Source organism: Paenibacillus sp. MAH-35 (genome assembly GCF_058135425.1).
The window spans coordinates 1-57,671 of the sequence record NZ_JBYUPU010000035.1 but is presented as its reverse complement, the minus strand read 5'-3'; the positions used below and the strand labels follow the sequence as shown (position 1 = coordinate 57,671).

The following is a 57,671-nucleotide window of genomic DNA, read 5'->3' as shown; positions in this document are numbered from 1 at the left end:
GCTACGAGCCAGGCCGGTTCGGCCCAAACGGTCAACGAGCTGTTCCGCGAGCTGTCGATCGCCATCGATTCCGTGGCGAGAGGCGCCGAATCGGCCGCCTCGCTGTCCACCCAGACCAAAGAAGTCGCCGAGCAGGGCGGCCAGACGATCCGGGCGTCGGTAGAAGCGATCGGCCAGCTCGAGCAGTCCATGGAGAAGCTTCGGGGGGACTCCGATAAGATCGGCCAAATCATCGGCGTGATCGACGATATCGCCGACCAGACCAATCTGCTTGCGCTTAACGCCGCGATCGAAGCCGCCCGCGCCGGGGATCAGGGCAAAGGATTCGCGGTCGTCGCCGACGAGGTGCGCAAGCTGGCCGAGCGAAGCAGCGACGCAACGAAGGAAATCGCCGCCATCATCAAAGGCATGCAGAACAATACGAACGAAAGCGTACACGCCGTATCGAAAGCCGTCGGCCTGTCGCACCAGATCGGCTCGGCCTTCACGAACATCGTTGCCAAGGTTAACGATACGGCCTCGCAGGTGAATGAGATCGCCGCCGCAAGCGAAGAACAAGCCGCCCAAGCGGAGGAAGTGCTGCGCTCGACCGAATCGATCGCCGCTACCAGCGAGGAGGCAGCCTCCGCCGCAGAGGAGACGGCCTCGGCTTCGCAATCGCTCGCCCAGCTGTCGGAAGATCTGAACGAGACCGTATCCGCATTTAAAATCCAATAAAAGGTCGGTGACATCCCACTATGACGGACCCGCTCGCTTCCCGGCAGTTTATCGAGATTCGGATCGGCAACGAACGGCTTGCCCTGCACATCCAAGTCATCCATGAAATCATCCGCGTGCAGCCTGTCACCGCCATCCCGAACGGCAAGCCTTATTTGACCGGCGTAATCAATTTGAGGGGAAAAGTAGCTCCTATCGTAAGTCTGCGCAAACGATTCAGCCTGCCGGAAGTGCCGGATACGAAATCGACGCGTATCGTAGTCGTTAACTATTCCGATTCGGTCGTCGGCCTGACCGTGGACCAGGTGTACCAGGTCACCTCGTTCACCGAAATCCAGCCCCCTCCCGAGCGGTCCGGAGGCGCGGACGGCGGGTTTATCGAAGGAATCGGCAAATCGGGCGAGGAACTGGTTGGCATTCTTAGACTCGACCGCGTCCTGCAGTAGCAACAAAGGCGGAAGCGGTAGCGACCGGCTTATAAGCGAGAGGGGGCTAGCAGCATGACAGATCTGAATATGTCCGCTTATCTTGGCATTTTTATGGACGAGATGGACGAACAATCGCAAATTTTAAACGAACAAATTTTGGAGCTGGAACGCGACGGTACGAATATGGAGACGATCGGGCGTATTTTCCGCGCGGCTCATACGTTGAAGGGGTCTTCGGCAGCCATGGGGTTCGAACCGCTTAAGGAGCTGACGCACGCGATCGAGAACGTGTTCGACCTGATCCGCAACCGGCAGCTGTCGGTCAGCTCCGCCCTGGTTACCGTGCTGTTCCGGGCGATCGACTATATGAAGGTGCTCAAAATCGCCATTGTCGAAGACCGGCTGCACGAGACGAATATCGGGCCGCTCGTCGCCTTGCTGGAACAGGCGCGGGAGTCTACTCCTCCACAGCCGGAAGACGAGCCCGCGGAGCCGCCGGCTCCGACAGTGGCCTGGGACCCGGAACAATTGGACGCCCTGCCCTATTACCTGAATCGCGGGTATGACGCTTTCACCGTACAGATCAGGCTGGAGCCCGAGACGGAGATGAAACAGGCCCGGATGCTGATTATGTGCAACAGCTGTTCCGAGCTCGGACAGGTCGTTGCCGCCCAATTGCCCGAAGCCGGAGACGGCAACGATTCCGCCACAGAATTCGCCGTTCTGCTGGCTACCGAGCAAAGCGAAGCCGCCGTCTCGAACGCGATCCGCTGCATGTCGCATGTCCAATCGTTCTGGATCAGCCGGGCGGCCCAGCGGCAGATGTGCGAACCGCCGCAAGGGACGGACATTGCTGCCGACGTCCCCCCCCAAACGGAACCGATAGCGGCGGAACCGGCAGCCGCTCCGGCGGAAGGAGCGGCCCAGCCGAAAAGCGAGTCGAGGATTAAGGTCAACCAAACCGTTCGCGTCGATGTCGACCGGCTGGAGATGCTGCTTAACTTCGTCGGCGAGCTGATCATCGACAACACGCGGCTGATCGAAGTGAAGAACCGGCTCAGCCAGCAGTTCAAAGACCACGGGGACATCGCGGAGCTGGGCGATATCAGCAATCATTTGAACCGGGTCGTCGGCGAGCTTCAGGAAGGCATGATGAAGACGCGGATGCTGCCGATCGAGCAGCTGTTCAACCGGTTTCCGCGGATGATGCGGGATATCGCGATCCAGGCGGGCAAAGAAATCGACTTCGTCATGGAGGGCAAGGAAACCGAGCTGGACCGGACGCTGATCGAAGAGATCAGCGATCCGATCATTCATATTCTGCGCAATGCCGCCGATCACGGGATCGAAAGCCCCGAGGAGCGCGAACGGCTCGGCAAGCCGAGAAAAGGCAAGCTGCTGCTTAGGGCGGCCCATCAGGAAAATCAGATCGTCCTCTCGATCGCCGACGACGGGAAGGGCATCGATCCCCAGCGGATTAAGGAAACGGCGATACGCAAAGGGTTCGTCACCCGCGAGGAAACGGAGAGAATGACCGACAAGGAGCTCATCTTCCTCATCTTCCACTCCGGCATGTCGACGGCTGACAAGGTGACGGATCTGTCCGGCCGCGGCGTCGGCATGGATATCGTGCGTTCGCACATCGAGAAGCTGAACGGGCTGATCGACATCGACTCCACTCCCGGCGAAGGAACCGTTTTTACGATCAAGCTGCCGCTTACGCTGGCGATTATCCGTTCGCTGCTGGTGCAGCTCGGCGCAAGCACCTTTGCCATCCCGCTAGTCAACGTGCTCGAGATCGTCCGGCTGCAAACCGGCGATATTCAGACGATTCAAGGTCGCGAGGTGTGCGTCATCCGGGGAACGATCTTCCCGCTCGTCCGGATGCACCGCAAGCTCGGACTGGCAGAGACGGAATGCGGCTCGTCCGGCGACCGGCGGCTGATCGTCGTCGTGCTCGGCATCGCGGACAAACGGGTATGTCTCGTTGTAGACAAAACTCTGGGCAATCAGGAGATCGTTATCAAGTCGCTCGGCAAATTCGTCGGCGAAGTGCCTTACCTGGCGGGGGCGACTATTCTCGGCAGCGGGAAGGTCGCGCTTATTCTCGACGTCGGCTCCATCGTGAAGGATGAGGGCTCCCTGCTGCTCACCCGGAATCAGGAGGAACAACGGAAGGAATCGTCCCGGGAACGCGAGACGCAGCTGGTCACCTTCCGTGTCGATACGGAGCAGTATGCGCTCGATATCGCCAAGGTGAAGGAGATCATCACCGTGCCGCCCATCTCCAAATTGGTGGATGCCCCGGCCGGCATGCTCGGCATGATTAATCTGCGGGGAGCCGTACTCCCGGTCTACGACCTGAGACACAGCTTCGGCCTGGCCCGGCAGGAACCGAACGCCCGCTCGCGAATTATGGTGATCGAGTCCGGCCGGCGCGATGTCGGGGTGCTGATCGATCAGGTGATGGAAGTGCTGAAAGTGCGGCAGAGCGATATCGAGATCGCCTCGGAGCATACCGGGATGCAGCCAAGCAGACTGGTGCAGGGCGTGTACAAGCAGCAAGACAGCTTCATCGTCGTGCTGAACATCGACCGCGCCTTGCAGTCGGCGGAACCGGCTGCCGCTGTCCGCTAACGCCGCCTTCAAAGACAATAACCTGAAATTCAAACAAAAGGCCCTCCGCTTGGTTAAAGCGGCTGGGCCTTTTGCCGATTTTCTCAGGAGAAGCTCAGCGATTCTCCGCCGGAGGGACGGTAGAACCGCGAACGACGAGCTCCATATCCAGCGACACGGCGCTGGATGCCTCTTTCTCCGATTTGGGGGACAGCAGCTGTTCGATCGTTGTCCGGGCAAGCGACTCCAGATCGGGTCCAACCGTAGTCACAGGCACCTCGAGCGTCTCCCCCATCTCCGGAATGTTATCATAGGATACAACGGAAACATCATCCGGGATGCGAATGCCGTATGTTTTGGCGAAGCGGGCGAACCGGCACAACGTACCGTGAGATTCGACGATCACGGCAGTAGGCTTCGAGCCTGCTTTATTCCGTAACGCCTCCAGCAGTAATTCATCCGGGAACGGCTTGTATTTGCTCGCCATCACGATAAGCTCGGGCCGGTACTCCAGCTTGCAATCCAACATGCCCAGCGTGTAGCCGATCAGCTTTTCGTTTTTGACGCCGATAAAGACGATCGACCGGTGCCCGAGCTCGCTCAAATACCGGACCGCTTTGTGGATCGCTTCCTGCCGGTCTATTGCGATCGAGCGGGCCTGCTCCAGCGGCACCCCGCCCAAGGACAGCAGAGTCCCGTTGTATAACTCCCGCTCGTTGAGAAAATCCGGCGTCAGCAGCGTGCTGTGAAGCCCCCAGATCACCACATGCCGGATCGACAGCCGGTTCATATGATGGAGCGCTTTGTCCGGAACCGCTGTGGAGACTACGATCGAATACCCCAGCTTTCCCGCCTCTTTTTCCAAAGCGCCTACCGTATGGGGAAACGAAACTCCATTCGCCTGAGACCAAATGAGACCGATGCACTTGGGGGACGGCTCCGCCGCTCGCTTCGCGGACGGAAGCTTTACATAGTTCAGTTGTTCAGCGATTGCCTGAATTTTTTTGCGGGTCTGTTCGCTGACGCCGGCTTCCTGGTTTAGTGCTTTGGAAACCGTGCTGATCGTAACGTTGGCTGCCTTCGCTATATCTCGGATCGTGGTCATTGGGATCACCTTTTATTCCTTTTATACCTATTTACTATACATCAGCAAAAGAAAAAAAACATCCGAGAAGGAAACAAAAAGGAAATTTCCTTTTATTTTCACGCGCGCCGTCTCAAGCATACCCACCATGTACGACCTAAACCACGTCGTAAACTGTCTTTAAGGAAGAAAACTATTCATACATTTCACGAAAATAAAAAAGAAACAAAATGGAATATTGAAAAACAAAAAGAAAACATGTATAGTTTTCCTCAAGAGGCCCTACGCTCAATCTCAGGAAAGGAGGTTTCGTTTCTCAGTAAAGAAACCGATTTCTAAAAAAATTAGGGAGGTTGTACCAATGCCTAAAAAAGTTGTAACGACGCTTGCCTTACTCACCGCTCTGTCGGCCTTTACGGCTGCCTGTTCCGGCGAAAACGGGAAAAAGGATGCGGCAACAGAAGCCGCAGCAAACCAATTTAACCCGAACGCTCCAGCGGAGCTGGTCGTCTTTTCCCCTAGCGGCGCGACTGAAGAAAGCTTCAACACCCGCTACGGCGATTACTTGAAGAAAAAACTGCCGCACTATACGTTCAAATTCATTCAAAGCAAACAAGGCTCGACGCTGCCCGAGTTAATCGCAGCAGGCGAGAAAATTGACCTCCTCTATTACACGATCGGCAACTACGAATATTCGATCTCCCAATACAATCTGCAATACGACATGACCGAGCTAATCAAGACCAACAAGATCGACTTGAACCGATTCGAGCCGACTGTAATCGAAGCGATCAAACAAGTTTCCGACGGAAAAATGTATGCGCTTCCAGTCAATGTGTTTAATATGGTTTTGTATTATAACAAATCGATTTTCGATAAATTCGGAGTGCCTTATCCGAAAGACGGCATGACCTGGGAGGAAATGCTCGCTATCGCCAAAAAACTGACGAGAAGCGATAACGGCCAGCAGTACTACGGCTTCGCCTCCTCTCCACAGCACATCTTGCGGCTTAATCAATTTTCACTGCCAACGATCGACGTTACAACAGGCGCTCCGACCATCAACAAAAACGACAAGTGGAAACAGTTCTTTCAAACGGTCTTTATCGATCCTGCAGCGGATGAGGGCTACCGGTCCTTGAAAAAAATTCCCCCGCTGAACAATTTTACGAAGGAACAAAACGTGGCGATGTGGGCCTTCTTGTCCTCTCACATTTTCGGGGATATCAAAGATGTCAACTGGGATCATGTCGATATGGTGTCCCTTCCGACCTTCAAGGAACTGCCCGGAATCGGTTCGCAGGCTTATCCGTTATATTTCGGCGTTACGAGTCTGAGCAAAAATCCCGAAGCGGCTTTTCACGCGCTGATGCAATTAATCTCGGTCGAGTTCCAGACCGCCAGCGCCAAGCAGGGCAATATGCCGGTTCTTGTCGACGAGTCCATCCGGCAGCAGATCGGCAAAGAGGCCGAGTATCCGGATAAAAATTACAAAGCGCTGTATTTCCATACATTCGCGCCGATTCCTCCCAGACTCCCCTATGACGCGAATCTGGTCCCTACCTACACGGCGCAGACCAACCCGCTGGCGATGGGGACCGCGGATATTAACACGACCTTCCGAAAAATCGAGGAGGCGGCCCAGAAAGTCATTGACGATATACGAAAGACGAAATAGAAAAGCTTCTGCGTTCCGGCTCTAAAGAAATGCTTCTGAACGAAATTACGAAAGCGATTCCCATAAAGGAGCGTGTTCCATTTGTCCAATAAGAAGCGGCCCGACTCTCCCCAACCGTCCATGGCAGGCATAAGCAGGCGCAAGTTGATTACCTCCCTCGGTCTGGCGGGAGCGGCTCTGGCTGCCGGGGGAATGTATGCGAACGCTCTGGGTGATCCGATCACGGAATTGCCCGGCAGCAGGGGCAACGGTTCCGGTGTTGCCGGGCGCTTGCACAGAAGAAGCGGGGCCGGATTGTTGACGGAGCTGGCGAATGCGGATACGATCGACGACTTGCGCGATTTGAGCGGCATGAGCGACGGGGATACCGCCGTTATTACGTCGACCGGCCGCGCCGGCTTCTTTCGATGGAGTTCCGCCGATCTGTCTGCGAACGTCGCTGCTGATCCCCAATCCGGATTATATGTGGCGCCTGCCGGACAAACCGGAAATCTGGGAGCGTGGATTCGAATCATCGAGAACGGCACTTTGCTTCCGCAATATTTCGGGTTTCAGGAAGGAATGAACGCGTCCAACCTGGCTGCCCTGCAAGCGGCGATGAATGCGGCGGCGGCCATCGGGGCGGAACTGTTCGTACCTGCGGGAACGTACTACGGCAATCTGGAAACGCGTTCGTCGTTCTACGATTACGTGGTGACGGACTTGCCCGATCACTTGAAGCTGACCGGTACGCCGAATACGGTATTTACGAACTTTATTTTCAGGGCCCGGCTTCCCCGGAAAGAGAACATTCATCTGAGTACGTTCCGGTTCGGCCATGACTCGATCATGACGATCAGCTACTACCATTTCGACTTGAACGTGAAAAACTTGCGGGTGGAACATGTCGTACATTTCGACTCAACCGGCTCCGTCAGCCCCTGGATGTTCGTGCGCGAAGGCCCGACCGCTGAACAGCAGCCGGAGAACAACTGGTTCGTCAACTGCGTGTATCGGGACCGGACGAATATTCATATCTGGAACGGCAAACACATTTACTTCGTCAATTGCGACTTACGGAATACGGTGCGCGAAGACGGCATCGTGATCAAGACCCGGAAAGGCCGGGGCCCGTCCCACGACGTCCATGTGATCGGCGGGACCTATGATACGACGACCGGTCCGATGTCCATAGGGACGGAACTGGGCGAAGACGTGTACAACTGTACGGCTGGAGGCTGCACGCTCATTCGACCGGGGTACGTGGCGCTGCTGAAGCCAAACGACTCGGTCACCTCGATCCCGGAGCTTCGGGGCGGGAACATTTATGACATCACCTACCACGACATTCAACTGCGGGATGTGGACGGCGCGGAATGGATCGGCTTGACGCAAATCCGGGTCAGCGGCGGCTGCACCGTAGAACGGGTCGCGTTCTCGAATATCCGGGGCATCGTCCGGGCCCGCTCCGGCGCCGCCGATTGGCCGATGCTTTTGCTGGCCCAGGTGAACAAGAATTCCTCCGGTACGATACGGGATATTACGTTTGACGGGATCAGCCTGGCGGACCGTTATCCCGGAGCCCTTGCTCCCGGCGACACCGACATCCGCAACGAAATCGCCTCCGGTTATGCCGTGTCGACCTTGGTCACGGTGGACTCGTACACACGTTCGATTAACGCGTTATCGAACATTATAGTCCGGAACAGCTATTTCTCGGGCGTGTCCAGACACGGGATCGACTGTACGCTGCCAATCAGTTGGACCAATGTCACGATTGCCGACTCGTTATTTTCCACCCTTAGTCCGCGAGGACTGCTTCGGGTCGGTAAAGGCAGCGATGTGAAGGCCGAGGGCGTGCTTATTGCGAATTGCCTGGAGCCCGCCCGGCTGGTTCAGCGGGATTCGGCGGGTACCGGCACGTTTGAGGCGGTGCGTATGCCGTTATCCAGCCCGATCCGGGTACCCGCTCTGTCCAATTCCGCCGTTCCTGTGAAAGTGTTCGAAAAGACCACCGTGATCCTGCGGATTACAGCGGCACTGGACGACGGGGTGCCCGGCAGCGCAACCGACTATGCGGAGTGGAGATACGCCATTCGCCGGCCGGACGGTACCGTTACCGAGCTGCATGCGCCCAATCAGTACCGGCACACATCGGCAGGCATAGTAACGGGTGAAAGAATCGTAACCTGGGATGCGACGAATGCGCCGGGCCCGTCCAACCAGCTCATGTATGCCGACGCCGGAGATGTGCTTCTGGTAAGCAAAGTCGATATAGGAGCGGGCGCATCGATTCCTTCCGGCACCTATGTCGTTGCAGGAATCGAATTGGCTTGACGCCGGCAAAACAAATAACCTCCTTACCCACACCGATTAGGATGTGAGTATTGGAGGTTTTTCCATGGGTTTTGAGGTCCTGGCGCAGGTTCGTTACAGAATACGCTTGGCCCCGACATATTTCGGCCCCCAGTAGGAGCTGGTTAATGAATCGATCTGGGTTCCACGGGAAGTCGTTGCCGACACGAACTGGTCGTTGCCCAGATAAATGCCGACATGCGTCGTCACCCGGCCGATGTTGAAAAAAACCAGGTCCCCCTTCTTCAGTTCCGTTACCGGCTGACCCGAGTTGTGGAACATATCGCGGGAAGTTCGGGGAAGATCGACGCCGAACTGGTCAAATACGTAATTCACAAAACCCGAGCAATCGAATCCGCTCGGTGTCGTGCCGCCCCAAACATACCGGATGCCCAGCATGTTTTGCGCCGTATCCGTAATCCGGTCGACGACGGAAGGCGCAGGCGCAGCGGCTAGTGCCTGCACAACCGGAGGGGCATACCAGGCCGGAGCGTGGTACTGGCCGTCCTGACATAAAATCGCGATTCGGTTATCGTTATCCCACTGGATCATGATCCCGAGCGACTCCGATATGAATCGAACCGGAACAAATACCGTCCCGTCCCGGAACAACGCTCCGCTCGTCAGCGGTACGGCCTTTCCGTTTAGTTTGGCTTCGTTTGCTCCTGTGGTCAGTTCGACGGTTTTCTGCTTATCGCCTTTCACCGTGACATCCACTTGCCCGTTCTCCATCTCCCAGTCCATCTGGTAGCCCAGCGACTCGAGGACAGGCCGGATCGGCACGAACGTTTGCCCTTTGTCGTCTATGTAAGGTTGGGCTTCGGGGAACGGGATCAGCTGATCGTTAAGCTGGATCTTGACGCTCCGGTCTGCAGACGGGGTAGACGCGGATGCCGTTCCGCCATGTATAGCCGAGGCGGACATCCAAACAGCGCATGACAAAACAACGGTTTTCATCAAAAGCTTCAAACGGTTTTTCCCTCCTGGCGCCTCCGAGGTTAGCTGCCGGGTTAGGGAAGAGGAAACTCCCTTGTCCGCCAAAAGCGCGAACATTCACCCCAAAGTAAATCGTCCCCCGTACCGGATATTCGGTATATCCGGATTCGGCATATTTTGACCCCTCCTCCCTGTTTGACAACAGGTAAAAAAGGGTAAGTGGTTCGGGGTAAGGGTAGCATACCGTTTTTGACCGGGTCAACCCACAAAAACTTACAAAACCGATCGAACGCTTATAGGGAGCGGTTTCTTTCCTTTAAGCGATTGTAGTGGTCGAGCAGTTCTTTTTTGTTTTTTTGGTAGGTGATGTAGAGGGCTATGATGATCAGCGCAATGTAAATCACGTACAGATGCACTAATGATTTACTTTCACTAAAAGAGATGAATAACAGCTGTAAAACAGCTATGCACGGTAATAGGGCGCAAAGTAAATATACATCTTGGGCCCGAGTTTCCAGACTGCGGGAATTTCGCTTTTCAAAAAACATAAATCCGATTTTTTTGTTGTTAACCCATATGCAATCGATATATTCACAAGAAATGTTACAAGTTGGAACGACATCGCTACAACAAGAGAAGTCCCCATTTGTTCCGTGGATATATTTAGCAACAAGGGAGCAGCTACGACGAGGGCCGTTTGGATAATTCCAATCCCTAAGTAGCCAACTAAACAAACCATGACAGAGAAAATCAAGCGGATGTTAAAAATAAATTTCACCAGCAGAATGTATGCGGCTATTACGAAAAGAAAGGCTGTAGATTGAGCCATGCCCAAGTAATGTAATTGATAAACCGAAACGGCTTCCAAGGCGACGGCAACGATTAAAAGTCTCAACCCATTCTCAGCAACCGGCAACCGGAACATAGCGAACGTCAAGATACATAACCCGTAAAACTCTATGATTCCGAAAAAGATTCGAATCCATAACTCCAAATCGTCATCTTCCCCCTTATCTAACTCTTATCAACAAAAAACCCGAAACAATCGTTTCGGGGGGATTGTCAGTTACTACTTTATTTCTTCAACAATTCTGCCGGCACTTCCGGTTTGTGGATAAAGACTGCACAATACGGCGTTACAAAAAGAACCGCAAACATTGTCAAAAAACCAGAAGCCAATTGGGCTGCATAACGCTTCATTGAGAATCACCTCCTTTTTATGGGCAATACAAGCAGAGACTGTACTAACAAAGCTTTGGCTAAAGCATCTGAACTCCAGAAAAAATTACTGGCAACTATTAAAATCGCCACTGCTTTAAATAACATCGTCTTAGTTTGTGCAATTCTGTGATGCTCTTCAACTCTAGCTGGAGCAAACAAAACCACCAAAACTAAACTAGCTAGTGTCACCCAACTGGTGTACCCATAAATAGGAAGATGTGCAACAACCACTAGCACTGCTGTTGAGGCAGCAATACACCACTCTGATGTTGGCAAGTGTAAGCCTCCGCTAAAAAACCGAAGCAGAGCAAAACCAATTATTACAATTACCGCTTCATTAAATACACCTGTTATCATGCCGATGGACATAGTTAAAATTATTATAGAAAGCGCATTCAGTAAAATAATCAACGAGAATTTCATTACTTCGACGCTCGAGGTACGCTCAGGATTTGCTGTTTTAATTGAAACCGCGAGTTGCTTTGCTAAACGTTCTATCATTGTCATTTCTCCAATTTCTTTGTACGATCAATTTTTTCATCGATTTCTTTTTTGTTTTTTATGTAGGTAATCATTAAACCTACGGCAGCAATTACAATCAGACCGGTCAACACATAGATAAGTGAGAGGTTTTCTGTAAAAGAAATGATTGCTAGCTGAATAACACCTATCCCCATCATAAGAATAAATAAAAGTAATATATTATGCATTCGAGTTTTCTGGTTATTAAAGGAGATTCTCTTTCTAAAAAACACGAAACCTAGTTTTTTAATTGAGAGCCAATATACCAAAGCTAATACAACAATTAAACAAATAACTTGCATTAAAGATCGGTGCAGTGCTGATGAAATAAGTAATTCCGAGTTCGTTACTCCAAGCAGGGTCGCCACCATAATTAGAAATAATTGAATTACACTGAAAGCTATATACCCTAACAAACTTATAACGAAAGAAAACATTAGTTGAATATTAAATAGGAAGGAAACTAATAGCGTATAGGAAATTATTATAGAGAACATTGCACTGTTCCCCATATCTAAGTAATCCCTCTGAAATAGGGAAATCAACGTGACGACCAGTGAAACTATCGCCATCTTAGGGATGCTGTACCTAATCGGAATTCGGAACAAGGCAAACGATAAAACTACGATAGAAAAAAACTCCAGCGTCCCGAAAATCAGCTTTACTAACAGCTGTGTGTACTCGATGTCGATCAACCCCAAATTCTGTCTATGTTACGTATTTAATACGACAATAGTCGCTAAAACTCCTCTTTCTGCAATGCAAATTTTATCAAATAAATAAGCCAAATATCCCGGCTTTGTTACCTTCGTTTAGATCGTCCCATTCTTTCGCCCTTTTCTTATCTTATTAACCAAAAATCCGCATTTTCACCCACCCGTTACAAGCCATCTTTTCACTTCCCACGGCCTAGGCACAAGGGCGTAGTACTGCCCTCAGATCCCAACCCGGCACTGCCCACTTATTCTACTCCGTCTAGCAAGGCGACAGCTGCCGCCGCCGGTAAGTCTGCGGAGACACCCCGTACACGCGCCGGAACAGTCTGGCGAAGTAGGAAGGCTCCTCATAGCCCAGCTTCTCTGCGATCGTATAGATCGGCAGATCGGTCAGAGCAAGCAAGCTGCCCGCTTCTCGCATGCGCGCCGACAGCAGATAGCCCATCGGCGTCTCTCCCGTATGCTCCTTAAACAACCGGCACAAATAATTAGGCGTTACGTGCACCGACTGCGCCGCTTCTCCGAGCGTGACCGGCCGGTAGCGGTTCGACAGCAGGAAGTGCTTGGCCCGCTCCACCGTATCTTCTGCGGTATGTACCGTTTTTTCCGCATGTACGGCGTTGGCTACGATCGTTTCCACCCTGGCGAGCAGATCGATCACCTGAATGGCGAAATGGGCTCGAAGCTGCGGCAAGTCGTACAAATCGAGAATTCGCCGATAGCCTTCGTCCAGCATCGGCCGGAATCGGGCCGGCACGTCAAGCGGTGCGGAACGCAGCGATTCACTGATGCGAATCGACCGGTTCTCCTCGATCAGGTCGAACAAATTCACTTCCGCCGGCTCGTCGTCGGCGCCTCGCAGCACGAACGTGCTCTCCAGATTCAGCAGCGGCCCGCGCGTACCGAAGTGAAACTGGTGGGGCTCGTTCGGATTGACGATGTACAGCATGCCCGGCCCAACCTCGGAGGAGGTTTGCCCGACCGTAAACATGCCGTTTCCCTCCAAAATATACATGATATGAAAAACGGGATGGGCATGCATCACCCCTTTCACATCGTGCCGGCCGCTCATCAGGTTCGTCGTCACATGATCGATTCCATAAGATCTCCCGCCCGCCATCAGCCGGACTTCCATCCGCCTCTCCCCTTTCCAGCGCTCGTCTGGGCCGCACTCGCGTAAGGTATAGTTTCGATGACCGGTTCTGTTTTCCTCCCAGACTTGCCCGCAATCGGGACGGTAGAGCCGACAGGATAATATCGTGCAGGTTCCGGGATAGATTGTTCCTACAACAGACCGGGCCGATTTTTTATACTGAGGGGGAAACGAACCACCTATAGGAGGAATCGGAATGGCGTTAACGCTTGAGCAAATCATCGACTTTCAAACCAACGGTTATGTCATCGTAGAGGATGTGCTGACAGAGGACGATCTGGGGCCGGTTATCCGCGAAATCGAACGATTGATCGATGAACGGGCGCGTGCTTATCATGCGGACGGGCGGATTACGGAGCTGCATGAAGACGAACCGTTCGAGCGCCGGTTTGCCCTGCTGCATGCCCAATGTCCGGACATCAACCGCGGCTTCGACATTATGCAGCTGCTGGGGCGCGAGATGTTCGCCTTTCTGACCAATCAGCGGCTGCTCGATATCGCCGAATGTTTGCTCGGACGGGAGCTGTCCTGCAATCCGATCCAGCACTTGCGGTCGAAAATGCCCTGGAAAGGCGAGGGCGAGCAGTCAGCCGGCATGGAGAACGTCCCTTGGCATCAGGATGCCGCCGTTACGTCCCCCGATTCGGAGGCGTCCGAAATTATTACGTTCTGGCTCCCTCTGGTCGACGCGACAAAGCAAACCGGCTGCATGGAGATCATACCCGGCGCTTTTAAAGGCGGCTATCTGAAGCATCAGGCCGAAGGCGGCACCACCATCGTCAAGGAGCTACTGCCTTCCGATCCGCCGATTACCGCGGAGTGCCGCAAAGGCGGGATCGTCATCATGAACAAATATACGCCGCACCGGGGAACGTCCAACCGTTCGGATATCGTGCGCTGGTCGCTCGACCTCAGGTATCACAAAACCGGCGCCGCCTCCGGCCGCGACTTCCATCCTTCGTTCGTCGCCCGCAGCGCCAGCCGTCCGGAGAGCGTACTGAACGACCACGAAGCCTGGCGCGCGATGTGGAAAGAAGCGCTTGCGAAGCCTTCGCAAAAAGCCCACCGGGTGTAACGGCGGCAAACCGTGCCCTTCGCCCCAGGCATCCTTAAGCTCCGGCAGCCGCTCCTCGCGGCGACCGGAGCTTTGCTGTTTTTGCAGCCCGCCAACGTTCACAGAAGCGTCGTTGACACGGTCCAGGCACAAGTTTAAGATAACGGTAACCGGCCATCAGGACCGCTCACTTGGAAAGGAGCCCGGACATGAAACGATCGAAAAACGCCAGTCAGGAGCGCTTGATTACGATTATCGTCGTCGCTTTGACCGTGATCATTAACGGTATCGTGCTTGCTTTGCTGTTTATGCCGCAAATGGGCGATGCCAGTAAAGATTACACGTATTTGCCCAAGTTTAACGCGATACTCAACGGGTTCACCTTCGTGTTTCTCGTGTTGGCGCTAATCATGATTATCCGTAAAAATATCGTCTGGCACCGCAACTTTATATTTGCCGCTTTTACATCGACCGCGTTCTTCCTGGTGTCGTATCTTACCTACCACTCCTTGTCCGAATCGACTTCGTACGGCGGCAGCGGGGTGCTGGCGGGTATCTATTACTTCATCCTGATCACGCATATCGTACTGGCGGCCGTCATCGTGCCCCTTGCTTTGTTTACGCTGGCCCGGGGTCTTCAAATGAACGTGCCGAAGCACCGCAAGCTGGCCCGGTGGACGATGCCGATCTGGCTGTATGTCAGCTTGACGGGCGTGCTCGTCTACTTGATGATTTCGCCTTATTATTGAATATGCGAGTAGGAGAATCCATCCCTTCGTCAGATCGTTAACCGATCCGACGGGGGATTTTTTTATGCGAACATCAATAATATTATGAAATAGATGATATTATACTATTTACAATAGTGTGTGTCGTACAGTATGATAACAACAGGAGCTGATACCAATGAAGGAACTTACGGAGACGATTAACGGATTAACCCAAGAGCTTCGGCGAGGAACGATTATTATCGGCGTGCTCAGTTTATTGTCCGAACCGCAGTACGGCTATTCGCTGGTTACCGTGCTGGAGGAGAACGGGATTAACGTCGACCCGGGCACCCTGTACCCGCTCTTGCGCCGACTCGAGAAGCAGCAACTACTTGAGAGCAGCTGGGACACGAATGAAGCCCGCCCCCGGAAATATTATGTGCTCAGTCCCGCCGGGAAAGAAGTGTACAAACAGCTTTGTCTGGAATGGAAAAACCTGAGCGTCAGTATCGAAAGCTTGATTGGCGGAGGAGGAAACAACGATGGAATTGGTTAAAAGATACATCTATGCAGTAACGCACAAGCTGCCTGAGGCGCAGAGAGCGGATATCGAGAAGGAGCTTCACGGATTAATCGAGGATATGCTGGGGGAGCGTGTCCAGGACGGGGAGCCGACGGTGAAGGATGTGGAGGAAGTCCTCCTCGAGCTGGGTCATCCGCGCAAGCTGGCCGACCAGTACCGGGGATATAAGCAGTATCTGATTAGCCCGGCACTGTTCCCGACCTATATGTCGATTCTCAAAATCGTTCTGTTCGCAATCGGAATCGCCATGACCGCCGTATTCGGCATCGAGACGTTTATGGACCCGGCCAACGTGCTCGACCATTTTGTCGGCAATCTGGTTTCTTTCATTAATGCGTGCTTTCAGGGCTTCACCTGGGTCACGGTGGTCTTCGGCTTTATCGACTATGCCGGTGTCCGCAAGGAGAAGCTGGGAATCAAAGAAGACGCGGCCTGGAAACCTTCCGAGCTGCCTCCCCTGCCCGATTCCCGGACCCGGATCAGCCGCGCCGATCCGATAGCCAGCATCATCTTTACGATCCTGTTCACGGTGTTGTTCACCTTTTCTATCGGACTGCTCGGCGTCTGGAGGTTTCCGGGCGGCGACTCGTCGATCGTGGTGCCTTTCTTCAATGAAGAAGTATTCCGTACGTTTCTTCCGTTCATCTGGGCTTTGGTCGCCGGGAGCGTGCTGCTGGATTGCGCCAAGATCATCTTCGGCAGATGGACCACCAAGCTGATCGCCGCCGATATCGTGATTCATCTGCTTCATTTTGTGCTTGCCTTGGCGATGTTCTCCGACACGGCGATCTGGAATCCCGGCTTCTTGGAACAACTGGCGGGCAGCGGGTTGGCGCCGATCGGCAGCGAAGCTTACGAGTTGGCGAGCTCCATTTGGAATCGGGCTAAGGAGAGCTTGCTTTCTCTGATCGGGATCGTCGTTGCCGTTCAAGTGATTGCTTCGGTTGTAAAAGGCTACAAGATTAAAGACGTTTGCTAGGAGGATGGATATAAAGCCGCTATTTCGAGCGCCGTGCGGCGTACGGCTGCGGCCAGATGGGCAGGCTCCAGTATAAGCACTTCGGTACGGAACCGGAGCAGGAACCCGATCATCCACTTTTCGTCAGGCAGGGCAGTCCGGACCAGGAGCGATCCGTCCGGCTGCTTTTCTATTTCTTTCTCGTCGAAATAGTCCGATGCATGTACTTTGGATTCTCCCGTAAACCGCAGAACAAGATCGACCGTACGCTCGGTCCGGGGCGCCGTCCACCGCTCGTTCAGCATCGACAGCGTCATCGCCCGGCGCTCGAACGATTCCGGCTGAACCTCCAACGTCCGGATGCGGGACAGCTTGAAGATCCGGTAATCCTCGCGGCTTAAACAATAACCGTGTAGATACCAGGCGTAGTTTTTGAGCGCGAGCCCCATCGGCTCGATGAGGCGCTCGGTCTCTTCCCCTTTCCCGTCGGTGTAGGCGAAGCGGATCAGCTTTTTGTCTTGGACGGCTTTTTGCAGCGATTCGTACTTGGTCCGTTCCGCCCCGTTATTTCTCCAGGGGGTCAGATCGATCAGAATCTGGTCGCCGTCCGCGAACCGGTCCTGCTCCGCTTGCGACACCAGCGCGCCGACCTTATCGAGCAGCCGGTCCATATTGGCGGGGGTCGGCGCCTGCGTCGACTGGAGACCCCGCAGGGCGGTGCATAACACGATCAGCTCATCGAGCGACAACATTTGACGATCCAGGCGAAAGCTCTCCATAATTTCATAGCCGCCTTCCGTTCCCGTATAGGACACGATCGGAATGCCCGCGAGGCTGAGCGACTCCAGGTCGCGGTATATCGTGCGCAGCGATACTTCCAGCCGCTCGGCAAGCTCCTGCGCCTGCACCCGTTTACGGTTCAGTAATAAGATGGTGATGGCCATCAGCCGTTCCAGTTTCATTCAGCGAACCTCCAGCTTCGGAGAATAGTACATTCATCATACCTGATTTTCCCCGACAGCTGTATGTCAGGATCGGGTCTTAATGCGAAGCGGCGTATTCGTCCGCCTGCGAGGACGGATCGAGCTTCTCCCGGCTCATGATAAACGCCGCGGCCACCGCGAGCACGGCAGGGATCAACGTCCAGGCGAACGTCGAAGCGATCGAGGAAGACAGTCCTTCGGTGATCAGGCTGAGCGCCTTCTGGTCCATCGTCTGGCGAATTGCGGGATTCAGCAGCACATACGGATCGCCGAAGTTGATACCTGCCGGCATATTCGCCGCGTCGCCGCCCCCGAATGCGCTCGTCAGTTTGTCCGTGAGCGAATGGCTTTGGATGATGCCGAAAATCGTAATGCCGAGCGTCATGCCGAGCGAACGGTTGAAGTTCAGCGTCGACGTGGCGGCTCCCCGCTGTGCGGCCGGGAACGTATGGATCGCGGCGCTGCTGAGCACCGAGAAGGACGCTCCGATGCCGAGTCCCACCAGAATCATATATATCGTCATCAGGAACCGCGGCGATTCCGCCGACATCGCAGCCAGCAGCGCAATCCCGCCGACCAGAATCACGAGCGTCGGAATCAGGATCGTCCGGTACGGCAATTTGGACATGAGAAATCCGCCTACCGTCGCCGTCACTACCGAGCCGACCATCATCGGAAGCAGGACAAGCCCCGCGTTCGTCGCCGTGCCACCCAGCACACCCTGAATATAAATCGGGATGAACATCGAAGCGGTCATAAACGAAGCTCCGCTAAGCATCGCGACCAGGTTGCTCGTCGTATAGAGACGGCTGCGGAACATCCGGAACGATAGGATCGGTTCTGCGGCTCTTTTCTCAACAACGACGAGCAGTACGGCGAGAACCACAAATCCCGCGAACAAGCCCCCTATTTGCGGCGACCCCCATGCGTATACTTTGCCTCCCAATTCGATCGCGAACATGAGACACACAATCGCACCTACCAGCAGAAAGGCCCCCATGAAATCGATCTTTTGCTTGGAATGCTCTTTAGACTCTTTGTAGAAAAACGCGATGAAAACGAAGGCGATCAAACCGAGCGGCAAATTGATGTAAAAAATCCATCCCCAATGAAGGGAGTCGGTGATGTAGCCACCAAGCAGCGGAGCCGCAATGCTGGACAAGCCGAACAAAGCACCGAACATGCCGGTCATCTTGCCGCGGTGCTCGGGCGCCACGACGTCGAACATAATCGTGAACGCAATCGAAACCATCGCGCCGGCGCCGATTCCTTGAACCGCTCTATAGAGGCTGAGCTGCACGATCGATTCCGCCATTCCGCATAAAGCGGAGCCGATCATAAAGACGATAATCCCGAATACGAAAAACCGTTTGCGCCCGTACATATCGGATAGTTTCCCGAAGATCGGCATGCCCGCCATCTCCGCAATCATATAAGCGGAAGTAGCCCAGACGAATTTGTCGAGACCTCCGATCTCCCCAACGATCGTCCCCATCGCCGTCGCTACGATCGTGTTGTCCATCGAGGCCATCAGGATGGCGAGCAGGAGCCCTGCGATGATCACGCTCAGATTGTTTTTTGCTTTCGTTTTGTTCATTGGAATTGTACCGTTCCTTTCCTCGTTCCAAGTATGGTTAATTCGAATCTGTAATCATCATAACGTTTCGTTGTTGACAACTGTGTGTCAGGAACGAAATCCCGAAATCCGAACCGGAAAAATATTTGGGTTGACTACGACGATATAAGTTGAACTAATGAAAAATGACGTCCATTCCGTTCCGAAAAAAATTGCTTGAAGCTTCAGACATCTTGTTTGGAGTGTCTCGGATTGGATTGGCCTTCGGATTGTTGACACTCCAAGCTTATCCTTCCGATGCCAGTTTTCTGACGAAAACTCTTAGCTTTCAAGCTAATTTCTTTCCCCACTACATTCAGCTTAACCATGGAGTTTATTTAGTTCAGCTTATATAGAACGACAAAAGCTCCCATCCCGGAATGGAAGAGGAGCTTTGCTGACGGTACTATTACTCTGTTGCTTGATAACGGCCCATGAAAGCAATTCTCGGATATGTACATGGCCTGCGACGCAACGATTCCGCTTACCTTCCCGTCACCCGGCATCCTCGCAGACGTCCGTCCCGTTCCCTTCCGGCAGTCCGCTTGGACGGGTCCGGTTCGGCCGGGCACTCTCGTCCTTCTGCTGAGACAATGACTTGCGAATTTGTTCGAGGACAGACGGCTCCAAGCCTAACTGTTCCATTACTTTCACGATATCGATTTCCGTTTTCATACCGATCCGTTTCTCTCCTTCTTATCCGCGTCAGGACAAACACCCGCTGGTTGTTTATCCCATTTTAACAAATCAAAAGGATCCCACCTATTATCCCTTCGGATACATTTCGCGCTCCGGCCGATTTTGAGCTACGCAGCCGCCGTTCAAGATCAACAAGAATGGTTGCGCCCGACAAGACGGTGTACTACAATTGTAAATGAAAATCATTCTCAATCGCACTATGAAAATAGGAGTTGATCGGTTTATGAATCCAACTCGCAACCCGGCACAAGTTGTAGATATCGAAGATATGCGTCTGCTATCCCTAACGGGGAGCTGGGTGCAGCCTGGCGACGGCTCGCATCATATGCTCTACGTTTTGGAGGGACGGGCGTTGTTTCGCTCCCCTTCCTTCGACGGCCTGTTAAATGAAGGCGAGATCGCGGTCCTGCCATCAGGCGTGGGACAATTTTCGGTCACCCCTGTAACGGAGCCGACTTCGGCTTATTATATACGCTTCGCCGCCGCCCATGTGGCCAGAGAGTGCAGCCGTTGGAGCATCGAGGACGCTTCGCCTGCCGTGCAGGGGATCGTCCGCGTTCAGCCGATGCCTCTTATCCGGCACAAGTTTGAGCATTTGCACCGATTGTGGATGGCTAATAGCCCGGGCTCCTCAGTTGCGCTGCAGATCGGCTGGCTGGAACTGTGGGAGACGATCCGCAAAGGAATGGCCGCAGAAGAACCGGGTCTCGATTCGATGCTGCAGGACATGGTTCATCATATGGACCTGCACAGCGAAGAGGAATTTCAGGTCGAGCGGATGGCCCGTCATTCCGGCGTGACGCCGGCTGTATTTTATAAACGGTTTAAACAATATACGTCGTTAACTCCGCTGCAATATATAACCCGGAAGCGGATGGAGAAAGCGCGCCAGCTGCTGGTTCGGGAAGAAGCCAATATACGCGAGGTGGCGAGCGAGATCGGCTACCCGGATGTATACTACTTCAGCCGTATATTCAAAAAGGCGGTAGGCATTCCGCCTTACCGGTATCATCAGCTGCTCAGACGGAAAATCGCCGTCACGAGCCCTCCGCTCTATGACAACCTGCTGGCGCTGGGCGTACCTAGAGAGAAGCTGATCCCGTTCTGGAACCGGGACGAGCAGAAAAATCCGTACCGGCAGCACGATACGGTCGGCCTCGAGCTGAACCGGCTGCTCAAAGAGAAGCCCGAGCTGATTATCGGCACGGACAAGGCAGGCCCGTTATCCGACAAGCTGGCCGATATCGCGCCGCTGAAGACGATTCAGTTCAAACCTTACTCCTGGCGCGAACATCTGCGGGAATTGGCCGCTATCCTGGACGTGAATGAAGTGGCGGAATATTGGCTCTATTATTACGAGCGAAAAGCGGACGCCGTGCGCGAGCGCATCCATCAGCAGCTCGGCGAGCAGACGGTGCTGGCTGCGCTGATGTACGACCGCAATATCCGGGTATACGGCAAAAGCCGCCGCAAAATCGGACGTCTGCTGTATGACGACCTTAAGCTGAACGCGCCGACCGGGACCGACCAATTCGTATTCGCCGATATACAAAGCTTAACGGAATTAAACGAGTTTAAAGCGGATCATATCCTGCTCTTCGGAGATCCCGCGGGCCGGACAGACCGTCACGTTCCGATCTCCGGACGGGTGCACCATGCCTCCGTCTATCCTTGGCTGCATTACTCCGCCATCGGCCATGAACGGTCGATCGAGCAGGCGCTGCTCTACTTCTCTCCGGAGCATGCGGGACGATAGGAATGTGCATCCATATATTTAGGATTTGCCATTTTTAATAGGGCGCTGTTTCTGCATGATCTTTATCGATAATGATTATCAATACCATTGCGTGTTAAAGGGGACATGATATGACTACATCCGCTTTTCAAACAGCCGATACGATCCGGGCGTGGAGACCGACCCGGGAATTCCAACCGGCTCCGGTGTCCGAGGAGCTGATCGGCGAGCTGCTGAACGTGGCCGTCTGGACGCCAAGCCCGGGGCAGCGCGAGCCGTGGCGGTTTCTCTTGTTCATGGGAGACGGGAAACGGACGATAACCGAAGCGATTGTGCGCAACGGCGTCAAGAAGCGCGATCCGGAGAAGTTGATGAGCGTACCGGCGTATTTGATGGTCGTGACCGGGCCGTCTGACGGGGAGAAGCCGCTCCAGTCGGATCAGGATTACGCCGCAGCTTGCTCCTTGATCCAGAACTTCAGGCTGGCCGCCTGGGAACGCGGGCTCGGGGTGACCTGGGTGATGAAGCCGTTCGCGTATCGGCCGGAATTTCTCGCGGAGTGCGGCGTCAGCCCCGGCGAGAGGCTGGCCGGACTGCTGCAGATCGGTTATCCCGATGCGGTGCCGGACGCCCCGACGCCTTCGCCCGCGCAGCACAAATGGACCGTTATTCATTCCGCGCAAACGACGGAGGCATCCGGCATCTATGACGAACGCAACGATTCAGCCGACTAATAAGCCTCCGCTTCGGACCCGTCCTTGGGCGGCTACGCTTATTATCGCAATCGGTCTGGCCGCCATCGCGATCGGCATCGGCTCCTCGATCGTGACCGGCGTCGCCAATATCTCTTACGAGACGGTGTGGCGCGCCTTGATCGATTACGATCCGGGCAACGACCAGCATACGATCATCCGTGAGCTTCGCCTGCCCCGCGCCTTGGCCGGCGCGCTGGTAGGAGCGGCGTTCGCCGTCGCGGGCGCCATCATGCAAGGGATGACCCGCAATCCGATTGCCGATACCGGTCTGCTTGGGATTAATGCCGGGGCAGGATTTGCACTTGTGCTCGTATTCGCTTTCATTCCATGGCTGCCGTTCGAGTATATCATCTTGTTTTCCTTTATCGGGGCTGGGCTTGGTGCTCTGCTCGTGTATGGAATCGCCTTTATGTCCAAAGGCGGCCTATCTCCGCTGAAGCTCGTGCTGGCCGGGGTCGTCGTCGGATCGCTCGTGACCGGCATCAGCCAGGCTCTGTCGCTGCTGTTCCAGATCAACTACGACCTGGCGTTCTGGTCCGCAGGCGGCATATCGACGGCCGAATGGTTCCAGGTGTCGGTCATGATGCCGTGGATCATCGGCGGGCTGCTCGTGTCGATGCTGATCTCCCGCTCGATTACGCTGCTCAGCTTGGGCGAAGACGTAGCCGCGGGGCTCGGCCAGCGTACGCGGCTGGTGAAGGCACTCGGCACCGTCGCTGTCATGGTGCTGGCCGGCGCGTCCGTATCGACGGTCGGCGGGGTCGGCTTTATCGGCCTGATGGTGCCTCATATGGTGCGGTTTCTCGTAGGGGTGGACTACCGCTGGATCATCCCTTGCTCTGCGGTGGTCGGAGGCGTGCTCGTCATCTTCGCGGATATTGCCGCCAAGCTGCTGGCCGCTCCGTACGAGACTCCGCTCGGAGCGGTTATTGCCGTTATGGGCGTTCCCTTCTTCCTGTACTTGGCTCGCAAGGAAAGGAGGGAGCTGTAGATGAACACTCTGCTGTCGTCCACCACCGACCGCAAGAAACGCAGCGTCCGGCTGATCGTTGTGTTCGCCGCTCTGCTCGTGATCGGCTTCATCGTCAGCCTGAACGTCGGGCGTTACAGCATTCCGCCGGTTGAGGTGCTGCAGACGCTGCTCGGCAACGGCACCAAAAAGCAAAATATCGTGCTGTACGACCTCCGTCTACCCCGGATGATTATCGCGGTACTGATGGGCGCGGGGCTCGCCGTATCGGGGGCCGTCCTGCAGGGCATCTCCCGCAACGGGTTGTCCGATCCCGGCATCCTCGGCATCAGCTCCGGTGCCGGACTCGCCGTGCTGCTGTTCGTCTCTTACTATCCGTCCAACAGCGTGGCTCCGCCTTTTATGATGCCGATTCTGGCGCTGGTCGGGGCAGGCTTGACCGCCGTTCTGATCTACCTGATCGCGTACAAAAAAGGTCAAGGCATCTCGCCGACACGCTTGCTGCTCACCGGTATCGCCGTCGGTGCGGGACTAAGCTCGGTCAGCATTATTTTGACGCTCCAGCTGAACCCGCGCAATCTGGAATTTGTCGTCACCTGGCAGATGGGCTCGTTATGGGGCTCGAACTGGAAATACGTCCTTGCCCTGCTTCCCTGGATTATCGTGCTGCTGCCGTTCGTTTATTGGAAGTCCAGGGTACTCAACGTGCTGAAAATGAATGAGGAAATATCGGCAAGCCTCGGCCTGACGATCCATCGGGAACGCCTCGGGCTGCTCGCAGCGGCTGTCGGCCTCGCGGCCGCAAGTGTGGCGATCGGCGGCGGCATCGGCTTCGTCGGCCTGCTCGGCCCTCATATCGCACGGCGGCTCGTCGGACCGCAGCATCAGTATATGCTGCCGATCACGGCGGGAGTCGGCGCGCTGCTCGTCCTGGCCGGCGATACGATCGGCCGCAGTTTTATGGAAACGACCGAGGTGCCCGCAGGCGTCGTCATTTCCCTGCTCGGAGGCCCGTACTTCATCTACTTGTTATTCCGTGCGAAAGTATAAACTATTTCACCCCATTAAACTTGTTATGGAGAATCCGAACATGAAACTATCCTTGAAACGAAACCTGAGTATCGCCTGCCTTTTGTCCGCCTCCCTCGCCCTTGCCGCCTGCGGCAGCGGCGGAGCCGCCGCTCCCGAAGCGGGCGCCGGCGGCACGACTGCAGCTTCGCAGACACCGGCAGCCGGAACCCAGCAGTCCGCGTTTCCCCGCACGATCCAGCACCTGAAGGGGCAGCTGACGCTGAAGCAGCCGCCGGCCAAAATCGCCAGCGTCGACATTATGGCGACTGACTATTTGCTCGTCCTGGATATCGCGCCGATCGTCTCGGAAGGGTTCAGCACGAAGGATCGCTCGCCCATCTTCGGCAAGTACGCGGAAGGTAAAAAAGTAGTCGATCTCGGCGGCAAGACGAATCTGGAGACGCTGCTGGAGATGGAGCCCGACCTGATCGTGATGAGCAGCACCAGCACGAATAAGGTAGACCGGTTCGACGAATTCAACAAGATGGCGGACAGCGTAGTCATCGACTTCTCTCTAGACGCGCCGTCCAGACTGCGAAAGTTTGCGGAGCTCGTCGGGAAGGAGCAAAAAGCCGAGGAAGTGATCGCTTCGTTCAACAAGCTGAAGGAAGAGGCAAAAGCCGTAGCGGCCAAGCATAAGGACGAAAAGGTGCTGTTCCTCATCTCCAACGGCAAAGACTTCACCGTCATTCATCCCGCCAACTTCCCGATCTACTATCAGGATGTTGGTCTGACGCCGGTCCCGGGCTTGCCTCAGGAGGGAAGCATCGGCGGCCGGATCGGCATCGAGGCGCTGACCGAGTTCGCTCCCGACCATATCTTTATCGCGGAAAACCGCAGGCAAATGAATCCGGACAAACCCCAGGAGCTGATCAACATCTGGACGGATAATCCGGTCTGGAAAAACATGAAGGCGGTCAAAAACAATCACGTCTATTCGGTCGACACGCTGGTCGGCGACACGTTCTTCCTCGGTCAGATGGCCGGACTGGAAGCGATCAAACAGCATCTTGGCAAATAACAAAGCAGACGAAGCATCGGGGAGGAGATTACAGATGGAAACGACGACGACATCCGGTCCGGTAGCTGCCGCGATCCGGGAACGCCGGACGATCAAACGGTTCAAGACGGACCCGGTTCCGGAAGAACTGCTGCTGCATTTGCTCGATACGGCAAGCTGGGCGCCCAATCACGGGCTTCGCGAGCCTTGGCGGTTCATTCTGTTTCTGGGAGAAGGCAGACACCGGCTCCTTCAAGCGATTAACGAAAATGCCCGCAAGCCGAAAGATCCCGTCGCGCTTATGCAGGTTCCGGCGTACTTGGTCATCGCGATTCGCGAAGAGGAACGCCCGATCGTGCTGGAGGAAGATACGCTTGCCGCAGCGACGTTCGTGCAGAACTTTCAGCTCGCCGCCTGGGAGCAAGGAGTCGGCGTCAAATGGCTGACCGACCCTTATACGTTCAGACCCGAATTCCGGGCCAGCATCGGCCTCCAGTCGGGAGAGAAGCTGATCGGACTGCTCCAGGTCGGCTATCCCGAGGACATTCCGGCCGCCCGGCCCCGAACGCCTGCAGAGCAAAAGCTTACCGTCATCCGCGTGTAAGACTGTTGAGGAAAATAAAACGAACCTCCGCTCGCCTCTGATTGGCGGGCCGGAGATTCGTTTCGTTTTACGCCCGGTTCGGGCTTTGTCCTGTCCGGGTTGTGAGTGAATCCTTCCCGAATGCTGCCGCGATTAACGCCCCCGCTGCCCCGCCGCATACTGGGACATCGCATACGTTCTGTAGCCGCCGGTTACGTTTTTGACCCGATATCCGTGCTGGGTCAATATTCGGGAAGCGACATGTCCCCTCACGCCGACGGCGCAATAGGCGTAAATCTCTTGATCCTTATCTAATTCGTGCATCCGGCTGCGCAGCTCGTCAACCGGAATATGGACAGCCCCTTCAATATGCCCTTTGTCGTATTCGGCTTTCGTTCTGACGTCGAGAACGATCTGCTCGCCTTCCGTTCTTTGGTCCACATCCTTATACGTAACTACCTCGGCCAGCCCGTCCAGGATGTTCCCTGCCAAGTATCCCGCCATATTAACCGGGTCTTTAGCCGACGAGAACGGCGGAGCGTAAGACAGCTCCAATTCGGCCAAGTCGTACACCGTTCCGCCCAAGCGTTGTACCGTGGAGATTACGTCCATCCGTTTATCCACGCCCTCCGAGCCGAACGCTTGCGCGCCCAGCAGCTTGCCCTGTCCATTAAACAGCAGCTTGATCGCGATCGGAGCGGCGCCGGGATAATAGGCGGCATGCGAATTCGGGTGCACGTACAGCACGTGGTACGGAATTCCCAGACGCTGCAGCGCCCTCTCGTTGTTGCCGGTACTGGCGCCGGTCAGGCCGAATATTTTAATAATCGCGGTGCCCTGCGTCCCCTTGTACGCCGATTCCAGACCGCAGATGTGATCCGCGGCGATCCGGCCCTGCTTGTTCGCAGGTCCGGCCAGCGGTATCGCCGTCACGTTGCTGTTGACGTAATCATTCACCTCCACCGCGTCTCCTACCGCATAGACGCCTTCTTTATTCGTCTGCATATGCCCGTTTACTTGGATATGGCCGCGCGGTCCGAGCCCGATACCCGAATCTTTCAGGAAGCCCGTATCTGGAGTGACGCCGATCGCCAGAATGACCATATCGGCCGATAGAGCCGTTCCGCTGTCCAGCAACACTTCGATCCCTTGATCGTGCTCCCGGAATTCCTTCACCCCGTCGCCGAGGTACAGCAGCACGCCGTGATCCTCCAGCTCCTTCTCGGCGAAGGCGACCATCTCCGTATCGAACGGAGCAAGCACATGGGGAGCGGCTTCCACCAAGGCAACCTCCAGTCCCCTCTGCCGCAAGTTCTCAGCCATCTCCACGCCGATAAAGCCGCCTCCGACTACAATCGCGCTTTTCACGTTCTGCTGATCGACATGCGCCTTGATCCGGTCCGTATCCGGAATGTTCCTGAGCGTATAAATAAGCCCGCTCTCCATTCCCGGTATCGGAGGCTTCATCGGCTTGGCGCCCGGTGATAAGATCAGGAAATCGTACGACTCCTCGTAGATTCCCTTATCCGTGCTGCGGACCTCTACCCGCTTCCGCTCCGGATCGACCCGGATCACTTCGCTGTGGGTCCGGATGTCCAGGTTGAACCGGGCCTTCATCCCTTCGGGTGTTTGGACCATCAGCTTGGACCGCTCTTGAATCGTCTCCCCGATATAATAAGGCAACCCGCAGTTGGCGAATGAAATGTATCCGTCCCGCTCGAACAATATAATATCCGCATGCTCATCCAGTCTCCTTAGTCTGGCTGCCGCTGACGCACCTCCCGCTACTCCTCCGACGATAAGGATCTTTTTCTTCATAGGGAACTCCCTCCGCTTTTTTCATTTACTCATACATGTATGGGTATATTTCTAGTTTACCTAATTTCCCGCCTCCTGTCCTGTGATTTTGATTACAATGTTGAAAACTTTCATGAAGTCAGTGTCTCAGCGCCACCGCGATGCTCCTTGTCCTACCCTGGATTCGGTAATCCCGCCTCGTTAAATTAGTCTATATGACTATGATCTTGGCCCTTTTGCCACTTCCTGGCGATTTGCGGCAATCGTTATGATAGGAAGCGAACCCACCTATCACGCTGCAGGCGGGATGCCTGAACCCGCCGTATCCAGCTGCAAAAGGAGACCGACATGAATACGATCTGGCACGTTCGCACCGGAATCCGAGATCGGCTTGAATCGATGTACCGGGTTTGCCAAACATGGATTTCGAAATATCCGTTGATCCGGACGGCTTACGCGGTTTGGATGTGGTTTTCGCTGCTCGCCTTCGTCGCCAGCTTGTTTTTCATGAAAGAATCGCGTACGATGGTCGTTCAGTATTTATGGTCGTTTTATGTGCTGCTGCAATTTTGGTTTTTATGCCGGAGCAAAACGCTGCCGTGGAAGCACACGGTATGGTTCGTGCTCGCCGGTGTGTTCGTAGTCGTGCCGCTGAATACGCTGACGCTTACGACGATCCATGCGATTTTCGGCGGCAAAACGTCGGCTACCTGGTCTGTAGCTGTGGTTACGCCGATTTTCGAGGAATTGTGGAAGCTCCTCCCTTTGGGCTTGTTTCTATTGTTCTCCCGCCGCGCTTCCGCGTTGAGCTTAACCGACTATGCGCTGATCGGCGGCGCAACCGGCACCGGATTTCAACTGATGGAGGAACTCACCCGCCGCTGGCTGAATTCCGGCGCCTTGTCGGACAAATACGGCTACAGCTATACGCTGCTTGGCGGTGAAACGATCCATTGGGACTTCTTCACCCTGTTTCCCGGGTACTTCGAGGAAAGTTTGGCGCCCTCGTTAATGACCGTCGGTCATCCCGTACATACCGCCCTGATCGCGCTCGGCTGCGGGATCGCCTGCCGGCTGCGGCCCCGGCTGACGAGGTGGGTGTGGCTGCTCCCGGCGCTCCTCCTGCTGTGGGCGATCCTGAATCATGCGGCCTATAACGGCCAATATAAGCTGCCGGACTGGGTGTTCGCCCTGCATGAATGGACTGGCGACGGGTACACGACTCAGCCCGTATTCCTTATGATGCTGGCTATGGCACTGATCGCCGACTATGCGCTGTTGAACAAGGTGCGCAGTCGTCTGCCGTCGCTGCCGGGAGAGCGGTTCCTCAACCCGTTCACCGAGCTGTGGAACATCGGCTCCTCCCTCTTGCGGGACCGGGGGAAGTTCGTGTACGGGCTGGAGTTTTACCGGGGGCGGAGGGAGCTCGGCTTCAACCTGCTGTACGGGAATGAAGAAGCTGCCGGCATACAGGAACACGTGCGGGAGCGGACGAAAGTGTTCTACCAGGCGCTGACCACAGTCGCGATGATCCTCCTCGCCGCCGGACTGTTCGCAGGTTTGGGGACTTATGCCGCCGGCGGCGACACGGCCTGCTTCGCCTGTATGTTCGATTCGCTGCAAAATTGGTGGGATCGGCTCGAATGGTATGAGCAGGCCGGAATCGTCCTTGGCGCGCTAGCGTTGTCCCTGCTGTTCGTCGGGTTCTGGCCGGCGCTCGGCATCGCGATGACGGTGGCGGGAATTGCCGGCAGCGGGCACCAGATCGCCAGTTATATCCGCGACCCGCGGAAGATGCTGACTCCGGACAATGTGCTCGCTATCGCGACAGGCATCGTGCTCAGCCGAATTCCTTTCGGCAGAGCGCTCGGCTGGCTGGGTCAGAAAGGACGCGCCTATGTGCGCAAGCTCTTCGACAAGATCGGTACCCGGAAGCCGAAAGTGGACGTTCCGGAGAAGCCTCCGTCAACCGGCGGCCGGATCACCGGCAAACATCCGGAGAAGCCGAACGAGCCGCGCAAGCCGGATGAGGATGCCAAGCCAAAGGATAAAACGGACGAAGACAATGACGATGGAGTGCCCCCGACAGGGAAAACCTATAACGAAGTCGAAATAGTCGACCATCGGGGAAGTCCGCTCGGCGAATTTGACGAAATCGACGTAGAAAAAGGAGTTTTCTACGAAGACAAAACAGCCAAAGGGCTGGATCGCCTTAACCCGCGGACGGGTCAACCCGCGCAGACGCCGCAGCAATTTGCCGACAAGCAAATTCTCGGAAAAACGCGGACGCGTATTCAAAACCTGGCCCAAGCCGCCGCGACCCGGCCGACGACCAACGGATCGCCCGAAGTACCCAGTCTGGAACAGATCAAGTCGATCCGCAGCTTCGTATTCCGGCTGGACGGCAATACCCCGGAGCTGCAATGCGCTGTCGAAAACAGCCTGAACCAGCTGAGACACGAATTTCCGGATTATACCTTTAACGTTATATTTGGAGGGAAACCGTAATGTCCATTAGTGCATTTGTACCTGATCCCGTCAACAGCTTTGAACGGCAATTCCATATTCCCGTTGCGGCGGAAGCTTTCTTTGCCGAATACTGGGAGCCTGTTGCAGAACAACTGGGCCTCCAGTGGGTCCCCCTCTTCTCCACCGGCATCGACATCACGAAGGAAGACTTGCCGGCAGTGCTGGATGAACTGTCCCGGCTGAAAGAATGGGCTTCGAATCAGCCCGGAGAAGAACGGATCGCCAAGCTGGCGAGCCGGATCGAGCTGCTGCAGACCGAGCTGCCCAAAGCGTTGGAGCGGGACGGGGCCGTCGTCTATATCGGGTAACCCGCGGCCGGTATCGGATCAGGTGTATACAAGAAGCGGCAGTCCCGAACCTTCGTGAGAAGTTCCGGGCTGCCGCTTTTTCCTGCATCTTATTTCGTGTAATTATCGAAGTAGCCTTGAATGTACACAATCGGCGTCCCTTTGTCTCCGCTGCCCGAGGTGAGGTCGGATAACGAACCGATCAGATCGGTTAACTGCCGCGGGGTCGTGCCTTGCGATTCCATGGCGCCGACCAGATCCGCTTCCTTGTTCGTAATGAACTCGGAGATCGCCTGCTTCAATTCCTCGCCGCGCAGACCGGCAAAGTTGTTGTCCGCCAAATATTTCAGCTTCACTTCGTTCGGCGTCCCGTTCAGACCGGCCGTATAGGCAGGGGATACTACAGGATCGGCCAATTCCCATATTTTACCGACCGGATCTTTAAAAGCCCCGTCCCCGTAGATCATCACTTCGACCTGATTGCCCGTCTTCTCGCGAAGCGTCTGCTGAATCCGGTCCACGACCGGCTGGCAATCGCGCGGGAACAATTTCACACTTTCCTCCGTCGATTTGTTGGAGCCCAACAGGCCGTACGATTCGTTATAACCGCTTCCGTCAACCGGGGAAGACAAGATCTCATCGAGGCTGTACACCTTCTGTCCGCCGTTTGCCTTCAGAATGCGCTTCGTCCGGAATCGTGAATGAATATCGCAAGTCAGAACGTCCTTCGTGTACTCCAGAATCGTCTTCGGATGGTTGGAGAAAATGACTTCGCATTCCGCGCCCACATCCTCGATCAGCGATTTGTAGTACGTGATGTAATCGACGCCTGTGAAGCGGTGCTTATTGTAGCCGAAAGCTTCACGGAACTGCGCTTCGGTCAATACGTCCGTCCAAGGGTTAATCCCTTTCTCATCCAGCAGATCTATATCCACCAGCTGGTTGCCCACCTCATCGGATGGATAGCTGAGCATCAGCACGATTTTTTTGACGCGTTTCGCGAGACCGCGCAGCACAATCGAGAACCGGTTGCGGCTCAAAATCGGGAAAATCACGCCAATCGTGGCGTCATGGCCAAATTTGGCAAACACATCGGCTGCAATATGATCAATCGTCGCGTAGTTGCCTTGCGCGCGCGCAACTATCGACTCGGTAACGGTTACAATATCTTTATCCCTGATGGTGAAGCCTTCTACGGACGCGGCCTTCAATACGCTGTCTACTACGATATCTTCAATGCAGTCCCCTTTATTAATAATGGGACAACGAAGCCCTCTAACAACCGTTCCAACCACTCTTTCCACTCTGATCGCTCCCAACAACAAATTGAATAAAGTGCCACTCCTGTACCATACCCTATATGTCCACTATAAGTAAAATGAACATATTCGATATCAGCTATAAACTCGATTTATAGCCCACTTCAAATAGACCCCTGAAAATAAAATTCAGAGACCTTGATGCCACTGTATTAATCTAGCCACAAATCGTCCGAGAATGCAAGAAAACCAATCATGAAAGTTTATTTGCCACCTGATCCTTGCGTTCCCCATGCACCGCATCGTTAACACCAAGAAATGCCGAACGATAATGAAAGAAAGACCAATCAAATCAAAAAATTTGATTGGTCTGGCCTCAATCATTTTGTCTCACTTCGTCGTGCTTATTAAATTTAGTAAAATAAATGAATTTTGTAGCTCCGCGTACTTCCCCTGCGGTTCTCCATATAGATTTTGCCATTTGTGGTTGAGATATTGATGCTTCCGTCCGAACCTGTCGTTCCACTGAGAACCGTGTTATGGATGAGATTAAGGTTAGCCGTGTCACCGCCCATATGAGTGACGAAGCTATTGGATGATGCAGCTCTGAACGCAAGCACGGCGCTGGGACCTGAGGACAAATTGGAATTAATGAACATCATGCCCGAAAACGTATTCGTCGGTACGTCCAGCACCAGCACTTCATCGTCGTTAATATTGAACTGCCCGACATTCGCCGAAGAACCGCTTCCGATCGGCATAGCGCTTGTGATCGATTGAACCTCGAGCGACTGCAGCACCGTTCTTCCGTTGCTTACCGTAGCGATCTCCGTGCGCGTGATGGCAGCTGGAAAGTGGGTAGCGTTGGGAGCGACGTTGCTGCGGATAATCGCGATCTGATCGGTGCCGATCCATGCGCCGCTCGGGGACTTTCCCGCATACGGGCCATAATTGAGCGTCGACTGATCCGAATAAGTTGCCGTTATATCCGCTCCAGTAGAGCTATAAACAACATTCGAGCCTTTCGGTTCGCTGTGGCAGTTGTCGAATACAATCTCATAGGAACGATCCATCACGACTCTTGCAAATTCGACCGTGGCAAACCGGCAGTTCGTAAACCTGTTCTTGCGGAGCCTTCCTTGAGAAGTGCTCCCTCTTCGACCGTCTATAGCAACACAGCAAGGTATTGTATCGATGTTCTCGTTCGCATAGTTAAGCGGAGATAACGGATCGGCGAACCTCCGCTTGCCATGATGATCATAGCTGAAAAATGTGCAGTCGATCGCATGAAAATCCGACGCTCCGCCGCCACCACGACCGCCGTGCGTAGATAACACCGTGTTCGTCTCCGCATCGTAGTACGTACCACTTGCGCTCATCTTCGCACCGAAAATCGCCAGTCCCTTCACCCCGCCCCAGCAGAACACTTTGTAAATGCTCATCTGGTCGGCACACTTGATAGCGTCTCCGCTCGGATATGTAACACCATCGGGGCTTGTGAACTCGGCGGTAGTCGCGCCTCTCGTCACATCAACATAGATGCACGCTATTCTCCAGTAGCCCATAACTTTTAGGTTAGTCAGGACGACCTCGGGACGGCAGCCGTTCATGATCCCTACGTCGAAATCGGCGCCTCGATTGGAAGGCGAAGTGTCGGTAAAGTCGCAGTACAGCGATAAAGAAAAATCCCGCAAATGTACGGCATCCGCTTGAATATTGATGCCAGTCGATATGGGATTGTCATTTGGGTCAAGCGCCGTCTCGGGAGCCAAACGGCGCGTTTTGCGATAGCGCTGTCCTTCGCCCGTACAGACGATGCCCGTAATCGGCTTATGCAGCCAAGGTTCCGCTCCGTATGCTTTGCCGGAGCTGTATCCGTGCATAAGCTGGCCTTGTGTTACGAATAGCAGTTCTTTTTGATGGTTGCGGTAAACGCTTCGCAATTCGACCGTCAGACCGGTATCGATGGCGGCTTGCAAGGCGTAATGATCGTTGTTGCCCGTATTCGTTAACGGATCGTAGTTCCCGTACGCGCCGAACATATCAGGGGACACCGGCACCGCATCCAATCGTTCAAAACAACCCGTTCCCGAAGGGGCGCTTTCCCCGGTTCCAATCAAATAACCGAGACCGTCGTCGGACCAGCCGTAGGGCACAGTCGGACTGAAGACGGTGCCGCCGTTATGGTCGGCTTTCGGTCTGGACGGATTCCAGCGGAACAAGCCCCCTCCCCGCGGGGCAGACGAACCGGAACCGGGATGATAGCCGATCAGATGGTAAGTGATGTCGTTGTCCAGGTGAACGGTTGCGAACTGCGTAACGTCAAACAGCCTAATGCAGCAATGTTTAGGGCCTTTGCCCGAGTCACTGTACACGGAGGCGGAGACGGTAGTTTCTCCGTTAAGCGAGTGGAGCATCCCGCCGGCTACGACGGCAGCTCCTGTAGCGCCGAGCGAAGCAAGCATCGTTCTGCGGCTGATCTTTTCGTTTTGTTGTGAATCCATTGAAATCCTCTCCTCATTTCAACTCGGCTAGGCCTTATTCACAATTTGCTTTAGAAACGATTTGTCGGAAACGATCTTGCCGTTTATAATGTCTTCCTCCGTCACGCTGGCCAACAATATTTCCTTGCTGTCCTTTCGCTCGAAGTCATAAATGATATAAATTCGGCCATCCTCCGCCTGCACTCCATCCGGGTAACTTACCTGCACGCGCTCGTCAAGCAACAAATGCCCGTACCAGCTAAGGCCGTCATCCTCGGACAGCATTGCGGTCAGATGACTTCTGCGTCTATACATATAGTGGTTGACAAGCAGCAGTTTGCCGGACTGCAGCCTTCTAATGAAGAAGCGCGATCCGGGGCCTCCAAGGGGAGATTGAATGCCCTTTGTCCACGTTATGCCTCCGTCATACGAGCTGCTGGCTCCGATCCCGTACGTAGTCCGTACGAGCATCCATAAGCTGTTGTCCTTGCGCTCCACGATCATATGCTCGTCATATTCCCGGTTGGGAACGTCGGCGAAGCCAATTTTTTGGAACGTCTTGCCCTGGTCCGCGGAATGGTATACATTGGAATAGCGTTCCTCGGGCAAGTCGTTGATCGGCGATTGCTTGAATTCCCAAACCGCAATAGGCAGCAGCCATTCGCCATTGGCCAGAACCGTTGGCTTATTCATCATGATGCCATCCGCAATACGTCTCGACTCCAACCATACCGGGTTGGCGCTGTCCGAATTGTCGCAGATGGAAGCGAAGACGCCGGCCCTGCCATCGTAATGGGTATAGCTTTGGCTCCAGAACAGCCATAGCCGGCCAGTCGGATCGTGCCATAAGCAGGGGTCGAATGCCCGGACTTGTCCGGGAGGATCGATTACATACTTCAGATCCGACCAATTCTTTCCTCCGTCTTCACTCGTTACCAGCGTTACATAGTTGTCAGGCCCTTCCGTTTCGCCGCCGCTGTAGAACGCAGCCCACAGCCTTCCGCTCCTCGAGCATTCAATTCCCGGAATGCCTTGGAACAGGCGGGATGAATAAGAGTCATCTTTAACCGGGGCCACAGGCGCTGGGCGCAGCGACAAGTCTTTTTCTTCTGTCATCGTTTTGTTGCTCCTTTTTATCAATAGGTGCCAGTAAATTTGCAGAATTTACTGCTTCGTCAAGTCCTCACGGACATTAGCCTCTTATTTGCTCTTCGCCTTCTCGGCCTCAATCGCTTTGTTTGCCGCATCATCGGCATCGCGCAATGCTGTGTTAACGTCCTTTTTACCCGAATGAATATCTTTTGGCAAGTTGTTCAGTATACCTTGGACTACTCCGTCGTATTCGCTTGGAATTCTCGCAGGAGCACGGTCGAGCTTGAAGACGGCGCCCGTATTTTTGCCTTTGGCAAAATCGACTTCCTTCAGGAATTCGTCTTTGATGCTTTGCTTTTTCAGAACAGGAATAATCCCTCCGCGGGACAGCATGCCTTGCACTTCATCGGAGAGTACCGTTTCCACAACCCGGAAAGCGTCTTCCTGGTACTTGCTCGTTTTTGTAATCATGATGTGGTTGGGGATCGGAGTGGCGCCTAGTTTAGGTTGGTCGGGGAATACGGGCAGCGTGACCATATCCCAGTTGAACGTTTTTTTCGTTTCCTCGCTTGCGGAGATCCCATTGAACACGTTATTGAATCCGGACACGAACATCGCCAGATTGCGATCCTTCAAGAAAGCCTTTTCATTATCCGCATAAGTCGTCGTAATAAACTCGCTGCCCGGTATTTTATAAAACTTGTCGAACGTTTCAAACAGTGTTTTCCATGATTGTGTGTTGAAAGATGCCTTCTTTGTGGACGGATTCACATAGGTAGCGCTTAACTGGTTGTAGGCGTTAAGGGCGAAAAATTCTATGGACCTATACTTCACGCCGGCATCGGTACGCACTATTTTTTTGGCAATATCATAAATCTGGTCCCATGTCATGAGATCTTTCGGATAAGCGACGCCAAATTTATCGAAAATATCTTTGTTATAAAACAGAACGATAGTGCCGTTCATAAAGGGCATGGAATAAAGTCCGTTTCTATTGGAGTATGCGCGGATAAAATCCAGTTGGGCGTCCTCAATCCGGTTAAAATCGAAGTTTAGTTTGTTGGCGATCGGAGTTATGTCGCCCGTCAGGGCGAGGTCACTGTACGTAAATATGCTTGCGGGACCGTTCGTAATGAGATCCGGAGTTTCCCCGCTCGCTACGAGATCGTTGATTGTCGTTCCTTTTCCCGAAAGTACAAATTTCAGTGTAATGTGCGGATATTTTTTCTGAACAGGCTCCTGCACATACTTGGTGAATTGTTCCTCATTCATCGTGCCGGCTGTTCCGCTGAAAAACGTAAGTGTTACCGGCTCATGTGCGGCGAGCTTATTGTCTTGCGACGTGACCTCACTGCTGTTCGGAGTATTGCCGCATGACCCCAGAATCATAGACATGGATAAGGTCAGCATTATACCAGCAATCGTCGTCAGTTTCTTCCTCATTGCCGCATCTCCTCGCATCATTTTGAAAGCTTTCCTGGACATAACCGTGATCCCCCTGGAGCATCTTCATTTACAAGCTGGCCTCACCTCTTAATTCAAAACGTAAGCGCTTTATCTACAATTAGTCTAGCAAAAGTGGTAACTTGTTGTATTTGGCTGCAGCGAACATAAAAGTTAGCACCTGCGTATGCCGGCTTTCCGAGTTCAAAAAAACTGACACGAGCACAAAAAAGGCGAGAAGTATCTTCCGCCTTTCACTGGGATCGAACCGCAATATTTAGAGAGAGCCTGTTAATGATTGGAACGCATAATAAACTCGGATGCACCGCAAGTTTCTTTATATTTGCGAACGTACTGGGACGGCGATAGGCCGATCGCATTTTTGAAGGCGCGGCTGAACGTATGGATCGATTCATACTGCATGATCTTAGCTATTTGCGTAATGCTTAATGTATCTGCCTCCAGCAGATCTAACGTTTTTTTCCATTTCCTTTTATTGTAATAATTTTGCAGAGCGATGCCCAGCTCTTTCGTAAACAAACGCGACAAATGCGTCAAGCTGTATCCCAACGCGTCTGAAACTTCTTTTAAATCCCGAATCGTCATCAGATGCTCTTCAATATATTGGATCGCTTGTTGGACACTAGCTTTCGCATCGTCGTCCATCTCAGCGCTTTGATGGTTGGAATTGTTGTCCAACAGCATATTGCGGTATTTCAGTAGCATTAGCATATTCTTATCATGCTTCTCGCTTTTTTCCAATCCCGCCTTATCAACGAGTACTTTTAACCGGGCATTCGGTGATATGCAGCAACCGGCAATGATATCTTCCTCTGTGACAACCGCCATTAATATTTCCATATTCCGATTGCGTTCCCTATCGTATATCAAATAGATGGTACCGTCCGCCGTCTCAATACCATCTGGATACGACACATTGCTGCGTTCGTCGAGAAGCAGTCCATCATTCCATGTGACGCCGTCGTCGTCGGACAATTGTGCGGTCAGATGACTGCGGTCTCGGAAGCCGTAATGATTAACCAGAAGCAGTCGTCCCGAACGAAGCCTCCGGATGAAAAAGCGCGAATTCGGACCGCCGAGTCGGGTCGGTTTCCCCGGACTCCATGTGATTCCCTTATCGAACGAAACGCTCTCGCCGATGCCGTACGTCGTCCGAACGAGCATCCACAAGCTACCGTCTTTTCTCTCCACGATCATATGCTCGTCACAATGCCGATTCGGAACGTTTGCAAACCCCCGTTTACTAAAAGTCGCGCCCTGGTCGGTTGATACGAAAACGTTGGAATAACATTCATCCGGTATGCTGCTGTTTTTGAACACCCAGACCGCAATCGGAAATAGCCATTCCCCGGTGGACAGTACGGTCGGTTTGTTCAGCATGATCCCATTTGCAATTCGTCTAGGCGCAGACCATTGTGGACTGGCGTCATCGGGATTGGAGCAAATGGAAGCCCAAACGCCGCATCTTCCGTCATATAAGCCGTAGCTTTGCGCCCAAAACAGCCATAAACGATTTAACGGATCGAGCCATAGGCAAGGGTCGAATGCTCTAACTCTTCCTGGCGGATCGATAACCAGCAACGGAGAAGACCAGTGTCGACCGTCGTCATCACTTATCGTAACCAATACGTAATTTTCGGGTCCTTCGGCGGTTCCCCCGCTGTAATAAGCAGCCCACAACCGGGCGTTGCCCGTTCTCTCGATTGCCGGAATCCCTTGGAATCTGCGAAACGGCGCCGCATACTCCTCACTCGGGGCCCTATTCAGATTAACCGCTTTCAAAGCCAGGTCTCTTTCATCGATCATCATAGCAAGCAGTCCCCCTTATAGCTACCTCATTGTTGTTATAATGACTCTGCCGCATCTCGATCATACCCAAGTATGTTATTTCAGTCTACCAAAGCGAAAATACTTTGTATTTGGCACTAACCAGCATAAAATGTTGCAACGAAGATGAAGATAAGCGAATATTTTGAAAACAATTTTTATGAGAAATATTTTATCTGATCGGTTAAATGAAAAGCCAGTAAAAGCAAGGAACCTTGCAATTACCGGCTGCAAATTTAGTCTCAAACCTATCTCGTAAAATGTCCCAGTTATCGACTACATGTGTCTCAATTATGACCACTACTCACAATGTAAAAGTCTACCCTCAAACCTTAAAAGCCTTCATCGCTTTCCGAAGCTCTTTAAACGAAGGACGCTTGCCGTACATCAGGACGCCGACCCGGTAAATTTTCGCGGCAAGCCAGCCGAGCAGGAACATCGTGGCTGCGGTCACTCCGATCGAGAGCCAGATTTCCCACCAAGCCGGGTCGCTCATACCGATCCGCAAGAACATTATCAGAGGCGAGAAAAACGGGACGAACGACATCGCGACGACGAACGGAGCATTCGGGCTTTGCAAGCCGAACATCGCAATCATGAAGGCCGCGATAATCAGGAACATCACCGGCATGATCGCCTGCCCCACCTCTTCAGTGCGGCTGACCAGCGAGCCGACCGCGGCGAAAATTGTGGCGTATATAAAGTAGCCGAGCAAGTAGAAGATGATGAAATAACCGAGCAGCGACAGCTGGATATCGCCCAGGCTGATGTTCAAGTCGCTGATCAACTCCTTATTGTGAGGCAGCAGCATGTTAGCTGCCCCGACGACAACGAACACAGCGATCTGAACAAGACCGAGCAGGCATATTCCGATAATTTTGCCGAACATTTGCTTGAGCGGCGATACGCTGGAGATCAGCACCTCCATCACGCGCGAGCTTTTCTCGGCCGTTATCTCCGTTGCCACCATATTGCCGTACCCGATAACCGTCATGTACAGCAGGAACAGCAGGGCATATACGAGCACGTACGCAACGGCCATTTGCGACTCGGTCTTGCCGGTCGTCCCTTCCTGCACTTGAACCGTTTCAACGATGACCGGCGCATTCAGCTTCGTACGCTGTTCCGCCGTCAGTCCGAAATCTTTCACGACAATTTCCGCCTTGATCACTTGCAGCACTCTTTTCAGCTTCGATTCCATCGAAAAGTCCATCGAGCTTTTGGAGTTGTAGATCACCTTCGGAAACCCTGCGGCCGGGTCCTCCACGAGCTCCAGATAACCTTTCACGTCACCCGCATCCAGCTTTTCCTTGCCCAGCTTGGCGTTCGCTTCCTTCGAACCGGCATCGCCGAGTAAGACAATTTGCAGCTCCGGCTCCGGCTGGCTTTCATAGAAACTTTTGAGCGAACGCATCACTTCGGTTTCTTTGCCCACGATCCCTACTTTAACAGCCGCACCGTCCGAAGATGAAAAAAATGAGATGATGGCAGGCAAATTCATAACAACCGTCAGCACGATCGCAAAGATCAAAGTACTTACCGTGAACGCTTTGGCCCGAACTCGATTCATGAACGTGAATTTGATGACCGTCGACAGCTTATTCATGCTGACCACCTACCGTCTTTATAAAAATTTCGTTAAGCGTCGGCTCCACCAGTTGGAACCGGTATACTTCGGATTGAGACGAAGCGACTCTCAGCACTTCCTGCGCCACTTCCGGCCTTCCGATGCGAAGCTCGGTCCACGACTCGCGCTTCTCCACCGAGAGTACGCCCGGGATCCGGTTCAGTCCTGTGATCTGCAGCTCCGTATCGAGCAGCACCTTTTCGCGCGGGAATGAACGCTTGATCGACTTCAGGCTGCCTTTCAGCACCGTATTCGACTTATGCAGAATGCATATATTTTCGCAAAGCTCTTCGACATGATCCATCCGGTGGCTGGAGAACAAGATCGTTTTGCCTGCCTTGCGCAAATCCGTAACGGTTGATTTCAATAGCTCTACGTTTACCGGGTCCAATCCGCTGAACGCTTCGTCCAGGATCAGAATATCCGGATCGTGAATGACGGCCGCAATAAACTGGATCTTTTGCTGGTTCCCCTTGGACAGCTCTTCCACCCGCTTATTGTAATACTCCGGCACTTCGAACCGCTCCAGCCAATCCCGCAAGCTGTTCTCGGCCTTCTGACGAGGGACCCCGCGGAGTTCCGCCAAGTACAGCACCTGCTCGCTCACTTTCACTTTCGGGTACAGCCCGCGCTCCTCCGGCAAATAGCCAAGCAGCTGGCGAAGCTCGTCGGAATACCCTTGGCCCCTCCACAAAATACGGCCGTCGTCCGGGTAGATCAGTCCCAGCACCATACGCATCGTCGTCGTTTTACCGGCTCCGTTCGCGCCTAGCAGCCCGAAGATTTCTCCCTGCCTGACCTCGAAATCGATCTGATTAACTGCAACCTTATCTCCGTAATTTTTGGTCACCTGCTCTACTTTGAGAGGGTTCATACACGTATAGCCCCTTTCCCGTTTGGTTGCTTCCTTTGGGCTGCAATGACGTGATGCAGCACTTCGTCCAGCTCGACCTGCTGACGCTTCACGATGGCGATTCCGGCCTCCAAAAGCGCCTGCTCGGCTTGCTGCGCCTGGTTCGTCGTAATTCGCATCAAAGGCCCCTCTTCCCATTCGACCATACCGGGCAGCAGCTCCGGTTCGGGCAACGGCTGACTGACCCAGAACGTTTTCCAGCTATCGACGAGCGAATCTTTGTCGGTATATTCGAGCAGCTGTCCTTTATGAATGATCGCCACATAATCGGCAAGCCGCCGCACTTCTTCGATCGTATGCGTGGCCATTATAACCGAGCGGTCTCCGGCAGCCATATATTGGCCGATCTCCTCCAGCATAATCCGCCAGGCATAAGGATCGAGTCCCGAGGACGGCTCGTCGAGCAGCAGCAGGTCCGGCTCCTGAGCGAGTGCCAGACTGAACAGCAGTCGGCGCTTCATCCCTTTAGACAACACTTTCACATTCGTCTTCGGATCGATTTCGAACCGTTCGGCAAGCGACAACCACTTGGCTTGATTCCAGGTCGGAAACCACCGCGAATGAAAAGCTACAAGCTCGCGCACTCTCCAACCGGCCTCTTCGGAGTAAGACGATTCTGGCACATAGCCGATGCGCCGCTTCACGTCTACTTCAAAATCCTCGTATCGCTTTCCGAACACTTCGATCGTTCCGCGGTCCGGCAATACCGTATTCATCATCATCTGAAACAAAGTCGTCTTTCCCGATCCGTTCGAGCCTACCAACGCTACAATAAGACCGGGCTCTACGTTCAGCTCGATCGGGCCCAACTGGAACGATTCGTATCGTTTCTCCGCACCGTTCACCGATATGACGTACGAGTTCATTCCTGCTTCCCTCCATTTTCCGGCTGCGCTTGTTCCGGCGGCATCCACTTTGCCAGACACTGTTCAAAAATCTGAATCGTCTCTTCCCGCGAGCAGTGAACTCTCTTTGCCGTCTCGATTGCTGCGCGAAACCCTTCGATCACGGCATCCGCCCTATATTGTTCCCTCTCGGTCACACCAACGGAGGCTACGAACGTTCCCGTTCCTTGCCGGGTGCGAAGCAGCCCTTCTCCCTCGAGGTCTTGATACACTCTTCGAATCGTTATAATGCTGCAGCCGAGCTCCTGTGCAAATTCTCGTATGGACGGGAGCAATGTGCCTTCCGGCAGATGGCCGCTTAGTATTAAAGACCGGAGCTGAACTTCAATCTGATGGTACATCGGTTCCGCCGATTCCGCCGAAACCTGAATTGGGATGCGCACAACGTTACCCTCCTTCCGCTTGCTGCCGCTGTCAGCGTCATCTCGCGTACTCCCGTCTGCGGATTTTATCATTCGTCATCCTGCCCCAGAACCAGCCCCAAAGCGCCGTAATCACCAGACAAACGACGGCTGCGAGCAGGCCCGCTTTTTGGGCGAAGATTACCGAATGCTCCACAAGACCGAAGTTCCAATACCAGCAGAGCCCGCTAACCACCATGTACCCGGCAACCGAGATCATACAAAACCAAAAGTATGACTTACCGGAGCCGCTCAGCTCCTTATAAGCAAACACCATCGATGAGCAAGCTCCAACGCACATCCATAATACGGCGAACGAGATATATTCCGTCACTGTAAGTATGTCGTCCAACAGACTGATGAAATAAAGCGGTATGAATAAGATCGCAGACATAATCAGCAAGTTGATTCCAATCTGTACGTACCGGGCCCATACCAGCTCCTTGGTGCTGATTGGCAGGGACCGCAAGTACTGCAGCTTCTTGGTGAACACATCGCTTAGCCAGTAACTGCGATACTCCCCGCTCATCACGAATCCGATACAGCTCAGACTGCACAGAAACATAAGGTCCGCCAGAAAGCCTACCCCGCCCCGATTCCCCGTCGTCTCAAACAAATCGGTAACGATGAAAGAACCGAAAAAACAAAAGTAAACGTACATAAACGCGGAAATGATATATCCCCACTTCGCCCTTTTCACATCCGCCTTAACGATAAACCATATGTTGCTCCACATCCGGCATCACCTTTCGATGTAGTGTGCATACTGTGTATATTTATATTAACAGTATACCCACTTATTTTTTATATTTCAAGTTTATTTTTCAAGTTCCGGTCTTTTTCAATGAAAAAAGCCCATCCCGGCGAAAATCCGCCAAGACAGGCTTAGTTAACTTGTCCATCTGCTGCATCCGCAATCCCGAATCAGAGACCCGCTCCGAAGATCGCGTCGAGAAGGGGTTTCGTATCGCCGCCCGGATAAATCCAATACAGCAGCAAGTATACCGTCGCCCCTGTAATCGCAGTGATAAACCATACGATCGACGTGATCGGTCCAATCTTCCGGTGCTTCGCCAGCTGATTGGTGAATCCCCATCTTAAAGTAATGATCCCGAGCACACCGCCAACGGTTGCCAGCGTAATATGGAACAGCAGGAAAACGAGATAAAAGATTTTAACGCTATGCGGTCCGCCAAACTCCGTATTTCCGGAAATAAACGTACGTGACACGTATACGATAAAAAACAGCGTTGCAAATGCGGCCGCCCACATCATTAATTTGCGATGACCGGCGATGTTGCGCTTCGCTATTTGGATCCAGCCGAGTGCGACGAAGATAGCGCTTATTACGATAAACGAAGTGCTTATAGTCGGTAAAATCGTCCCCATGTTCTACATCCTCTCCACTACAAAACCGGTTCCGGCTCCAGATCGTCCTTCTTCCGTTCCCGGACGTACCAGTTGAAAAAGATATACGCAAGTGCGGCACCATACGTGATCTCTTGCATAATTTTCATAATAACTCCACCAAGCTGCTGATCTTCCCGCGAATCGAATATCGCGAAAAATTCAGGTCCCGAGAAGTTGGCGAGCAGTTCCTGCGAATTGGCCGGTACGCAGTAGCCCATCGCCGTCGCCCACATTTGCGGGTCGTTGTACGTGGCATATACGGCCGTGTTGGCAAAAATGATGAGCGCACAAGCCGGAGTGATCAGCACGCCGTTAGCGAATATAAACGCCATCTTCTTCAGTTCACTCAGCCGTCCATATTCTGGCAGCGGCGATACGATCGGCCACCACATCATAAAGGAAGTGAGCAGCAGAACGAAAAAGTAGATCGTGTGCACCGTATAGTGGGTCATCACATAATCGTGAATAGCCGGCAGATGATAAAAGGAAAACAACATGTTAAAGGTTACTACAGCTATTAAAGGCTTTGTCAGCGTATTGATAATGGCACCAACCGGCTTTATATTCATCACGGGCCGGATCATCCAGGCCGGTATCCCGATCAATATAAGCGGTGGCGCAACCAGATAAGCAAGCGACATGGCCGTCATATGCGCACTGAATATTAAATGCCCGAGCAGTTCCAGCGGACCGCCGTCAGCCAAGTAATAGATGGTGATCCCAAGAAGAAACATCGTCTTTTTGCTTCTCGATACCGGCTCGCTATCCGCAAACAACGAACGCTTCGGTCCGATTAGGATCAGGTAACCTACTCCGATCGCTATCATTACAGCCAGTTTCCAAGGGCTCCATAATTCGGCAAAAGAAAAGTACTGCAAGCCTAACACAGCTTTCCCTCCTATCTTCGTTTTCCATGCGGATGATTTATACTTGGAGTTAGTTGCTCGCCGTCATGAAAAACGCACTTCATTCCGTGCCATTATATCACGGCTGGCTTCTATCTCCAACAACCATACAAGGAGAGCCGCACCTTACATAATCCCCCACAAATTGGGGCTTTGGCTTCGATGCTGATCCAGGTATTTGGTGGGAACCGCGAATCCGTAATCACTCTACACATTCAAAAAAAAGGGGGGCTTTTTTTTGTCAAAAAAGTCCCCCCGGCTTATTACCACCATATCATATACACGGTTGCCGCCACTCCGGTTAGAGCAACGATCAATCCTGAAGCGATTCCTACGATTGCAAATCCGTGTCCGCGGTCCTTCATGTGCATCCAGAAAGCAAGCTGGAAAATCACCTGAACAATCGCCAGAACTACTATAAACAAAACCGTAAACGTTTTTCCCATCTCGGCCATTACGATTGCGAACGCGAGCGCAGTCAGGACCAGAGACAAAATAAATGACAAGTAATGGTTTTTCGGGCCCTCATGAACGTGAGGCCGCTTGCTCGTATGTTCCGTAGCGGAATGATGATTGGCTGCCATGTTCTAGCCCACCTTTCCCATCAAGTATACGACGGTGAAAATGAAAACCCATACTACGTCGATAAAGTGCCAGTACAGTCCGAATACGTAGAGCTTCGGAGCCGTAACCACCGTCAGTCCTTTTTTGGTCATTTGCAGCAAAAGGGCGATGAGCCACAAAAGCCCGAACGCTACGTGAGCGCCGTGGAAACCGACCAGTGTGTAGAAGGCCGAACTAAATGCGCTAGTCGAGAACGTATGTCCTTCATGCACATATTCAAAGAACTCGTAGATCTCAAGGCCCAAGAATGCAAAGCCCAGAATACCTGTGATAATAAACCACAAATAAATTTTCGCTATATCTTTGCGGTGCAGCGCCTGGATTGCCAGTACGCTTGTCATACTGCTGGTCAAGAGAAGCAGGGTGGCGGCGGCCACCATGCCAAGCTTGAACAATTCATCGGCGGCAGGGCCGTCTCCGATCTGATTCCGCAATCCGATAAACACCGCGAACAAACTACCGAAGAGAACCGTTTCTCCACCAAGGAACAACCAAAAGCCGAGTATCTTATTGCGTCCTTCCAGAGTCGCTGATTCCGGTTGGTCAGGCAAGTTCTTGCCGGTCAATTCAGCGTGATTCATACCTTCGCCCCCTTATCCTGCAGCTCTTCGACTTCGATGTGGTAGCCGTGATCGTCATAGAGCGAACGAAGGAGCATACATACGAGAGTGACAAGAATGCCGCCTGCGGCTACATAATAGTTGTGATACATGAACCCGAAACCTGCAATGAACAATCCGAGCGACATAACAAACGGCAAAATCGTCGGATTCGGCATATGAATCGCACTGATTGGTTCTGCAGGAGTCATTTCCTTGCGGCCTTCCATTTTCTCTTTGAACAGCGGGTCCAATCCGCGGACAAGAGGAAGCTGCTTAAAGTTGTACTCCGGTGCCGGAGAAGGAATTGCCCACTCCAGCGTACGGCCGTCCCAAGGATCGGCAGGAGCGTTTTTCGGTTTCATCGATGTGATGAGGATGTTAAGAAGTACAAAGATTGTACCAACCCCCATCAAGATGGCGCCGATTGTACTGATAAAGTTAAACGTATCGAACTCTTGTCCCGGCAAGTAGGTGTATACCCGGCGCTGCATCCCCATCAGACCGAGGAAGTGCTGCACGAAGAACGTTAAGTGGAAACCGATGAAGAACGTCCAGAACGACAGCTTGCCGAGTCCTTCGTTCAACATGCGCCCGAACATCTTCGGCCACCAATAGTACAAACCTGCAAACAAACCTAACACAAGACCACCGACAATTACGTAATGGAAGTGAGCTACTACAAAGTAAGTATCATGGTACTGGAAGTCAGCCGGCGGCGATGCAAGCATTACCCCGGTCATACCGCCCATAACGAACGTCGGAATGAAACCCAAGGCGAACAAGCTTGCCGTCGTGAAACGAATATGTCCGCCCCACAAGGTGAACAGCCAGTTAAAGATTTTAATACCGGTAGGTACTGCAATCAACATCGTAGCGATGGAGAACAAAGCGTTGGCGACCGGACCGAGGCCAACCGTAAACATATGGTGAACCCAAACCATGAAGCCCAGGAAGCCGATAATAACGGTTGCGAACACCATAGCGCTGTAACCGAACAGACGCTTGTTGGAGAACGTACTGATAACTTCGGAGATAATACCGAAGGCCGGCAAAATCAGAATGTAAACTTCGGGGTGCCCGAAGATCCAGAACAGATGCTGCCAAATGACGACGTTACCGCCGGCGCTAATATCGAAGAAGTTGGCTTCGAACAGCCGGTCAAACATAAGCAGAACAAGTCCTACCGTAATGGCCGGGAACGCGAGCAAGATCAGTCCCGATGTAATAAAAGATGCCCATGTAAAGAGCGGCATACGCATGAAAGACATACCAGGCGCACGCATGTTAATAATGGTGACGAGGAAGTTAATGCCCCCGATCAGCGTACCGATACCGGCTATCTGCAGACCGAGAACGTAGAAGTCGATACCCTTGCCGCTATATTGCGGTGAGGAGGACAATGGCGTATAAGCCGTCCACCCTGCATCAGGCGCTCCTTCCAGAAACCAGCTCACGTTCAGCAGCAGGCCGCCCAGGAAGAACAGCCAGAAGCCGAGTGCGTTCACGAACGGATAAGCAACGTCGCGCGCTCCGATCTGGAGCGGGATGATCGCGTTCATGAAGGCGAATATCAGCGGCATCGCCGCAAGGAATATCATGGTTGTACCGTGCATAGTCAGCAGCTGGTTGAACATCGATGCATCGATTGCATCGTTCATCGGTTTGATCAGCTGAATCCGGATGAGGATGGCTTCCAGACCGCCAAGTAGGAAGAACAGCGCCCCACCGATTAGATACAGAATCCCGATTTTTTTATGGTCAACGGTTGTGAGCCAATCCATCAGCCCGCTGTACTGCTTTTTAGCCGCATGTGAATGTGCCAACGTATTACCCTCCTAGAACTTTTTCCTCCGGTGTGAATTTGGCCTGGCATTCGCCAAATTCACACTCGAAAAAGTTTTACTTCGAAAGCTGCGCAATTACGCGTTTATTTCTGTGTCTGACCGGCCAAGTATTCAACCAACGCATTGATTTGTTGATCGTTCAGATCAAGGCTCTGCTCCATTTTGCTGCCCGGAACATTTTTCGGATTCGGCATCAGGTTGCCCGGTTTAACCGCTTGTGGATCGTCGAGCCAAGTTTTCAAGTTATTCTTCAAATCTTCAGGCGAGCGGTTGATCAAAATTCCGGCAACGGTCGAGCGGTTTGCGTAATCGACCAGGTTAGGGGCCACTTTACCGCCTTCGACTTGCTTAGTCTGGGTATTGTAGATGGCATGGCACGCAAGACATTGATCTTTAAATATTTTCTCGCCTTCCTGTGCCAGAACCGATGTCGGCGCAGCCGTTGGCGATTTCATTCTGCTGATCCAGCGGTCGAATTCCTCCGGCGTAACGGCTTTCACCTTAAATTCCATCAAGGCGTGAGAATCGCCGCACAGCTCGGCGCACTTGCCGTAATAGGTTCCCGGTTCATCCGCTTTTAAGTAATGCATGTTCGTCATGCCCGGGTTCGTATCTTTCTTACCGCCAAGAGCCGGTACCCAGAAAGAGTGAATGACGTCGGCCGATTCCAGATGGAAGGCGATCGTACGCCCGGTTGGAATAATCAGGTCTTGAGAAGTGTTGATCTTCTCGTTCATATATTCGAATTCCCACCAGAATTGGTGTCCGGTTACTTTAACCTGCAGCGCATTAGGATCATTCGAGTAGTCTTTGTCCAATTCGAACGTATACTTAACGGTCGGAATCGCAATGATGATGAGCAAAATGAACGGAATAACCGTCCAGATGATCTCCAGCTTATGATTGCCCTCGACCTGTTTCGGAACGCCGGTTTGTCCTGGACGTTTTCTGAAGCGTACGAGCACGAACACATAAATGATCGCCACGGTGACGAATACACCGATCATCACGATCAAAGAGAGGTAAATGACCGATAATTGCTTCTCCGCAACCGGACCTTTAGGATCCAGCGCCGTCAGATTTTCCAAACCACATCCCGTAAGCACGAACGTCAATAACGCGAAAAGCGGAATCAAACGCCATGCAGACTTCCACCGTCTCATTTTACTCATCAACCCCAATTCTCTGTGTTTAATAGACCGATCAACGCGCTGAGATCAATCTATTAGCGCTATCATGGATGGCCACAATTTGTCAACAAACTTAATCACCCTATTAACTATAAATTCGCGGCATCTTTTTGTCAATCGCAATGGGAAAGTTCACAAATTGTTCTAAATCAACGGTTTTCAGCCTTTTTTCCTCCCTGGATTTCTTAGAAAAGGGCTCATAAAGGTTATTTCCATAATACGGCCCCTTTATGCAAAAACGAATGCTTTTTTAGGCAAACCCGGCTGCTCCCGTCTCCTGATTTGGTCAGGTGGCGTTCATGCATAATCCGTCCGAAATAACAAACCCTATTAAGGGACTTTATACGATGAGGAGGTACTTCATGAACCGCCTGACTGTAGTCCGATCGTTGGCCGTCCTCGCCGCCGCTGTCGTCTGGATATCCGCCTGCTCGTATCAGAAACACTTTGAAGCGGGTCCTTCCGATTACGGCAGCCGGACGGAATCCCACGAGCGTTCCGGGTTTCGGACCTATAACACGCAGCTGAAAGCCGCCGACCACCACAATAACAGTCTTCAGTTCACTCAATCCACCACAGATGCCGTAGACGATATGAAGGGAATACGCAGCTCCTTCGTCTTCGTGACCGACAAAAATGCCTATGTGGCCATCGTGCTGGATAAGACGGCGACCGGGACCAAGGGGAAAGGAACCATTTTGTTCAGCGACCGGACGATCGCTTCGCCCGGAGTGGACGACCGTTCCGATGTCTCTTACGTGCTCCCGAAGGGTGACGTCGTAATGGACAAGTACAGCTTTGATACGATTCCGAATCCGCAGGATCTCTCCAGCGAGCTTGTGAAGGAATTGTCCGCCCTTGTAAGGCAGCATCATCCGAATATAACGAACGTCTTCATCTCGGCCAATCAGCAGTTCATTAACCGTATGAGTACCTATGCGCTTGAAGTATGGAAGGGCGGGTCGCTTCAGCCTTACGTTGCGGATTTCAACGCCTTGGTTAAAGATCATTTCGGCGACCACGGCATTATTGAGACGAATCCATAACAAAAACGTCTTTTCACCGAGTTTCTTCATCTAAATAAGAATCAATTTCAATGAGAATAGTGGATGTTCCACCACCGCCAAGGCTATGACGCATTTGGCGGTTTTTCGTTTGCCGTCGTACATGATTTGCCGGATTTCTTATAAACGTGAACAGAAAGGCATTAAATCCTCCATATATCCTCCCCCACCCCACTGAGTTCTGTAAGATGAAAGGGCACTGAACAGGTATCCGTTCTTCGAACCGAAACCGTTCAGGATGCGTAATGAATAATTAGTCGCCCGAAACTATACGATAACGAATCCGGGATTAGGGAATTTTTCCTACTTACAGCGATTTATCGGCTATCGCCCGGATAGATATGTCCGGACACTTGAGTTTTTCGACAAATATACTCCATACAATTACAATCTATACCTTTTTTGTTTTCTTCCTATGCAGGAATTTGTCGGTATTAATCGAATTATAGTCCTATACAACCAAGCCGTATAGGATGGACTACTTAAGGACGGTGCAACGGATGGAGAAATCAACTGGAATTGGCCTTATACTGGCGCTTATCGCAGTAGGGCTGGGCATGGTGATGAAGGGAGCCAGTCTGGTCTCGCTGGCTAACCCGGCCGCTTTGCTCATTATCATTTTAGGTACGATTGCGGCCGTGTTCATCGCCTTCCCGATGAACGATCTCAAAAAGGTACCGAAGCTGTTCGCCATTTTGTTCAAGCAGCAAAAGCTCGTATCCAAGAAGGAACTGATCCAATTGTTTATCGAATGGGTCACGATTACCCGCCGCGAAGGTTTGCTCGCGCTGGAAAGCAAGGTTGACGAGATCGACGATATGTTTCTGCGCAACGGAATGCGTATGATTATTGACGGCAGCGACCAGGAGTTTATCCACGATGTGCTGATGGAAGAAATATCGGCTATGGAAGAACGGCATCGTTCCGGCGCGCTGATCTTTACTCAGGCGGGTACATATGCTCCAACACTGGGGGTACTCGGTGCCGTCGTCGGTCTGATCGCCGCGCTCAGCAACCTGAACCAGGTCGAACAGCTGGGCCATCTGATCTCGGCCGCCTTCGTGGCGACGCTGCTCGGTATTTTTACCGGCTACGTGCTGTGGCATCCGTTCGCCAACAAACTGAAGCAAATATCCAAGAAAGAAGTCGAGTTGAAGATGATGATGGTAGAAGGCTTGCTGTCGATTCAGTCCGGTATATCCGCTATCGCGATCGAACAGAAGCTGTCTGTCTATTTGCCGCCGTCCGAGCGTTACTCTGACCAAAAAGGAGAGGTAGGCAGTGAACAAGAAGCGCAAGCAGCATCATGAAGACCATATCGACGAGACTTGGCTAATTCCTTATGCGGATCTGCTGACGCTTCTTCTGGCGTTATTCATTATTTTGTTCGCTTCCAGTCAGATGGATTCCAAAAAATACGATTCGATCATGAAAAGCCTGAATTCCGCTTTTACCGGGGGCTCCAGTTTCTTTGATCAGCCTGAGGTCATTCCGCTGATTGACCCTCCCGCTTCGGATATCAAGAAAAAGGATCAGGACGGCAAGTCGGCTCAAGAGATTAAAGCCGAGCAACAGCAGCAGCTGATTCAAAAAGAAACGGCCGAGTTGAAGGAATTGAAACAAAAGATCGATCAATATATTCAGGACAATAACCTGGATACCCAACTGGAAACGAAGCTGACCCACGACATGCTGATGATTACGATTCGGGACAACGCCCTGTTCGCTTCCGGAAGCGCCAATCTTAAAACCGATGCCCAGAAGCTGGCTGTCACGATCTCGGACATGCTGACGCAGTACCCGCAATATCAGATCGAAGTGGCCGGACATACGGATAACGTACCGATCCGCAATGCAGAATTCGATACGAACTGGGATTTGAGCGCCAAGCGTGCAATCAATTTCATGAAAATTTTGCTTCAAAACGACAAAATCAGTGCCGAACGTTTCCGTACGATTGGATATGGAGAGTTCCAGCCGATCGATACGAACGATACAGCCGAAGGAAAAGCCAAAAACCGCCGGGTTGAAGTATCGATTCTCCGCACGATCAAGGAACCGGATACGCTTAGCGTCACCGGCAACCCTTAAGGCATACCTATAAGACCAGAAGAGCTTCCGCTAATGGAGCTCTTCTTTTTTGCATCCTTTGCGAATAGGATAATACATGAAACGTCTTCCGTTCCGGCTTCATAACGAGCGAAACATACTCTTCTGAAGGAGGAGATCGATGTGCGAAAAACCATTTTCGTATTCACAGGGCCGGACGGTTCCGGACGCAAGACGATCGCCGATATGACGGGAGCGACGCTTGAACTGACCAAAGTGTTATCCTATACGACCCGGGCGAGGCGAGCCGGAGAGCAGGACGGTCAAGATTACCACTTCATTGCTGCGGATTCCTTCCTGGAATCGGAACGACGCGGCGAGTTCGTAGAGAGTGTGCGCATAGACGGCCAACTGTACGGAATCAAGCACGCCGACATTTTGCGATTATGGGAGGAGCACGGATTTGTGTACGTCATCTTGAATCCGGAAGGGGCGCGTATATTGAAGCAAGCGTTCGGTCCCTCAGTCGTGAGACTGTTCGTGTATGCAGACCGGCCTTCCGTATTGAAGAGGCAGCGTGACCGCGGAGACAGCGACGAGCTGATCTCGGCCCGCATGGCCTACTACGACGAAGCGATGTCCGCACTGCAGGAGTGCGAGTATGCGTATGAGAATGTCGACCTGGCCCACACCGTCTTCGCTATATCGAATACGATAGAGCCGTACATGAACCGGCAGCTTTTACAATTGGATTGATCCTTTCCCCCGCCACATCGACGGGGTTTTTTCTTGTCGCATTTTGTGACACAATAGAGGGGAGGAGGGATATACGGATGAGAATCATATCCATCGAACCGACGCCTAGTCCGAACTCGATGAAAATTAACTTAGATGAAACCTTGCCAAAAGGCGCGATGCGAACGTATACGAAAGCGAACACCGCCATGCCCGTTCCGTTCCGGAGCATTCTGGAAATACCCGGGGTGACCTCCATCTTCCATACCGCCGACTTTATAGCTGTGGATCGGCATCCAAAAGGCGACTGGCAGGCGATTCTCGCAGCTATACGGTCCATACTGGGATCGGACGAGGTTCAGACCTCAGTCGTGCCGAAGAGCATAGATGCCGATTCATTCGGTGAAGCTTCCGTCCTTGTCCAATCGTTTCGTTCCATTCCTATGCAAATACGCGTCCGGTCCGGAGGCGAAGAAGTCCGGAGGGCAATGCCCGAACGGTTCGTAGAAGCAGCTATGAACGCCGGCAACGCTTCACCCAATCTGATCAAGGAACGAAAGCTTGAAGAGATCGGGATTCGCTATGGAGAGCTCCAGGAGATAGCCGACCAGATCGTTCAGGAGCTGGATGCGACGTATGACCAGACAAGGCTGAATGAACTGGTGAAAGCGGCCCAATCCGCCGGAGTGGACGGGACAAGCGAGCCTGCGATCCAGCCGGAACTGGGTTTAGCTGAAATCGAACGTCATCTGGATGACCCTGACTGGAAAAAACGGTACGCCGCCCTTCAGCAAATTAAACCGTCCATGGAGAGCCTGCCGCTGCTAGCCAAGGCGCTGAACGACCCACAAGCGTCAATCCGGAGACTGGCCTCCGTCTATATCGGCGATATTCGCGAGCCGGAAGTGCTGCCTTATTTGTATCAGGCGCTCCGCGACAATTCCGTGTCCGTCCGAAGAACGGCAGGAGATACGATCTCCGATATCGGAGACCCGGCGGCCATTGATGCGATGACCGATTCGCTTCGCGATTCGAACAAGCTCGTCCGCTGGAGAGCCGCACGTTTCTTGTATGAGACCGGGGACGAACGTTCGTTGCCGGCACTGCTGGAGGCGGCCGACGATCCCGAATTTGAAGTGCGTATGCAGGTCAAAATGGCTATAGAACGGATTGAAGGCGGAGTCGCAGCCGAAGGTTCCGTATGGCAGCAAATGACCCGAAGGAACGATAACTGATCTGCTAAACACTTTCTTTTCCGTTGTCCCTCGACGTGGTGACGAAACTGCCGATCCTAGACATCACCTGCTTGCCGCTTTCGGTGAAAACTTTTGCTTCAAGTGAGGCTCTTACGCCATATTGTCTCTAGTAGAGGAATCTTTGATGAATTGCATGCTAAGTAGCATTTCTGTTTGAGGGCCTCGGTCATATAGAATGAGCCTTATAAGCGCACGGAATATCTGTTTTTGCGAGCCAAAAGGGTTGAGCTTCGCGGGAAACTCTTTATGAAAAACCGTCCGGAGACGCCAAGACGTCCGGACGGTCCTTTGACGTGAGTGCATACCCATACGTTTGTGTGGGAGGGAATGAGTCCCCTTGGCTCTAGTTGCTCGTTGATGAGGTTTGAGGGGGGCCAACTCGACTCTTGATCCATCCCGAAAATATCTTGCCTGCAAGCAAAACGTGTTCAGCATCGCCGAAAGCAGAATACGGATGTCTTCCAACAAAATAAGAGGCGTTAGTGAGACTGTCGATTCATTGTGTAGAAGTGTTAGCAAGACCGTTCCAAGTGAATAGTTACCTTCTTCTGCTCAAACAGGTTGTCCGGAATCCCTTGAATGAATCGACAGCCTCACAAACCGCTCTTATTTGGTTCCTTCCCTGTTTGTAGCGGGCAGCAGAAGATCCAAACTGGCCATCCACCCACACTATGAACGGTTTACGAAATTTGCTGGCTCGACAATCAAGATGGCCCCTCCTCTGCTTTATCCCGGTGAAGAACATGTGCTGATATGTAAAAAAGACGCCTCCAATACCAATAAAGATAGTGGTTAGAAAGCGTCTTTCTCGTGTTATTTGCCTCTGGGCGCTCCGCGGCGACCAGCGCCTGCGAATCCCGGACCGGGACGGTTTTTGCCGGCTCCGCCCCCGAAGGTTGACCGGGAACTTCCCGGTCCTTTGCCGAACCCTTTCGATGAGCCTCTGCCTGCTCCTCCGTCCGCCGATCGCTTCGCCCCTTGGCGACCCGTATCGGACTTCCGGTATTTCGAAGCGGCCGAATCGGAGCTTTTACGGGAGCCTGCTGGCTTCCCAGCTGTCTTCTTGACCACTTCGCTGGAAAGCAGTCCACCCGTCTGATCACGGCGCGGCAGCTTCATGCCGATCTTGCTTTCCAGCTTCGCCAGTCTCAGACGGTCTCGTGCCGTCACCAGCGTAATCGCGATACCGCTCTCCCCTGCTCGTCCGGTACGACCTATACGGTGAATGTACCACTCGAAATCTTGCGGCACATCGTAGTTGAATACATGGGTAACTCCCTCGATATCGAGCCCGCGAGCAGCGATATCTGTCGCAACGAGCACTTGAAGCTTCGCTTCGCGGAACCGCTTCAGGACGAACTCCCGCTTGGCCTGGGACAGATCCCCATGCAGCACGTCGGATTCAATGTCCGCTTTTTGCAGCGCTTCGTTCACGACATTCGCCCGGCCTTTGGAACTGCAGAAAACCATCGCCAAAAAAGGACGGTAATGTCCGATCAACTGAATAAGCGTATTGTTTTTTTCCGTTTCCGGCGTTTCGACAGCAGCTTGTTCAATTTCATCTACCGTTACTTGCTTGCCGGCTATTTTCAACTGCTCCGGCTTGCGCATGTAGCGCTCCGCCAATTGACGGATCGGTTGAGGCATCGTAGCGGAGAAGAGCATCGTTTGCCGTTTCTCCGAAGCCAGGGCGAGGAGTGTCTCGACTTCCTCCAGAAATCCTCGGCGAAGCATCTCATCCGCTTCATCGACAACAACCAGACGTACGCCGTTGAGGGATAACGTCTCTCTCTTCACATGGTCAAGCAAACGGCCCGGCGTACCGACAACGATCGTCGGCACTTGCTCCAGTTTACGGTTTTGACGGTCTATATCCGTTCCTCCGTAGATCGCCTGCACCCCAGCGCCGACAACGGAAGCCAGTCTTTCCGTTTCTCTGGCAATCTGTACGGCGAGTTCGCGGGTAGGCGTAACGATCAGAGCCTGAGTAAACGGGCGATTCGGTTCCACCTTTTCCAAGATCGGGAGCACAAACGCTAATGTTTTGCCCGTCCCGGTCTGGGCTTGTGCCGCTACGTCACGACCTGCGAGCAGCAGCGGGATCGCTTTGGCCTGCACCGGTGTCGGATCTGTAATTCCATAAGCAGCCATCGCTTTCTGAAGCTCTGGGCGAACGCCTAATTTTATAAAATCTTCAGCCATGGTACACCTCTTTCTAAGGACTTGCCGTCCGGCGATTAGCCCGATTATTATGATTCCCACTATACCATACCGGAATTGATGATCACAAACCGCCGATAAAGGCAGAAAAAAGACTGCCGGCTTCCGCCGGCAGTCTTCACTGCGAGTTTACGTAAGCGGGTGATGGGAATCGAACCCACGCTACCAGCTTGGAAGGCTGGAGTTCTACCATTGAACTACACCCGCAAATGAAAAGTCGGGACGACACGATTTGAACATGCGACCCCCTGGTCCCAAACCAGGTGCTCTACCAAGCTGAGCTACGTCCCGATAATATAATGCCGGTGAAGGGACTCGAACCCCCACGGTTTCCCTCACGATTTTGAGTCGCGCGCGTCTGCCAATTCCGCCACACCGGCTTAAGGTATAAGCGGACGACGAGATTCGAACTCGCGACCCTCGCCTTGGCAAGGCGATGCTCTACCACTGAGCCACGTCCGCATACGATTCAATCAAAGCGTTCAGGATTCTAATTATACACAATCGACGTTCTAATGGCAACATACAATTGCATATCTATACGAAGGATTGCATAAGCAGCATCCCAAACCAGGGACAAAATATGGACTGCAACCCTGAGGTTAGAGTCCATACTTGCAAGTAAATCATCTATGCGGTCGAGAGGACTCGAACCTCCACGACTGTTACCTCACTAGAACCTGAATCTAGCGCGTCTGCCAATTCCGCCACGACCGCACAATATAAAGTTAGTAAAATGCGGTTGAGAGGACTCGAACCTCCACGGGCGTACGCCCACTACCCCCTCAAGATAGCGTGTCTGCCATTCCACCACAACCGCGTATGAAAGAAGGAACAATCATTGTTGTTCCCTGAAAACTGAATGCGAACCGAAGAAGAGAGAGATTGAAACGTTACCTCAAGGGCTCTTGAGGCCTCCACGAAGGTTCGTGGAGTATTAATAGGATAAGCCCTCGACCGATTAGTATTCGTCAGCTCCACACATTGCTGCGCTTCCACCCCGAACCTATCAACCTGGTCGTCTACCAGGGGTCTTACGAATTGGGAAATCTCATCTTGAGGGGGGC

The 57,671-nt window shown here is 53.0% G+C and carries 50 protein-coding genes, 6 tRNA genes, 1 rRNA gene and 1 riboswitch (1 of these 58 running past the window's edge); of the genes, 22 read left to right on the top strand and 35 right to left on the bottom strand.

Annotation, left to right across the window (positions count from 1 at the left end):
* The 3 genes in view from AC3Y2E_RS26640 to AC3Y2E_RS26630 are tightly spaced (at most 54 nt apart) and all read left to right on the top strand, a layout consistent with a single transcriptional unit that may run on beyond the window.
* A protein-coding gene (locus tag AC3Y2E_RS26640) for a methyl-accepting chemotaxis protein (protein WP_379215858.1) crosses the window boundary here: on the top strand, positions 1 to 717 show its end. The gene continues 861 nt to the left of window position 1, outside the view; the window shows 717 of its 1,578 coding nt (coding positions 862–1,578); the start codon falls outside the window, past its left edge; it ends in the stop codon at positions 715 to 717.
* 20 nt (positions 718 to 737) lie between these two features.
* The gene (locus AC3Y2E_RS26635; RefSeq protein ID WP_379215856.1) at positions 738 to 1,163 is read left to right on the top strand and encodes a chemotaxis protein CheW; all 426 of its coding nucleotides are present in this window, start codon (positions 738 to 740) and stop codon (positions 1,161 to 1,163) included.
* 54 nt (positions 1,164 to 1,217) lie between these two features.
* The gene (locus AC3Y2E_RS26630) at positions 1,218 to 3,782 is read left to right on the top strand and encodes a chemotaxis protein CheW (RefSeq protein WP_379215854.1); all 2,565 of its coding nucleotides are present in this window, start codon (positions 1,218 to 1,220) and stop codon (positions 3,780 to 3,782) included.
* A gap of 94 nt (positions 3,783 to 3,876) precedes the next feature.
* Here AC3Y2E_RS26630 and AC3Y2E_RS26625 read toward each other — a convergent pair whose 3' ends face one another.
* Positions 3,877 to 4,866: a LacI family DNA-binding transcriptional regulator gene (locus AC3Y2E_RS26625; protein WP_379215851.1), complete on the bottom strand. Its 990-nt coding sequence runs from the start codon at positions 4,864 to 4,866 to the stop codon at positions 3,877 to 3,879.
* 340 nt (positions 4,867 to 5,206) lie between these two features.
* Here AC3Y2E_RS26625 and AC3Y2E_RS26620 point away from each other — a divergent pair, with 340 nt between their 5' ends.
* Both AC3Y2E_RS26620 and AC3Y2E_RS26615 read left to right on the top strand, forming a co-directional pair.
* Complete coding sequence (locus tag AC3Y2E_RS26620) at positions 5,207 to 6,523, top strand: ABC transporter substrate-binding protein (RefSeq protein ID WP_379215848.1); 1,317 nt, start codon at positions 5,207 to 5,209, stop codon at positions 6,521 to 6,523.
* A gap of 81 nt (positions 6,524 to 6,604) precedes the next feature.
* Positions 6,605 to 8,839: a hypothetical protein gene (locus AC3Y2E_RS26615; RefSeq protein ID WP_379215846.1), complete on the top strand. Its 2,235-nt coding sequence runs from the start codon at positions 6,605 to 6,607 to the stop codon at positions 8,837 to 8,839.
* Between the two features lie 93 nt (positions 8,840 to 8,932).
* Here the strand turns inward: AC3Y2E_RS26615 and AC3Y2E_RS26610 are convergent, their stop codons facing one another.
* The 6 genes from AC3Y2E_RS26610 to AC3Y2E_RS26585 all read right to left on the bottom strand — a co-directional run bounded on the left by AC3Y2E_RS26610 (position 8,933) and on the right by AC3Y2E_RS26585 (position 13,387).
* A complete protein-coding gene (locus tag AC3Y2E_RS26610; protein ID WP_379215844.1) occupies positions 8,933 to 9,826 on the bottom strand; it encodes a C40 family peptidase in 894 nt (297 codons plus the stop codon).
* Positions 9,827 to 9,830: 4 nt separating this feature from the next.
* Positions 9,831 to 9,976, bottom strand: a riboswitch (cyclic di-AMP (ydaO/yuaA leader).
* A gap of 280 nt (positions 9,977 to 10,256) precedes the next feature.
* Positions 10,257 to 10,787 carry a hypothetical protein gene (locus AC3Y2E_RS26605; RefSeq protein ID WP_379215842.1) on the bottom strand — a complete coding sequence of 177 codons (531 nt, stop codon included), beginning with the start codon at positions 10,785 to 10,787 and terminating at the stop codon, positions 10,257 to 10,259.
* An 80-nt stretch (positions 10,788 to 10,867) separates the two neighbouring features.
* On the bottom strand, positions 10,868 to 10,993 hold the full coding sequence (locus AC3Y2E_RS26600) for an AgrD family cyclic lactone autoinducer peptide (protein WP_379215840.1): 126 nt from the start codon (positions 10,991 to 10,993) through the stop codon (positions 10,868 to 10,870).
* A gap of 6 nt (positions 10,994 to 10,999) precedes the next feature.
* Positions 11,000 to 11,515, bottom strand: coding sequence for an accessory gene regulator ArgB-like protein (locus AC3Y2E_RS26595; protein WP_379215838.1), 516 nt, complete (start codon positions 11,513 to 11,515; stop codon positions 11,000 to 11,002).
* A gap of 2 nt (positions 11,516 to 11,517) precedes the next feature.
* On the bottom strand, positions 11,518 to 12,231 hold the full coding sequence (locus AC3Y2E_RS26590) for a hypothetical protein (RefSeq protein WP_379215836.1): 714 nt from the start codon (positions 12,229 to 12,231) through the stop codon (positions 11,518 to 11,520).
* 280 nt (positions 12,232 to 12,511) lie between these two features.
* Positions 12,512 to 13,387: an AraC family transcriptional regulator gene (locus AC3Y2E_RS26585; protein WP_379215834.1), complete on the bottom strand. Its 876-nt coding sequence runs from the start codon at positions 13,385 to 13,387 to the stop codon at positions 12,512 to 12,514.
* Between the two features lie 214 nt (positions 13,388 to 13,601).
* Here AC3Y2E_RS26585 and AC3Y2E_RS26580 point away from each other — a divergent pair, with 214 nt between their 5' ends.
* From AC3Y2E_RS26580 to AC3Y2E_RS26565, 4 genes are all read left to right on the top strand, one after another.
* Positions 13,602 to 14,480: a phytanoyl-CoA dioxygenase family protein gene (locus AC3Y2E_RS26580; protein WP_379215832.1), complete on the top strand. Its 879-nt coding sequence runs from the start codon at positions 13,602 to 13,604 to the stop codon at positions 14,478 to 14,480.
* 188 nt (positions 14,481 to 14,668) lie between these two features.
* Entirely contained in the window at positions 14,669 to 15,208 is a 540-nt protein-coding gene (locus AC3Y2E_RS26575) for a DUF420 domain-containing protein (RefSeq protein WP_379215830.1), read from the top strand.
* Between the two features lie 157 nt (positions 15,209 to 15,365).
* A complete protein-coding gene (locus tag AC3Y2E_RS26570; RefSeq protein ID WP_379215828.1) occupies positions 15,366 to 15,725 on the top strand; it encodes a PadR family transcriptional regulator in 360 nt (119 codons plus the stop codon).
* Positions 15,712 to 16,731, top strand: coding sequence for an HAAS signaling domain-containing protein (locus AC3Y2E_RS26565; protein WP_379215826.1), 1,020 nt, complete (start codon positions 15,712 to 15,714; stop codon positions 16,729 to 16,731). The genes AC3Y2E_RS26570 and AC3Y2E_RS26565 overlap by 14 nt, the downstream gene beginning before the upstream one ends.
* On the opposite strand, the gene AC3Y2E_RS26560 is transcribed toward AC3Y2E_RS26565, so the two are convergent.
* The 3 genes from AC3Y2E_RS26560 to AC3Y2E_RS26550 form a co-directional block, all read right to left on the bottom strand.
* Entirely contained in the window at positions 16,728 to 17,672 is a 945-nt protein-coding gene (locus tag AC3Y2E_RS26560) for a helix-turn-helix transcriptional regulator (protein ID WP_379215823.1), read from the bottom strand. The two genes, AC3Y2E_RS26565 and AC3Y2E_RS26560, sit on opposite strands and share 4 nt — an antisense overlap.
* A gap of 79 nt (positions 17,673 to 17,751) precedes the next feature.
* Positions 17,752 to 19,290, bottom strand: coding sequence for an MDR family MFS transporter (locus AC3Y2E_RS26555; protein ID WP_379215821.1), 1,539 nt, complete (start codon positions 19,288 to 19,290; stop codon positions 17,752 to 17,754).
* Between the two features lie 513 nt (positions 19,291 to 19,803).
* Entirely contained in the window at positions 19,804 to 19,983 is a 180-nt protein-coding gene (locus AC3Y2E_RS26550) for a hypothetical protein (protein ID WP_379215819.1), read from the bottom strand.
* Between the two features lie 247 nt (positions 19,984 to 20,230).
* On the opposite strand from AC3Y2E_RS26550, the gene AC3Y2E_RS26545 reads away from it, so the two are divergent.
* The 6 genes from AC3Y2E_RS26545 (at position 20,231) to AC3Y2E_RS26520 (ending at position 26,142) form a co-directional block, all read left to right on the top strand.
* Positions 20,231 to 21,763, top strand: coding sequence for a helix-turn-helix domain-containing protein (locus tag AC3Y2E_RS26545; RefSeq protein WP_379215817.1), 1,533 nt, complete (start codon positions 20,231 to 20,233; stop codon positions 21,761 to 21,763).
* A 110-nt stretch (positions 21,764 to 21,873) separates the two neighbouring features.
* The gene (locus AC3Y2E_RS26540) at positions 21,874 to 22,476 is read left to right on the top strand and encodes a nitroreductase family protein (RefSeq protein WP_379215815.1); all 603 of its coding nucleotides are present in this window, start codon (positions 21,874 to 21,876) and stop codon (positions 22,474 to 22,476) included.
* Positions 22,448 to 23,488, top strand: coding sequence for a FecCD family ABC transporter permease (locus AC3Y2E_RS26535; protein WP_379215813.1), 1,041 nt, complete (start codon positions 22,448 to 22,450; stop codon positions 23,486 to 23,488). Before AC3Y2E_RS26540 ends, AC3Y2E_RS26535 begins: the two co-directional genes overlap by 29 nt.
* Positions 23,489 to 24,517: a FecCD family ABC transporter permease gene (locus AC3Y2E_RS26530; protein ID WP_379215811.1), complete on the top strand. Its 1,029-nt coding sequence runs from the start codon at positions 23,489 to 23,491 to the stop codon at positions 24,515 to 24,517. It abuts the gene before it with no gap.
* 40 nt (positions 24,518 to 24,557) lie between these two features.
* On the top strand, positions 24,558 to 25,559 hold the full coding sequence (locus tag AC3Y2E_RS26525) for an ABC transporter substrate-binding protein (protein WP_379215808.1): 1,002 nt from the start codon (positions 24,558 to 24,560) through the stop codon (positions 25,557 to 25,559).
* 34 nt (positions 25,560 to 25,593) lie between these two features.
* A complete protein-coding gene (locus AC3Y2E_RS26520) occupies positions 25,594 to 26,142 on the top strand; it encodes a nitroreductase family protein (RefSeq protein WP_379215805.1) in 549 nt (182 codons plus the stop codon).
* Between the two features lie 132 nt (positions 26,143 to 26,274).
* On the opposite strand, the gene AC3Y2E_RS26515 is transcribed toward AC3Y2E_RS26520, so the two are convergent.
* Positions 26,275 to 27,939 carry an FAD-dependent oxidoreductase gene (locus AC3Y2E_RS26515; RefSeq protein ID WP_379215803.1) on the bottom strand — a complete coding sequence of 555 codons (1,665 nt, stop codon included), beginning with the start codon at positions 27,937 to 27,939 and terminating at the stop codon, positions 26,275 to 26,277.
* 327 nt (positions 27,940 to 28,266) lie between these two features.
* On the opposite strand from AC3Y2E_RS26515, the gene AC3Y2E_RS26510 reads away from it, so the two are divergent.
* Together AC3Y2E_RS26510 and AC3Y2E_RS26505 are read left to right on the top strand one after the other, a co-directional pair.
* On the top strand, positions 28,267 to 30,426 hold the full coding sequence (locus AC3Y2E_RS26510) for a PrsW family glutamic-type intramembrane protease (RefSeq protein WP_379215801.1): 2,160 nt from the start codon (positions 28,267 to 28,269) through the stop codon (positions 30,424 to 30,426).
* The gene (locus AC3Y2E_RS26505; protein ID WP_379215799.1) at positions 30,426 to 30,755 is read left to right on the top strand and encodes a hypothetical protein; all 330 of its coding nucleotides are present in this window, start codon (positions 30,426 to 30,428) and stop codon (positions 30,753 to 30,755) included. Before AC3Y2E_RS26510 ends, AC3Y2E_RS26505 begins: the two co-directional genes overlap by 1 nt.
* 89 nt (positions 30,756 to 30,844) lie before the next feature.
* Here the strand turns inward: AC3Y2E_RS26505 and AC3Y2E_RS26500 are convergent, their stop codons facing one another.
* The 16 genes from AC3Y2E_RS26500 to coxB form a co-directional block, all read right to left on the bottom strand.
* Entirely contained in the window at positions 30,845 to 32,038 is a 1,194-nt protein-coding gene (locus tag AC3Y2E_RS26500; protein ID WP_379215797.1) for a coenzyme F420-0:L-glutamate ligase, read from the bottom strand.
* 368 nt (positions 32,039 to 32,406) lie between these two features.
* Positions 32,407 to 34,497 carry a putative phage tail protein gene (locus AC3Y2E_RS26495; protein ID WP_379215795.1) on the bottom strand — a complete coding sequence of 697 codons (2,091 nt, stop codon included), beginning with the start codon at positions 34,495 to 34,497 and terminating at the stop codon, positions 32,407 to 32,409.
* Positions 34,498 to 34,524: 27 nt separating this feature from the next.
* Positions 34,525 to 35,592, bottom strand: coding sequence for a sialidase family protein (locus AC3Y2E_RS26490; RefSeq protein ID WP_379215792.1), 1,068 nt, complete (start codon positions 35,590 to 35,592; stop codon positions 34,525 to 34,527).
* Between the two features lie 84 nt (positions 35,593 to 35,676).
* The gene (locus AC3Y2E_RS26485) at positions 35,677 to 37,011 is read right to left on the bottom strand and encodes an ABC transporter substrate-binding protein (protein WP_379215790.1); all 1,335 of its coding nucleotides are present in this window, start codon (positions 37,009 to 37,011) and stop codon (positions 35,677 to 35,679) included.
* 291 nt (positions 37,012 to 37,302) lie between these two features.
* Positions 37,303 to 38,841, bottom strand: a complete 1,539-nt coding sequence (locus AC3Y2E_RS26480; RefSeq protein ID WP_379215788.1) for an exo-alpha-sialidase — start codon at positions 38,839 to 38,841, stop codon at positions 37,303 to 37,305.
* 343 nt (positions 38,842 to 39,184) lie between these two features.
* Positions 39,185 to 40,465: an ABC transporter permease gene (locus tag AC3Y2E_RS26475; protein WP_379215786.1), complete on the bottom strand. Its 1,281-nt coding sequence runs from the start codon at positions 40,463 to 40,465 to the stop codon at positions 39,185 to 39,187.
* Entirely contained in the window at positions 40,458 to 41,360 is a 903-nt protein-coding gene (locus AC3Y2E_RS26470; protein WP_379215784.1) for an ABC transporter ATP-binding protein, read from the bottom strand. The genes AC3Y2E_RS26475 and AC3Y2E_RS26470 overlap by 8 nt, the downstream gene beginning before the upstream one ends.
* Entirely contained in the window at positions 41,357 to 42,265 is a 909-nt protein-coding gene (locus tag AC3Y2E_RS26465) for an ABC transporter ATP-binding protein (protein ID WP_379215782.1), read from the bottom strand. The genes AC3Y2E_RS26470 and AC3Y2E_RS26465 overlap by 4 nt, the downstream gene beginning before the upstream one ends.
* The gene (locus AC3Y2E_RS26460; RefSeq protein ID WP_190929744.1) at positions 42,262 to 42,687 is read right to left on the bottom strand and encodes a GntR family transcriptional regulator; all 426 of its coding nucleotides are present in this window, start codon (positions 42,685 to 42,687) and stop codon (positions 42,262 to 42,264) included. Before AC3Y2E_RS26460 ends, AC3Y2E_RS26465 begins: the two co-directional genes overlap by 4 nt.
* A 37-nt stretch (positions 42,688 to 42,724) precedes the next feature.
* Positions 42,725 to 43,441 carry a hypothetical protein gene (locus tag AC3Y2E_RS26455; protein WP_379215780.1) on the bottom strand — a complete coding sequence of 239 codons (717 nt, stop codon included), beginning with the start codon at positions 43,439 to 43,441 and terminating at the stop codon, positions 42,725 to 42,727.
* Positions 43,442 to 43,629: 188 nt separating this feature from the next.
* Entirely contained in the window at positions 43,630 to 44,094 is a 465-nt protein-coding gene (locus AC3Y2E_RS26450; RefSeq protein WP_379215778.1) for a DUF420 domain-containing protein, read from the bottom strand.
* A gap of 17 nt (positions 44,095 to 44,111) precedes the next feature.
* Positions 44,112 to 45,002 carry a cytochrome c oxidase assembly factor CtaG gene (ctaG, locus tag AC3Y2E_RS26445; protein WP_379215776.1) on the bottom strand — a complete coding sequence of 297 codons (891 nt, stop codon included), beginning with the start codon at positions 45,000 to 45,002 and terminating at the stop codon, positions 44,112 to 44,114.
* A gap of 281 nt (positions 45,003 to 45,283) precedes the next feature.
* On the bottom strand, positions 45,284 to 45,604 hold the full coding sequence (locus AC3Y2E_RS26440; RefSeq protein ID WP_379215774.1) for a cytochrome C oxidase subunit IV family protein: 321 nt from the start codon (positions 45,602 to 45,604) through the stop codon (positions 45,284 to 45,286).
* Positions 45,605 to 45,607: 3 nt separating this feature from the next.
* Positions 45,608 to 46,225 (bottom strand): cytochrome c oxidase subunit 3, encoded by a 618-nt coding sequence (locus tag AC3Y2E_RS26435; protein ID WP_379215772.1) that lies wholly within the window; start codon positions 46,223 to 46,225, stop codon positions 45,608 to 45,610.
* Complete coding sequence (ctaD, locus tag AC3Y2E_RS26430) at positions 46,222 to 48,069, bottom strand: cytochrome c oxidase subunit I (RefSeq protein WP_190929738.1); 1,848 nt, start codon at positions 48,067 to 48,069, stop codon at positions 46,222 to 46,224. The genes AC3Y2E_RS26435 and ctaD overlap by 4 nt, the downstream gene beginning before the upstream one ends.
* 104 nt (positions 48,070 to 48,173) lie before the next feature.
* Positions 48,174 to 49,253, bottom strand: coding sequence for a cytochrome c oxidase subunit II (coxB, locus tag AC3Y2E_RS26425; RefSeq protein ID WP_190929860.1), 1,080 nt, complete (start codon positions 49,251 to 49,253; stop codon positions 48,174 to 48,176).
* Between the two features lie 389 nt (positions 49,254 to 49,642).
* Here coxB and AC3Y2E_RS26420 point away from each other — a divergent pair, with 389 nt between their 5' ends.
* The 5 genes from AC3Y2E_RS26420 (at position 49,643) to AC3Y2E_RS26400 (ending at position 54,363) form a co-directional block, all read left to right on the top strand.
* Complete coding sequence (locus AC3Y2E_RS26420) at positions 49,643 to 50,326, top strand: hypothetical protein (protein ID WP_379215769.1); 684 nt, start codon at positions 49,643 to 49,645, stop codon at positions 50,324 to 50,326.
* Between the two features lie 518 nt (positions 50,327 to 50,844).
* Positions 50,845 to 51,654: a flagellar motor stator protein MotA gene (motA, locus tag AC3Y2E_RS26415; protein WP_190929736.1), complete on the top strand. Its 810-nt coding sequence runs from the start codon at positions 50,845 to 50,847 to the stop codon at positions 51,652 to 51,654.
* Positions 51,626 to 52,435: a flagellar motor protein MotB gene (motB, locus tag AC3Y2E_RS26410; RefSeq protein WP_190929735.1), complete on the top strand. Its 810-nt coding sequence runs from the start codon at positions 51,626 to 51,628 to the stop codon at positions 52,433 to 52,435. The genes motA and motB overlap by 29 nt, the downstream gene beginning before the upstream one ends.
* Before the next feature lie 141 nt (positions 52,436 to 52,576).
* Positions 52,577 to 53,149: a guanylate kinase gene (locus tag AC3Y2E_RS26405; protein WP_379215766.1), complete on the top strand. Its 573-nt coding sequence runs from the start codon at positions 52,577 to 52,579 to the stop codon at positions 53,147 to 53,149.
* A 77-nt stretch (positions 53,150 to 53,226) separates the two neighbouring features.
* Positions 53,227 to 54,363 carry a conserved virulence factor C family protein gene (locus tag AC3Y2E_RS26400; protein ID WP_379215764.1) on the top strand — a complete coding sequence of 379 codons (1,137 nt, stop codon included), beginning with the start codon at positions 53,227 to 53,229 and terminating at the stop codon, positions 54,361 to 54,363.
* 834 nt (positions 54,364 to 55,197) lie between these two features.
* Here AC3Y2E_RS26400 and AC3Y2E_RS26395 read toward each other — a convergent pair.
* The 8 genes from AC3Y2E_RS26395 to AC3Y2E_RS26360 form a co-directional block, all read right to left on the bottom strand.
* Positions 55,198 to 56,586, bottom strand: coding sequence for a DEAD/DEAH box helicase (locus AC3Y2E_RS26395; RefSeq protein ID WP_379215762.1), 1,389 nt, complete (start codon positions 56,584 to 56,586; stop codon positions 55,198 to 55,200).
* A gap of 154 nt (positions 56,587 to 56,740) precedes the next feature.
* Positions 56,741 to 56,811, bottom strand: a tRNA-Gly gene (locus AC3Y2E_RS26390).
* A gap of 10 nt (positions 56,812 to 56,821) precedes the next feature.
* A tRNA-Pro gene (locus tag AC3Y2E_RS26385) sits at positions 56,822 to 56,895 on the bottom strand.
* 9 nt (positions 56,896 to 56,904) lie between these two features.
* Positions 56,905 to 56,984, bottom strand: a tRNA-Leu gene (locus AC3Y2E_RS26380).
* A 10-nt stretch (positions 56,985 to 56,994) separates the two neighbouring features.
* Positions 56,995 to 57,066, bottom strand: a tRNA-Gly gene (locus AC3Y2E_RS26375).
* A 171-nt stretch (positions 57,067 to 57,237) separates the two neighbouring features.
* A tRNA-Leu gene (locus AC3Y2E_RS26370) sits at positions 57,238 to 57,321 on the bottom strand.
* Between the two features lie 20 nt (positions 57,322 to 57,341).
* Positions 57,342 to 57,424: transfer RNA gene (locus AC3Y2E_RS26365), tRNA-Leu, on the bottom strand.
* Positions 57,425 to 57,545: 121 nt separating this feature from the next.
* A 23S ribosomal RNA gene (locus AC3Y2E_RS26360) occupies positions 57,546 to 57,671 on the bottom strand; the annotation flags it as partial.

Excerpts from the sequence above, each read along its gene's own strand:
- AC3Y2E_RS26635 (WP_379215856.1), top strand. The coding sequence starts at position 738 with ATGACGGACCCGCTCGCTTCCCGGCAGTTTATCGAGATTCGGATCGGC.
- AC3Y2E_RS26630 (WP_379215854.1), top strand. The coding sequence starts at position 1,218 with ATGACAGATCTGAATATGTCCGCTTATCTTGGCATTTTTATGGACGAG.
- AC3Y2E_RS26625 (WP_379215851.1), bottom strand. The coding sequence starts at position 4,866 with ATGACCACGATCCGAGATATAGCGAAGGCAGCCAACGTTACGATCAGC.
- AC3Y2E_RS26620 (WP_379215848.1), top strand. The coding sequence starts at position 5,207 with ATGCCTAAAAAAGTTGTAACGACGCTTGCCTTACTCACCGCTCTGTCG.
- AC3Y2E_RS26600 (WP_379215840.1), bottom strand. The coding sequence starts at position 10,993 with ATGAAGCGTTATGCAGCCCAATTGGCTTCTGGTTTTTTGACAATGTTT.
- AC3Y2E_RS26595 (WP_379215838.1), bottom strand. The coding sequence starts at position 11,515 with ATGATAGAACGTTTAGCAAAGCAACTCGCGGTTTCAATTAAAACAGCA.
- AC3Y2E_RS26585 (WP_379215834.1), bottom strand. The coding sequence starts at position 13,387 with ATGGAAGTCCGGCTGATGGCGGGCGGGAGATCTTATGGAATCGATCAT.
- AC3Y2E_RS26580 (WP_379215832.1), top strand. The coding sequence starts at position 13,602 with ATGGCGTTAACGCTTGAGCAAATCATCGACTTTCAAACCAACGGTTAT.
- AC3Y2E_RS26575 (WP_379215830.1), top strand. The coding sequence starts at position 14,669 with ATGAAACGATCGAAAAACGCCAGTCAGGAGCGCTTGATTACGATTATC.
- AC3Y2E_RS26570 (WP_379215828.1), top strand. The coding sequence starts at position 15,366 with ATGAAGGAACTTACGGAGACGATTAACGGATTAACCCAAGAGCTTCGG.
- AC3Y2E_RS26565 (WP_379215826.1), top strand. The coding sequence starts at position 15,712 with ATGGAATTGGTTAAAAGATACATCTATGCAGTAACGCACAAGCTGCCT.
- AC3Y2E_RS26560 (WP_379215823.1), bottom strand. The coding sequence starts at position 17,672 with ATGAAACTGGAACGGCTGATGGCCATCACCATCTTATTACTGAACCGT.
- AC3Y2E_RS26555 (WP_379215821.1), bottom strand. The coding sequence starts at position 19,290 with ATGAACAAAACGAAAGCAAAAAACAATCTGAGCGTGATCATCGCAGGG.
- AC3Y2E_RS26550 (WP_379215819.1), bottom strand. The coding sequence starts at position 19,983 with ATGAAAACGGAAATCGATATCGTGAAAGTAATGGAACAGTTAGGCTTG.
- AC3Y2E_RS26545 (WP_379215817.1), top strand. The coding sequence starts at position 20,231 with ATGAATCCAACTCGCAACCCGGCACAAGTTGTAGATATCGAAGATATG.
- AC3Y2E_RS26540 (WP_379215815.1), top strand. The coding sequence starts at position 21,874 with ATGACTACATCCGCTTTTCAAACAGCCGATACGATCCGGGCGTGGAGA.
- AC3Y2E_RS26535 (WP_379215813.1), top strand. The coding sequence starts at position 22,448 with ATGACGAACGCAACGATTCAGCCGACTAATAAGCCTCCGCTTCGGACC.
- AC3Y2E_RS26530 (WP_379215811.1), top strand. The coding sequence starts at position 23,489 with ATGAACACTCTGCTGTCGTCCACCACCGACCGCAAGAAACGCAGCGTC.
- AC3Y2E_RS26525 (WP_379215808.1), top strand. The coding sequence starts at position 24,558 with ATGAAACTATCCTTGAAACGAAACCTGAGTATCGCCTGCCTTTTGTCC.
- AC3Y2E_RS26520 (WP_379215805.1), top strand. The coding sequence starts at position 25,594 with ATGGAAACGACGACGACATCCGGTCCGGTAGCTGCCGCGATCCGGGAA.
- AC3Y2E_RS26515 (WP_379215803.1), bottom strand. The coding sequence starts at position 27,939 with ATGAAGAAAAAGATCCTTATCGTCGGAGGAGTAGCGGGAGGTGCGTCA.
- AC3Y2E_RS26510 (WP_379215801.1), top strand. The coding sequence starts at position 28,267 with ATGAATACGATCTGGCACGTTCGCACCGGAATCCGAGATCGGCTTGAA.
- AC3Y2E_RS26505 (WP_379215799.1), top strand. The coding sequence starts at position 30,426 with ATGTCCATTAGTGCATTTGTACCTGATCCCGTCAACAGCTTTGAACGG.
- AC3Y2E_RS26495 (WP_379215795.1), bottom strand. The coding sequence starts at position 34,497 with ATGGATTCACAACAAAACGAAAAGATCAGCCGCAGAACGATGCTTGCT.
- AC3Y2E_RS26490 (WP_379215792.1), bottom strand. The coding sequence starts at position 35,592 with ATGACAGAAGAAAAAGACTTGTCGCTGCGCCCAGCGCCTGTGGCCCCG.
- AC3Y2E_RS26485 (WP_379215790.1), bottom strand. The coding sequence starts at position 37,011 with ATGAGGAAGAAACTGACGACGATTGCTGGTATAATGCTGACCTTATCC.
- AC3Y2E_RS26480 (WP_379215788.1), bottom strand. The coding sequence starts at position 38,841 with ATGATGATCGATGAAAGAGACCTGGCTTTGAAAGCGGTTAATCTGAAT.
- AC3Y2E_RS26475 (WP_379215786.1), bottom strand. The coding sequence starts at position 40,465 with ATGAATAAGCTGTCGACGGTCATCAAATTCACGTTCATGAATCGAGTT.
- AC3Y2E_RS26470 (WP_379215784.1), bottom strand. The coding sequence starts at position 41,360 with ATGAACCCTCTCAAAGTAGAGCAGGTGACCAAAAATTACGGAGATAAG.
- AC3Y2E_RS26465 (WP_379215782.1), bottom strand. The coding sequence starts at position 42,265 with ATGAACTCGTACGTCATATCGGTGAACGGTGCGGAGAAACGATACGAA.
- AC3Y2E_RS26455 (WP_379215780.1), bottom strand. The coding sequence starts at position 43,441 with ATGTGGAGCAACATATGGTTTATCGTTAAGGCGGATGTGAAAAGGGCG.
- AC3Y2E_RS26450 (WP_379215778.1), bottom strand. The coding sequence starts at position 44,094 with ATGGGGACGATTTTACCGACTATAAGCACTTCGTTTATCGTAATAAGC.
- AC3Y2E_RS26440 (WP_379215774.1), bottom strand. The coding sequence starts at position 45,604 with ATGGCAGCCAATCATCATTCCGCTACGGAACATACGAGCAAGCGGCCT.
- AC3Y2E_RS26435 (WP_379215772.1), bottom strand. The coding sequence starts at position 46,225 with ATGAATCACGCTGAATTGACCGGCAAGAACTTGCCTGACCAACCGGAA.
- coxB (WP_190929860.1), bottom strand. The coding sequence starts at position 49,253 with ATGAGACGGTGGAAGTCTGCATGGCGTTTGATTCCGCTTTTCGCGTTA.
- AC3Y2E_RS26420 (WP_379215769.1), top strand. The coding sequence starts at position 49,643 with ATGAACCGCCTGACTGTAGTCCGATCGTTGGCCGTCCTCGCCGCCGCT.
- motA (WP_190929736.1), top strand. The coding sequence starts at position 50,845 with ATGGAGAAATCAACTGGAATTGGCCTTATACTGGCGCTTATCGCAGTA.
- AC3Y2E_RS26400 (WP_379215764.1), top strand. The coding sequence starts at position 53,227 with ATGAGAATCATATCCATCGAACCGACGCCTAGTCCGAACTCGATGAAA.
- AC3Y2E_RS26395 (WP_379215762.1), bottom strand. The coding sequence starts at position 56,586 with ATGGCTGAAGATTTTATAAAATTAGGCGTTCGCCCAGAGCTTCAGAAA.